This is a genomic window from Nostoc linckia z4 (genome assembly GCF_002608075.1).
Classification (GTDB): Bacteria; Cyanobacteriota; Cyanobacteriia; order Cyanobacteriales; family Nostocaceae; genus Nostoc; species Nostoc linckia.
Genome location: NZ_LAHA01000017.1, coordinates 1 through 57,671, shown reverse-complemented (window position 1 = coordinate 57,671; position 57,671 = coordinate 1). Strand labels below are relative to the sequence as shown.

The following is a 57,671-nucleotide window of genomic DNA, read 5'->3' as shown; positions in this document are numbered from 1 at the left end:
AAGCGCTCTCGCTGGCTCCTCACCCTAGACCAACTAGATAACTTTCTTTTGTATCTCGAACTATCCAAGCCTGACGAATACCCCATGCCCAATGCCCCACACCCAACACCTAAAGTCGAACGAAAACATGACACCAGAAGAAGAAATTAGAGCAGCAATTATCGTCACCCCAGAGATGATTGCATTTGTATCCGCCCAGATAAACTATGCAGCTGAACAGCTCGGCAAACAATCATCTAATTTTGTGGAATTTGTTCACTCAATAGACCCCAGGCTGAAAAGACACGAGGCAATGTTGCTGACCGCAGCCTTTTTAGAAAACTTGCCTGGGCTTTGCCAAGACAGCCCCGAAGTCATCAACTCTTTGAGGCATAATGCCGATTTTTTAATCAAAGGGCGGAATGAAAAAACTCAAAACTAAACTCATACTCATCCGCTTTTGGCTGTGGGCTGCAACGCATTCCCCACGCTTTAGTGAATTTGAAATATCGCTAGATCCAGCACCAATAACACTGAGTATTGTCCACTTAGTTGATGATAGTGATTTACTGACAATTCAACTTTCTCTGAATAAGCCAAAATTGTGGATTTACTATCCCTGGAGTGTGTTTGTGCAGTTCCTTAACAGCAAAAAAGATGCAGGTGAAATTATCGACCCTAGCATCTTTAATAACATTCCATTTTGAAAAAAAACAAAAACCCAAAATGCGTGGTAAATCTAGCATTTTGGGGATTCTAGCATCTTTTAATAGAGGTAAGCAATCATGTTAAGCTCATTTACCCCAGGAATCCCTGACAAAAATCAAATTGACAGACAATTATCTGCCCTTGGTTACAAGAAAGGTGACACCGTTTATTTACGAGCCTTTTTACCTGCAAACCATCCAAACAAGCAAAACGATAAAGGCAGAAAAGACTCCTTCAATAACTCAAGCGAACTAACAAAAACTGTCACAAAATGGCAACAGCAGGGTTTAGGAATATATCTGGTGATCAACGGCGGCGGTCATACAGATAGTGAAGTGACATCATGTCGCGCTATTTTCTACGAACATGACAATTTAGATAAAGAACTACAAATCAATTTGTGGCAATCTTTAAACTTACCAACGCCAACATTTCAAATAGACACAGGTGGTAAATCAATCCACAGTTATTGGGTGTTTGCACAACCGGTACAATCCGATAAATGGCGGATTTTACAAACTGATTTATTAGACTACGCTGATGCTGATAGAAGTCTAAAAAACCCCTCTAGAGTTATGAGACTCGCGGGATGCTTACATGCCAGCGGTCAACAATCAAAAATTATTTCTGATTCAGGTCAAACTTACACTTTTTCAGAATTGAGAAACGTTATCCCCAGAAAAATAGCAGCTACTACAACACCAGTACTACCGCTTTTATTAACCGACGACGTACCACTTTACCAGTGCCTAAGCAAAGATGACCGAATACTAATTGACTCAGGACAAGCACAGGGAGGGCGGAACAGTGCCGGGGCCAAACTCGCTCGCAACCTCATTGGCACAGCAGCCAGATTAACCCACCTTGGGCACAGATACAGCGGCGACGCACGCTTACTATTTGATGGCTATTGCTCAAACTGTTCTCCGCCAATAGATACCAGAGAAGCTGATTCAATTTGGAAATCTGCCCAAAAAGATAACCCCACAGCCACACTTTCAGATGACGCCCTAGAGAACTGTATTAAAGCATGGCAGCGACAACAGCACCCTGAAACTCACAACAGAGTATCCATCAAAGCATCTGAAAAATCATCCCAAAATCCACTAATCAGTACAGTTCAAGCATTAATTGATAAGGACTTACGAAAATTTGAATTAGAGGCATTGCTCCCAGAAGTAGCCGAACAAACCGGTCGAAACAGCAACGATATTCGCCGAGTTTACTTTGCACTGAAAAAAGAACACGAAAACACCGAAGAAAGGCAAGAAGCTTCTAAACAAATTCCGAAATTATTAGAAGCCCAGCAAGCAAGAATAGATCCGTTTTCTATCTTTTGGGGTGACGGTGGTAAATTCGCCCAAGTCTTAACAGACGTTGCCCTCTCAATGCCAACTAGCCCAGAAAATCTGATTACTACCTTGATTCCAGCCGTTGGTAGCCGGATGGGCACAGCAGCCCGAATCATCATCAACCCAGCTTCTAACTATACTCAACCTGCAATTTTTTGGTCGTGCGTTGTCGCCCCAACCGGTCGATTGAAAACTCCAGCCCAGGAAGTAATAATTTCCCCGTTAATGCAATTAGAAGCCGAGCAGTATCAATGGGCGGAGGCACTCAAAGAAGAGTATGAAAGCGACTTAAAAATTTATAAAAAAAATTCTAGTGACACTGAACCACCAATAAAACCACCGCCACGCAAGCGGTTCATCGTGGGCGGTGCGACAGCAGAAACCAGAATCAAGATACATACCGAAAATCCCAGAGGATTATTAAATTACCGTGACGAGTGGTCGTCATTCATCAATGGCCGCAACAAATATCGCAACGGTAAGGGAGACGACTTAGAACTAGACTTGAGCGAGTTTAACGGTGCAGGTATTTTCAAGGACACTACCAGCGACAACTTATTTATTGAGCGGAGTGCCATCAGCCGAACTGGGAACACACAGCCAGAAACCCTGCAAAAGTTCCTCGCCCAACAAGATTTTGAGGACTACACAGGAGAATTTGCCCGCTGGTTATTCTGCTTAGTTCCTGGGGATATTGCTTACATTGACTTATTCAAGGGTCATGACGATGCAGGAAGTCTTTTACAGGCAATGCTTACCAACTTGTACCTCCAAGTTGACAGGCTGCCGAAAAAAGACTATTTCCTCACCGATGATGCCAAAAGGATATTCCAGGAATACCACCGCCGACTGACTGATGCTGAGATCGAAGAAAATCACCCAGGACTGCGGGCCACTTACCCCAAATTAAAAAGTTACCTAGCTCGACTAGCTTTGTGGCTACACATTGTCAACGCTGCTTTGGCCCATTGCGAACCAGAGTCAATGATTAGCGTCCAAACCATGCACGTCGCCTGTCAGTTGACTTCTTTCTATCTGGCACAAGCCCAAATTTTGTACAAAGGCAGCAATCATCAAATCACAGGTAACCTGCTCAAGATTAAGGAGTATATCGAAAAACGAGATGGTGTCACAGCTAGAGAAATTAAAGCGGGTGTGTTCTCTTTGAGACAAACGCCTACATCTGAAGTGTTGAGTAGTTGTATGTGCTTAAAAGAACAAGGCTTAGTCTTTTTTGATGGCAAAAAATTCTATTCTTGTGCAAAAAACATCAACACTTTGTCTAAAAGCCTTGCTACACAAGCTGTTGAGGGTGTTGATCTCGGATCAACAAAGATCAACACTTTTGAAAAATTCCAAGTCCAAAACCTTGCTACACAAGCTGTTGAGGGTGTTGATCTAAGATCAACAGTTGATCAACACCGGATCAACACTTCATCAACAGTCCTAGAAAAAGATAAAACTGTTGATCTTGTTGATCAACAGTTGATCCAAGATCAACAAAAAGATCAACACCTTCAAACGCAATCAGGACAAGAGTTACAGGTTTTTACTGTTGATGAGGTGTTGATCTCGGATCAACACCCTCAACATCAGTCAGGGCAAGGCTTTCAGCATTCAAAATGTGATTTTGTTGATCAAATTCCTAAAATAGATATTTCTGAATGTCAAAATTCTGACATTGCCTTACGCAAGTCTGTTGAGGTCGTTGAAAACAGCGATCGCACTTTGGTGACGGTGGAAGGTAAATTGGGTAAAAGCACGGTGATTATCGCAGTAAAAAGACGCTTCAAAAGATACATAGAGGTTGTAGCTAATTACGTGTTTGCTGACGGCAGTACCGATTTGCAGCAATTCCACCCAGAGGATTTAGCAGAGGCGGAGGCGATCGCCAAACTGCAAATTCAAGCCTGGGAATCAGCCAAGCTGCCAAATGATTCGCCAACCAGCTATCGAGTCCGACAGCTCGGAGATGAAGGTTTTATTTGGGTTGAAGATTGCCAACTAGTGGAAATTCCCAAGCCACCGTTTATGAATTTCTACGTTTTCACTTCCCCCGCCGGAGACTCGCTAAGAGTTCGAGGGGCAGATGATTTTGAAATTATGCAGGTAAAAGGTAATGAAAGTAAGAGTTAAACAAGATTGCGGCAAAAGTTGTCCAGGTGACCACATTACTCGTTACTACAAGCGAGGGCAAGTTATCCGTATGGATTTTGAAGCCAGTCATTATCCTGGCAAGCCCTACACCAAAGGAACTCTCGGCTGGATGAGCGAGCGCGAAAAGCAAGGCACTGAAGATCCGGTGCATCAAAGATGGGCTTTTTGGAGCAACAGCGACATTGACTTTGCCCTCATCTTTGGGCCAGAAGATATTGACACGCTCTACCTGAGCGTCTCGGAACGCAACCAGCTTCCACCCGAAACCATCAACAGTGCAACTTTTGAGATAGTCGTCGAATGAGCAATAACCACGACAATCAACAAGAACCGGAAGTACGGATAGTGGGGCTATTTTGTCCCCACTGCGGTAGCGTCAATACCTGTTTTTATTGGGACGAACGCAATCAAACCTACTCATACAAATGCCGTAGCTGCGGGTATTTCTTTAGCCGTTCAAGTAGCGATGATGAATTCTTCTAAAAAAATGAATTCCGACAAGTGGATTAGCGTCGATAAACGCTCGAATAAACTAGTAATTCGCTTTTGGGTAAAAGGCAAGCAATTTTTTATTGCTACAGGCCTAGTTGACAATCCCAAAAATCGCTCTAGAGTGCAGATTAAGCGAGATTTGATAGCAGACGATATCGCCTTAGAAAGATTCGACCCAACACTTAAAAGCTATCAATTTGACCCGACTCGCAACAGTTTAATCAAAACCCCTAATTCCAGTTATGAGTTTGATTTGGCTGAACTTTGGCAACGGTTTACTGAATTTAAAAAGTCTTTACTGGAACCAACTACTATTCTCAGTAGCTACCGGGCTGTAGCGAGATACATTGCCAAGTTACCTACCAAATCGTTAGCCGATGCTCCCCAAATTAGAGATTGGCTATTGAAAAATAGTACCCACGGTATGACATGGGAAATGCTTTGGCGATTTAGTGAGTGCTGTAACTGGGCTATAGACTCAGGACTAATTACTCACAACCCCTTTGAAAAGCTCAAAATCAAAAAACCCAAAAAAACTTCTCTTGATGTTGACCACCGCGCCTACACTTTAGAGCAGCGCGACCAAATTATCACTGCTTTTGAAACCCACCGGGTACACGCTCATTATGCCGACTTGGTGAAATTTCTATTTTGGACTGGCATGAGATTGGGCGAGGCTTTTGCCCTGACCTGGGGAGATGTGCAAAATGATTGCACCAGGATTTCGATTAACAAGTCTTGTAACCTCTACAGAATCAAAAAAGGCACTAAAAACGGTAAGCGCCGGGTTTTCCCCACCGTTCCAGGATCTAAACTTCAGAAATTACTAATTTCCATGCGCCCCGCGCCTGGGGAGTACAACCCAAATGAGTTGGTTTTTCGCTCCAAAACAGGCTGCCCCATCAATACAGACATCGTGCAAAATTTTTGGAATGGGGTATCGGTGAAACCTGGCGATCGCAAATATTTTTATCCAGGGGTGGTGCGGGAATTAGAAGCATTAGGGAAACTCCCCTACCTCAAACCCTACGCCACCCGGCATACATTTGCCACCTGGGCCATTGCTTCAGGGGTAACACCAGACCGCGTGGCGTTGTGGATTGGGGATGAAGTTTCAACTGTGTTGCGGTGTTACTGTCACCCAAACGTAGTAGATTCAGAATGTCCTGATTTTTGATGCTACTTGATTACTGCTAGCCAATTGCAACTCGAAACGCTTGTTTTTCAAGGGTTTACCCTTTTTGCCAATATTTATAAGCTGCATAAGCCATAGTCACAACCCCGGTGAGAATCGCAGACTCATCAACTTCAAATTGGGGATGGTGTAGTGGGTGGTTAATAATTCTTTCTTTGTAGCCCACACCCAAACGAAACATTGAGCCAGGGGCGTGTTCTAAATACGTGGAAAAATCTTCAGCACCCAAGGATGGTTCGGGTAAGACTTGGACGCGATCGCTACTCCAAGCTTCTTCTGCCGCTGATTGTAACAATTGTGTCAAAGTATAATCATTTTGGACGCTGGGTATACCCTGACAATAATTAACTTGATAGCTTGCTCCATAAGCATGGCAGACGCTAGCTACAATATTTTCGATCCAATTTGGCAGATGGGCACGGGTTTCAGGATGAAGCGATCGCACCGTTCCCAATAACTGTACTTTATCAGCAATCACATTGGGCGCTCTACCGCCATTAATCTTACCAATGCTCAATACCACAGGACGCAAGGGATTTTGTGTGCGGCTAATGGCTTGTTGCAATGCACTAATTACTTGAGCTGCAACCCAAATGGCATCAATCGCTTCATGGGGACGCGCCCCATGTCCAGATTCACCAATAATCAAAATTTCTAAATCATCAGCCGCCGCAGTCAAGGCCCCATAACGTACTCCAATGGAACCTGCTGGTATAGAAGGAAAAACATGAACCCCTAATATAGCTGAGACATTTTCCATCGCCCCATCTTTCACCATCCAGCTTGCACCTTGGGCAATTTCCTCGGCTGGCTGGAATAAAAACCGCACTTTACCACCCAATTCTTCTGCTATTTGGGCAAGTATCATTGCCGTTCCTAATCCCACTGTGGTGTGGACATCGTGACCGCAAGCGTGCATCACACCAGCTGCGTAAGAGGCATATTCCAAATCAGTGGCTTCTTGAATTGGCAAAGCATCCATATCGGTACGAATTGCCAAAAAACCATCGCTTTGGTGACTATTTTGCACTTCGCCGATAACGCCTGTTTTACCGACCCCTTCTTGGACATGCAAACCACTGGAAGATAAAACACCAGCTACAAAGGCAGCTGTTTTGTATTCCTGACCGCTGAGTTCTGGGTGCGAGTGAATGTGGCGGCGAATTTCAATTAAGCGAGGTGCTAGTTTCGTTGCTAAGTCTTTAATACGAGTAAGCATCGATATCAATTTATCTACAGGCTTGCTTCCATGATAAAGAATTGTTAACAAACAGACCCGAAAATAAAAAACTCCACCCACAAGGGGATCGAGTTTTTAGACATGGGGAATGGGGCGTGGGAAGAGACAAGGGAGACAAGGGAGACAAGGACAACAGTCAACAGTCAACAATAGTTATGCTTTTTGACCGTTCTATCGCCAATCTTCCCAGTTTTGGTTAAAAATCGATGTATCGGGGAAGGCAGTAGGGTTACCATTTTTCTGTAATAAGCGTTTGAGTGCTTCCAGCTGTGGTTCTGGTTTGGGTAAGTCGTCCACTAGTTGGTAAGGGGCGATGGCATTTTTGATGGCAAAGCTAGCAACGGTTCCCGCAGCTGCGCCAGCCGACCATTCAAAGGAATGTACTCGATAAGCAGCAGCAGCAATGTGGCTAGTTCCAATACTTTTACCTCCTACGAGCAAATTGTCGATTTTCTGGGGAATCATTGCTCTCAGGGCGATTTGAAAGGGGTAAGCTTGACCAGCACCGCGTCTTTCACCTGCACGTTCTGTGTTACCAGGGGCTTCTGGGGGACTGTTGGTCATGCAAGGATGGAAATCTATGGCGTAGTGACCAATACCCACCGCGTCCGGGAAGATGGTAGAACGAGTCCGGCGCATGACTTTGTCCGGTGAAATTTCTCCCGCAATGACAGATGTTGCTTCTAATCCTGCAAGTGCAGCTGTTAATTGCCGATACATATCTGCTGGCAGGGTCTTGCGGTAATATTCATCATTGTAATTTCGCCGAGAAATATCAATTTCCCAAATAGCAAAACCTCCTGGTTGTCCCCAACTAGGGCGGCCAATGATGCGGCGTCCTTCTCGCATGTATGGATATTTCGATAAACCGTGTACTGTTCCCATTGGCGAATTTAACCCGGCCACAAAACGGTTATTAGTTCGCGGCTGCTTCACACCTTCCCCTAATTGTGAATCTGTAGTTCCAGCTACCAACCAATAATAATAAGAAAGGGCATTTTCTTCACCTCTGCGGAGGCTTTCTGTCCGCAGTCCTCCCATCCAACCACCAGGCTGCAACTGCCCAGTACCTTGTAACTGTTGGCGAGTATAAATTAAGTTATCCTTGGCTGTTCCGGGGCGATAGTCGTTACCCCAAGTCCAGTTTTGCATGGATATATCCCCTGGTGTTGCCGCATTAAAACTTACACCACCGAATTTTGTCGGTTGTCCTTTATTGGGACTCCAGATGCGACGGTAGGTGAAAACTAAGTCAAAATTAGCCAGTCGTGTTAACTCATAGCTAAAATATGGTGAATATTGTAAATAAAATGGCGGCATTGTTTGGGGTTGCGGTTCCTTAGTTGCCTCCATTGCAAAGGTGTAGGTAAAGCCTTGAGTGCAATAAGGATCGTTGGTGGTGCTGGAAGCAGAAGGTTCCAGGTAAGAACGGGCATCAATGCCTAAGCGATAGGGAACATCAGCAAGGGCGATAATTTCCCCAGTTTCGCTAGCGTCTATAACATACCACTTGGGAGCATCTCCCTTAGTTTGTTTGGGAATGAAGCGAAGAATAGTTTTGGTAAATCGAGAAGAGTTATCGTAGCGGTAGGCGTCTTCAATGACTTGAGATAAAGTAAAGGTATTAAGGGGTGGTGCGCCTTTGGGTGGTTGATGTTGGATAGCGATCGCACCATTAATTAATTTACCATCAGCATTAATTTCTAAATCCTTGATTACCGTGTTGGGAAACCATTGCAGCTTGCCTTTGCCCTGCTTTTCAGCATCTTTGAGCATCTGAACCAAAATGCTGTGGGCATCGCGGGGAAGAAAACAAGAGTCACTAACCCAGCAATCACCAGGATTGAGTTTACCGTATTTACGCTCAATGCGGTTTCGTAATTCCAGATAACCGCGAGAATAGAATTGCTTTGCCCGTTGAGTTGGGCGTTCATCTAATGCAGATGTTCCTTGGGCAGAAATTTGTCCCCCCAGCCAGTCGGTAATTTCAGTTAGACAAACTGTTCGTCCTGCGAGTAACCCCTCATAAGCCGTAGCAACACCAGATAGTCCGCCACCCACAACTAAAATATCGCAATTGACACTTTTATCTGGGCTTCTCGGTGGTGTTGCCTTTGCCCCATCTGGTGCAACCAAGCTAGATACTAAATTCAGACCGAACAGCAATGTCAACCCATAAGCTAGTTTGTGTTTACATTTCATCGTTAAGTAAATTCCTTCAAAATCCTCTGTCATCTTGTAGACGGTAGCATCCAAGAAATGTAGATCACAAGTCTATTTTGGGGCGTGGGGAGATGTAGCTTTAGCTTCTGTTTCAGAGACGCTACCGCGAACCCGCAGGGAGGGGGACAAGGTAGCACAGAAGTGGGGAAAAGGGTAAGGGGTAAGGGGTAAAGGGCAAATAAAAACCCTTTTCCCTTTAACCTTTTCCCTTTCCCCCCTATGAGCAAAAGTTACTTTTGCTCATAGGTCTTTTCTCCCTTGTTACCCCTTTCCCTCATCCCCACTATTTAAAAACTGGCCCCCGCACCCCACTGACACCAGATACTTTTCCCCCCTTGGTATTAGCTGCACAGCCTACGTAGTAACCACCAGCAAAATTTAAGCCAGTGTCAGTTCGCAAAAAGAAAGCACGATAAAGCACATCTAATTCTTGTTCTTTGATGATGCCGGAATCATCAATGAAGGGTAAGGTTACTTTTTGGTGTTCGACCAAACGCTGGACTACTGCTAGAGTTTGATTTGCACGCAGTTCGCGCACTAAATTAATCCATTTTTGCGCTCTTTGATAAGACCCAACAATCACACCTCTGGAGCCATAAGATTGGTCTGGTGTTAAAATTTTGATCACAGATTTTTGACGTTGGGGAATTTCTTCGAGCGTTTCAGATAACAATTTAATTTCTGGAATAATTGTTTGAGCAATTTCAAAATTCAATCCTGCCTGTTGCCAGATATTAGTCTGGCTAAAAATTGAAGCTAATCCTAACTTAGACATTAAGATATCGGGATGAGGTTCTATTTCTATTTGATTTTCTATCCAAGACTGCAAAAGCAATTGGAGATTAGCTTTTAGTGGTGAATCTGCTTCAGCTTCGATTTTCCAAGGGTCAAAGTAGCGGTGAAAATGCAGTTGATTTTGCTGTAAAAATTCTGGCTTTAGTTCGCCTAATAAATATACTTGTTCTGGTTTGCCAGACATTTCTTGTAGGAAAAATCGGGCATCGTAATAATCTAAATCTTTTTGAGTTAAGAGAACATGAATATTATCGCTAATGTGAGTACGATAGTGCTGGGCTAAGGTTAATTCACAACCCCATACTTTCTGAAAAAGTGTAATAATTCCCAAGCCACTGGGATTATGCTCGATTTCAAAAATTTGTGGTGTTCCTGCTACTGATGTAAAATCAACACGCATTAAACGTGGAATTTTACTAGCACCTACTTGGTTTAACTTTGTTTGAAGAGGTGTTTGATTAAAGGGCAACCATCTTTGTAGACCTAATTCCCAGGCTTTTGGTAATGTATCAATAAAATTTTGTAGAAAATTTATCAGGATGTCAATTTCACCATCAAGATACAAAGGTTTGATACCAATGTTGAAGGAACAGTTACAATCTTCTTTGTATTTTTCAATAGCTTGAAATTTTGCGATCGCTTCCCTCTCATCTGTCAACCCAGATGCTGTCTGCAATTCGCTCCAATCCCCAGCACTAATCGAAGTATATCCTTTATTGGCTGACATTTATACCTTGTTCTTAAGTATATGGTTAACCTGAGTGTAAATGGATTTCAGTATTTTTGTCTATCAATTCTCAAACCAGCTATTTTACGGTTGGATAACTCTATGATAGAAGCGATGGCTACGGTGGTGAAATATCACAAAAAATAACGAGGCTAATTGTGATGGCTGATTTGGTATCTGATTTTGTAACTGTGCTATCCCAGGCTGCGGCTGCGTATCGAGGAGAAAAAGCTACACGTCCTAGTGCTGAAATATTAGTTCAGGCGTTATTAGCAGCAGAAAAAACTGCCAAGCAACAACGCCTAAACTATGGGTTTGAGTCTCTTTTGGGAAAATGGCGACTTTGTTTTGCTACTGGTACAAAAAAAGTTCGGGAACGAGGAGGAATTGTATTAGGCAAGGGTTTATACGTGCCTAAATTTGTCACAATTTATATTTCCTTTAATGCAAATTTACAACAGAATTTAGATAAAGGTGAAATTGCTAATCAAGTTGAATTATTTCCTTTATTGTTAAAGCTGACTGGCCCAATACAATACCAGAATAAGAAAAATTTGTTGGCGTTTGATTTTCACAATATGCTTATCAGTTTATTTGGTGGTGTTGTGTACAACAACAAAATTCGCTCTGGGAAAGTCGAGTCAGAAGATTTTTATAGCCAGCCCATAGCTAAACTACCCTTCTTTGCTTTCTTTATTGTTACAGAAGATTTCATTGCAGCTCGTGGGCGTGGCGGAGGACTAGCACTTTGGATTCGAGAAAAATAGAAATCAGAATTCAGAATTCAGAATTCAGAAGTCAGGATTCAGAAGTCAGGATTCAGGATTGAGAATTCAGAAGTCAGAATTCAGAAGTCAGGATTCAGAATTCAGGATTGAGAATTTAAAAGGTTGGAATGGGGCTGATTTAAAATTTCTAAAAGCGATCGCTCTATAATTTCACTGACAAATTCATTGCCTTTAAAGTTAAGGTGAATGTGGTCGTGAAACAAAGTTTTTACTTCAGAATTGGAATTAAATATCGGTAAAAAATCGATATATTGAATTTGTTGGGTTTGAGCAAAATCGCTCAAGCGCTGACGTGCTTTGATTTCATAATCGCGAGAACCTGGTTCGCCAATTTCTCGTAACAAGGGAGTCATGACCAACAAAAATTCGCTATGATTTTGGCGACTTAATTCTTGAATTTTACCAATAGCGTCCAGATTAATCCCGACGCGATCGCCCGCTTCATTATGAATTGCTTTCATCTCTGGAATTGGCTTTTGCTTCGTGAGATAACGCTGCCAAACTTCTATCAATGCCAAGGATGGTTTTCTATCTGGATAGTTGCGATCGCGTCCCACTTGTAAAGAACTAGGAGCAGTAGCAAATAAATCATCAGTATTAATTAGTAATACTATTACCTGAGCATTAAAATTGCCAAATTTTTGTAAATAAGCTAATTCATTTCTCGGCCCCCAAGAATTAGCTGAAGCATTTAGCACTTCTACTTGCTGATAATTACTGTTAGTAGCTAATGCCAAGGAACGCATCATCAAGCTAGATATTGTATTATCTCGATCCGTCCACCAACCGCCGTTAGCAATGGAATCGCCTAAAAGTAGGACTCGCAGCGTCGAAGGTGCAGGTATCTTAGCAATGGCATCACCGCGCATAGAATATTGATTAATTTCAATGCGATTACCAAAACGACGGGTACGCTGATTAGGAGCCAATAGATAACCGATTTGCTCATCAGCAACATAAATCAGGGGATTACCAAACCCAAACAGCGATCGCAATCCGATCTCCAACACCACAACCACCACCAAAATTATAAACATTAATATTTTCAGCATTAATCATTAGTCCTTTGTTATTAGATATTGGGCATTGGGCATTGGGCATTGGGCATGGGGCATTGGGCATTGGGCATTGGGGATGGGAAGAGGACAAGGTAGACAAGGTAGCAATCTTTCTCTCCGAAGTTCTGATGGTCGGAAACCTCCGCTCAGACTTCTCTCCTTGTCTCCCTTGTCTCCCCCATCTCCCCATCTCCCTATCTCCCCATTTTGTATAAACTACACCCCTCCATCTCTAGAAGTAAGTAATTATGGCGATGGAAAAGTTGCAAAGTTTAAACAAAATAGTATTGGAAATTTAACGTTATCCGCCAATATAACGACTACAATCAAAACGGACAAATATTTCATGCCGTCACAGAGGAGGATTACAAAACTGTGTCCGACTTAAATCGAGGAATTATGAAGTTTGAGGGAGCAGATTCCCCAAAAGTAGTCACTATCTCTACCGTGCTGCTTCTAGGGTCGATCGCTGCTCTGATCGTTTGGGCGCTTCAAGCCGCCTATGCGATAAACTAAAATCATCATTAGGCTAAAAGAACACTTGGCAAAAACGACCTCCGTCTTAGCCAAGTGTTCTTAAGAAAAAATACAGAATTTAAAAATCAAAAAACTGGAAAAAATAACAATAGATAGTGGTTGACTGTTAACTGTGAACTATTAACGGTCAACGGTTAACAATATAATATTTCTGAACTGAAAGTCTCTCTTGGCTTGAAAAGTGAGCTTGTGTACTTGAGAAACTTTCAAATATCCTGTGCGTATACGAAGTCTAGTATAATTGGTCGATTCATTCATCAAATATTCTCTTGAGTTGTGAATTCTGGCTCCTGAATTGCTTTTGTTCAAAGTCCCTTGATAACCATCAAAATTTCATAAAAATTTTAGAGTTGAGATTTGAGATTTTAGATGGCAAATTTAATCTAAAATCCACAATCCAAAATGTTTGAACTTTGGGCTATCTTAGTTATCTTAATTGTCTGTCCCCTTTTGGGCGGATTGCCGCTGATTGAATGGATTACTTACACCCTCAAGCGTAAGCGTCTATCACAACTTGGTACAGGAAACATCAGTGTATCTGCGGCTTTTTATCATGGGGGTACACTCGTTGGGATTCTGGCAGTTTTGTCAGAAGCTTTTAAAGGCATTGCAGCAGTTTTACTGTGCCGCGCTTTTTTTCCAGAAGGCTCTTTCTGGGAAATAGTCGCCCTCATTGCTCTGGTAATCGGTAGATACTGGATAGGCAGAGGGGCAGGTACGACAAATGTTGTCTGGGGATTTGTCGTACACGACCCACTGGTGGCAATATTTGTCTTTTTCTTTGCGGGCATTAGCTTTTCTGTTATGCATTCCAGACATGTAGTGAAATTTGGGGTTTTGCTACTGTTTCCTTTGTTTGTGACGCTTTTGCACCTCAGCGATGTCCCCAAAATGCTTGCGGCTGTTGTTTTAGCTTGTCTAATGGCTTGGATTTATACAAAAATTCCTGATGATATGAATCTGCCTGCTGAAGAAGCACAGACAGAATCGCAAGCAATGTTGGAATTTTTACGCGGGGATCGAGCAATGGTTTCTTTAGATGAAGAGTTAGATGCTGCCATCGTCGGCGAAAAAGCTGCTACGTTATCTCAAATTAAGCGCTGGGGTTATTCAGTACCAAAGGGATGGGTACTTGCTCCCATTGATGAAGATCCAGAACTGTTGACAGAATTTCTCCAGCCATCAGAATTATCTCCTTTGGTGGTGCGTTCTTCTGCCATTGGCGAAGATTCAGAACTCGCTTCTGCGGCTGGGCAGTATAAAACAGTTTTAAATGTTACCAGTCCCCAGGAGTTACAGCAAGCGATCGCTGAAGTCAAAGCTTCCTACAATCATCCATCTGCTGTACAATATCGGCGCGATCGCGGTTTAAATGAAACAGCAATGGCGGTGCTGATTCAACAACAAGTCCAGAGTGTGTTTTCTGGCGTAGCTTTCAGCCGCGATCCCATTACCCAGCAAGGTGATGCCATTATTATTGAAGCCCTCCCAGGTAGCCCCACACAAGTGGTTTCCGGAAAAGTCACACCAGAACAATATCGGGCTTTTGTTTTTGAGAGTGAAAATTCTTCTTCGGTACAATTGGAAGGTGAAGGACGAGTTCCACAAGCATTAATCAAGCAAGTTGCATATTTAGCTTACCGATTAGAAAAACGTTACAACGGCACTCCTCAAGATATCGAATGGAGTTACGACGGTCAAACTCTTTGGGTATTGCAGTCTCGACCAATCACCACTTTGCTACCTATCTGGACACAAAAAATCGCCGCCGAAGTTATTCCGGGAGTCATTCACCCCTTAACATGGTCGATTAATCGTCCCTTAACTTGTGGAGTTTGGGGGGAACTTTTTACTTTAGTTTTGGGGGAACGTGCTTCAGGGTTAGATTTCACTGAAACTGCAACTCTGCATTATTCGAGAGCTTACTTTAATGCATCTCTCTTAGGAGATATTTTTATCCGCATGGGATTGCCGCCGGAAAGTCTGGAGTTTTTAACCAGGGGAGCAAAACTCAGTAAGCCTTCTTGGAAGTCCACTTGGGAGAATTTACCAGGACTAGGGAGGTTGCTCAAACAAGAGTTAAGTTTAGAAAAAGACTTCAAACAGGATTATTACAAACTGTTCATTCCTGGGTTGTCGCAGTTGGCGCAGGAAGATATCAATCAATTTGAAGCACCGCAGCTGTTGGTAAGAATTGACTTAATTTTAGAATTACTGCGGCGAGGGACGTACTACAGCATTTTAGCTCCCTTGAGTGCTGCCTTAAGACAGTCGATTTTTCGAGTGAAGGATAAGCAAATCGATCGCAGCGTCACCCCAGAGGTAGCAGCATTGCGATCGCTAACTGCCATCGCCGCAGATGCTAAGGAGATATTATCTACCTGCGAACCACAGCAGGTATTTGACGAGTTAAACCAAACCCCCAAAGGCAAAAAAATCCTCCAAGAATTTGACGAATTACTTCAGGACTATGGCTATTTAAGTGAAGTGGGAACTGATATTTCCGTTCCCACTTGGCGAGAGAATCCCCAACTGATCGAACAGATGTTTGTGCAGTTAATCCAAGGAAACGAACTACAAGCAGGCGGTAAAAATACGAACAATAACATCTTTTTCCGTACCCGCAAACGTGGATTTGTCCAGCGGCGTGTGGATATCAAAGGACGAGTCACCGAAGTTTATTCCAGGCTTTTGGCTGAATTGCGTTGGTCTTTCGTTGCTTTAGAAAAGATTTGGTTAAAGTCTGGTTTATTGAAGAAAACAGACGATATCTTTTTTCTAGACTTTGATGAAGTGCGGCGTTTAGTGGCGGGTGAAGATTCAGCCTTAGTTGAACACTTGGTTGAGTTAGTGGAATTTAGGCGATCGCAATTCGCCCAAGATAGCGAAATTACTCAAGTACCCTTTGTAGTCTACGGTAATACACCGCCTCATCCCTTAGCACCCTCCGCTCTTTACTCTGACCAAATTTTACAAGGCATTGGAGCTAGTCACGGGCAGGTCGAAGGCAGAGTAAAGGTGTTACGAAATTTACAAGAGGTTCCAGAAATCAATCGCGATACGATTTTAGTAGTACCTTACACAGATTCCGGCTGGGCACCCTTGTTATTAAGGGCTGGAGGATTAATTGCCGAAGCTGGCGGACGACTTTCTCATGGTGCGATCGTTGCACGTGAGTATGGCATTCCCGCAATCATGGATGTTCGCGGTGCTACATGGCTTTTGCAAGATGGTCAACGAGTACGAATTGATGGATCTAGAGGCATTGTGGAATTATCCAATGATTTAAGACCCGAATGATTAGCATAGTAGCCAAACAGGCAATAGGCAACTCCCTATTGCCTTCCCCGCCATATCTAACCAAAATTAGAATTGTGCCGTACCAGATTCATAAACTCCTGACGAGTCCGCTCATCCTCAGCAAAAACACCACGCATTGCACTAGTAACAGTCCAAGAACCAGGTTTTTGCACACCGCGCATTACCATACACATATGGGTTGCTTCTATCACCACTGCAACCCCTTGGGGTTTGAGTAATCCTTGCAATGCATCAGCAATTTGCGCTGTTAGACGTTCTTGCACTTGTAAACGTCGTGCATACATCTCGCAAATACGGGCAATCTTTGATAGACCTATAACTTTACCATTGGGAATGTAAGCAACATGGGCACGGCCAATAATCGGCAAGATATGATGTTCGCAGGAACTGAAAATATCGATGTCCCGAACTAAAACCATTTCATGAGCATCTTCTGTAAAAACTGCTCCATTTAGCAGTTCATCCAAAGACTCATGGTATCCTTTTGTCAGAAACTGCAAAGCTTTCATCAGTCTTTTTGGAGTATCTTTGAGTCCTTCGCGGTCTGGATCTTCTCCTAATCCAATCAACAAAGTACGTACAGCCTGCATCATTTCGGCTTCTGTCACAGTCTGCTGTTCTTCAACCACTAAAGATGACAGTCTCTGATCGGCAGAAGTTAGATCGGGACGAATCGATAAAATCATTTTGTAAGTTCTGTGGGAATGTTGAATAAATCGGCCTTTTGCCAGATGCGTGTTTCCATCGGCTCCTGACCCGTTAATAATTTTAACATAACGTTATATTTCTTAAAATATGCATTAATACTGTTTGGGTAAGAAAGTTTCTCAGTGGAAGCAAATGAAGGGCGAGTACGAGCAATACGGTTCGGATAAGCAGTATGAACTTCCGTTGTGGTCTGGGAAAAGCTTAAGGGCTGAGGGGTAAACGATGTGTTTGAAACCTTTCCCCTTCCCCTTTCCCCCTTCCCCTTTCCCCCTTCCCCTTTCCCCCTTCCCCCTTCCCCCTTTTTCTTTGAAAAAAGCAAATAATATTTTCACAAAATTGTCTAATGTGAGATATTTAGACGTAATTCTTATAGTTATGTTTAATTATGTTTTTATTTATAGGGTGAGGAGTTTTTAACATATAGCATTTTCAGAAAAAAGATTTTTCACAGTGGTCATAAAACTTAGATATAAAACAATACAGTTCAGTTAAGCCTTTCTTTCTTTCTTTCTTTCTTTCTTCTCTTTGCGTCCTTCTCTGACGAGACGCTGCGCGAATGCGTCCTTGGCGGTAGCCTGCGGCAAGCCGCTACGCGTCTACGTTAAAAAAATTGAATTTGACCAAGAGTTTTAGCCTTAACACCAAGCGTATTGAGATATAAAAATCCTAGTCCCACTTCATAGCATCATTTATTTGCAAACAATAAAATATATAGACTTAAAATATTGAAAATAAAAGACTAATCAATTTATTTTTCTGTATCATTCATCAAAAAAATTTAGTTAAATAACTCTTAAATACGCATTTATACAACCTGTAGGCACGAAAATGATTGAGATGAATCAGATATAAATACAAAAAAAAGTCCGCATTCACGGACTTTAGTAAGGGCTTCTGTCACTTTTTTCGGCTACAATCATGTATGAATCATGATATTTTTATTTTTAACGATCGTCTTCTAAAAATCAAGTGCCTCACTTGAAAATAATAGACATAATTACTTGAATTGTATCTTTGAGTTTAAAAATACCATGATTCGCTTTTGTAATGATATCAAAAGAAAAATTGTTAGTTTTTTAAAAATGGATAATAATAACATCAAATATCAATTTAAGTTTAATTTTATTTAGACAAAATACGGATAGATATGTCTTTTCAAACTTTTATAACCACAAGATTTTTACATTAAAAAGGTAAAGGTGGTCAGGTATAACTGCCCCAGGAATGAATTCCCAGTCCTGGGGCTTTACTAAATATTTCAACCTGATTAAACGTCAAATGTGATTACAAAGAAAACATAGTGGTGTACGACAGCTAGGGGGTAAATATATGCAGCTTTACAAAGAAACGGTATTAGAAATGATTTATCAAGTAAAGCTTAGGTTGTAGTGGACTCAATACGGTTCGGTTAAAGGGGAAAGGGGAAAGGGTAAAGGGGAAAGGGGAAAGGGGAAAGAGAAGGGTAAAGGGGAAAGGGTAAAGGGGAAAGGTTTCAAATACATTGTTTACCCCTCAGCCCTTAACTTTTTCCCAAACTACAAGGGAAGTTCATACTGCTTATCTGAACCGTATTGGTAGTGGACTAACACAGCTAATGCAGTAAATTAGCTGTGTCAGTCCAGTAGGGCGCGTTATGACAACGCTTAACGCACTGAGAGATAGTTGCCCTGGGGCTAATCCTGATTTTCTCAAACTCCCAAATCCGTTTTTATAACCCCTTTTTCTTCCCCCTAACCCCTAAATGGTAAGTTTTCAGCCAAATATAATATCATTCCATGTCTGCAATGACAAACAATCCTGTATCTGAATTGAGCAGCCAGAGTTTATTTGAATTTGTCTTTGCAACATCACAATTTTTGGTACATCAGCACCATGCTTGTGAATTTCGCAGCTTCTAACGGAGTAGAGCGTTAATTGAACTAATTCCTATGGTTTTGTTTCTTACCATCATTCAGATGGATTCCTATATCTATACCTTTCATATTGGAATTTATGTATGATAACAATGCATAGATAAAAATAATTACGCCCAGCATCTCTAGCACCTCTTCTACAGTAGTAATTGAGGAATAAAGCATACTGTTTGAGGTATAGTAATAATGATAGTATCCCCCTATCAATTCAGTACCAATTGCACCACTTACATAGACTGTCCCAGCAATTAAAAATAAGCGTCGTGTCTTTCTAGGAAGATGAATGATAAATCGCCCAAACACGAGCAAAAATACAAATACGAAGACAGCACCCCCAATCACCCAAGCGTAGTAAAGAAAACCACCAGTATTAAACATTTCTCCCAATGGTTTAGTGAGTCTTTCATGAAGACCGATTAATTCGTCTAAAGACAAACCAGCAAAAACTATTGATAACCCTCTCCACGCCCATGAATCTTTATTCTTAGCTGATTTCTGAGCTTGAAAGACGATTTCCGTCAGAATAGAACAAAAAAGTAAAGCCGTTCCAGAGTAAATTGTAGGAATATTATCCTCGCTGTTGAGGTCGAATAGAATTCTCAAAAGATCCCTTCCCAGAAAATCAGGTAGGTAATAGACATTATAATTAGCAATAAGACTGACAACAGCAAATAATAATACAACTACCAACAGAAATTTGAAGGTCTTATTAGCAGAAAGATATATTTGTAAGTGATGTGCTGATTGCCACCCTACCATCGCATTTTCTGGTTTTATAGAATTACCTGACTCAACTATAGATAGATGATCGCTCTTGCGATTGTTTGAGTAGGACTGATTTTTTAAGATTTTATTTCGTTCTGGCAATACAATGTTTGACATCAAGTATTCAATTGTTTGCTGCTTAACAAAACCATGCGTTGCCAGAATTTTTCCTAACTGCTCACCACTCAATTGTTGTGTTTTGAGTGCTGTGTTTAATTGTTCTGGAGTAATTAGTTCAGCTTCAATCAAGTACGTGCCTAGTCGCTTGCTCTGGAAACTTTGCGGCTCTATTTTTTTAACCAATAGAATCTCCTTATTTTCATGAGTGAGATGTAAGAAATTTTTGGCCTTGTTTATGAAATATGAATATTTTTGACAATAATATTAGTCCTTAATATTGAGATAATCTCAGGTTAACCATGTTTTGGATTAGTTGATTTTTTAATAAAAAACTATGATTTAATCATCAATAAAGTATAATTTTTTAATATATAAGCCACTTCTGCCGTTGACAGTTGACGGTTTACAGTCAACTGTCAACGAAATTAAGTTAGTCCTGAGAGTGTGAAAAAACTTGACAACTAAGTAATTTTATAGTACAAAAATACTATAAATGATTCTAGTGTTGTATAAAAATTTGACACTCGCGACTACGCCAACAGGAGAGCAAAATTAATGAGGCTATCTAAGGTAGATTTGAGTAGTTTAGTAGCGATCGCTCACTCTGACGGATATTTGCAGTTGTTACTCGATCGGGGTAACGAATTAGAATTTTTAGAAATTCAAGCACCGATACAAGCTTATGAAGGATTGCAAGAACTTAACGAAGTAATCGCTGAAAGTACAAAACTACCTTTTGTAGAAGAACCAATTGCCATGTTACCAGTTAGCTCATCAATGGCGGCGGCTGTAGGCTACGATCGCGACGAACAGATTTTACAAGTTGAGTTTCAAAATGGCGCTGTTTACCAGTATTTAGGGGTAGACGAAGATACTTGGGAAGACTTACATACCTCAGACTCAATTGGCAGCTTTTTCAATCAACAAATTAGAGGCAGATATGATTGCGATCGTGTAGATGGCACTGATTGTACTATTTATTAATGTGCATCATCTCAAAATCTCTAGAGACATTATTTTTATCACAATTAGACCATTTATAAAGTAAATCTTAAGTAGTAGCGTGGCAAGGCTAAAATAGTGCATTAGCTTGACTCTTGTGGGATGGGCGTCCTGCCCGCCCGGACGGGTGAGGATACCCATCCCACAATAAAATCTATTGCAACGTTTTAGCCCGGTCACGCCACTACATTAATTTTATTTTCACTTTATAAATAACCTCTAATTCAAAACCTTCCGTCTTTGCGCTTCTCCCTGTTTTTGCGTCAGTCTTAATTACAAGTATTCAACCTAACCCGATATAACGGGCAACTAAACATACACCAGTAGTGCTTTGTTCAGCGAGAATAGAAAAAGCCCACATAATATTGACGCAGTTATGACAACTACACTTACCTCTCGTGTTAAACCAAGAGCTGAAGATAGTTTTGCCATTAGCTTTGCACCATTGTCTCTTGAAGAGGTTTATACCAAATCTGACGATCCGGCTAACGGTGCCATAGTTGTGATGAGTGGAATGGTTCGGAATCAAACTGATGGTAAACCTGTAGTTGCCCTAGAGTATCAAGCTTATGAACCTATGGCATTGCAAGTATTTTATCAAATTGCTTGTGATATTCGTTTATCCACGTCCGATGTGAATAGAGTGGCAATTCATCATCGTATCGGACGTTTGCGAGTTGGAGAAATCAGCGTTTTAGTAGCAGTGGGTTGTCCTCATCGTAGTGAAGCCTTTGAGGCTTGCCGCTATGCTATTGATACCCTCAAACACAATGCACCTATATGGAAAAAAGAACACTGGCAAGATGGTTCTAGTCACTGGGTGAGTATTGCTGCTTGCGAACAGTTAGGACAAAATTGTTCTTAGATTGGGAATGGGGCATGGGGCATAGGGCATAGGGCATGAGGAGAGACAAGGAAGAGGGGGGAGACAAGGGGAAAAGATGACTACCTTGTCTCCCTTGTCTTTAATTTTTTCATTTAGCTGATACTAATTCGATGAGAGACAATCTTCCTGTTTTGCTTCAAAACAAGGTCGGGAAGATAGTTCTAGCAACTCGCTCAGTATTATTACTTCTAAAAATTAATATCATTAATAGTCATTTATCAATCAACCGTCAACGGTCAACAGTCAACACAAAAAATATCCTGTTTGAGACGCGCAACATTTTATTTATATTTTGTTGCATTTTTTTACATTAACTGCATTGTTTTATTGAGGTTTGTGAATATTTTGTATTTCTGTAAGGAATATTCCTTTAGACTGAATTTCAATATGAAAAAACTGGGGATAAATGCAAAATGCAGTCGTTAAATATATTCTGTCATGAATTTGTAGTTGCTGTTTCCTTTGTGGCTTGCATCCTGGGACTTGCATTACTGTGGGATGGTAAGCAGCACAAAAGTGATATTCAACAAACAGAGCAGATTTTGTTTAGAATGAGCTTTTCTTATTGGTTGGTTTATTGTATAGCTTTTGGCATAGAAAAAATAGTTTTACCCGAATGGGAATCACTGTTAATGACTTTAAGAATTACCACTGCTTTGTCATATTTCTTAACTTTTTCTTGCATCGTGAGTCTGCCGCTACACAAATTTGCAGTACACCGTGTTGAAGAATAAATATTAGGATATGGGGCATTGGGCATTGGGCATTGGGCATTGGGAGATGGGGAAGAAATGACAAAAAATGAGTAATGACTAATGACCAATGACCAAATTATCATTTCATGGCGATCGCTAATGCCGCTTCTAATTGTTCTTGGGTCAAAGTAGTTAAAATAAATACTTCTTGTACCGTTTTTCCCTGGCGTGCGATGACTTTGTAGCCTCCACGAATTGGCACTGAGACGCGAAGTTGCATTTTTGGGCAATGACCTTTTACCCGCCCAATGACTCCCGGTGTTACAGTTTGGATGCCATCCTGTTGGCACAGACGTTCTAAAATCGGAATCAAACCAGAAATGTGTGTGGAGTGATTCCAGACTAATCTGGCAGTTTTTTGGGAAGTTGTCCGGTCGGGGTCTGCGGTGGGTTTGCCCATAATGATTAAGCTGCTTCTAGGGGTGCCATTGTCAAACCTGCGCGGCGCAGCTGCTGGTGATAAAGTTCCGCAGGTTCTTGGGGGCCAACCCAGACGATCGCTTGACCTTCATAGTGTACCTGATTAGTTAGATCCCAGGCGCGATCGCTGCTCATTCCTGGAATATATTTCATCAAACATTCGGCTACATGTTGGAATGTATTAAAATCATCGTTTAATACAATCACTTTGTAATTCGGATAAGTCTTACGGACAACTTGATTCGACCGTTCAGGAGCTACAGTTGGTGCTGTGGCCATTCCGTAAACATCTGCTGAAAGTGTCGTAACCATAGAAGAGTTAAGGAACAGGATTTTACAAAACTACATTATAAATGATTAGTTTAGTGTATTGTTTGGGCATTGGGCATTGGGCATTGGGCATTGGGCATTGGGCATTGGGCATTGGGCATTGGGCATTGGGAGAGACAAGGTAAATAGAGATAGATTTAACCTTTCCCCTTTACCCCTTCCCCTTTACCCCTTCCCCTTTACCCCTTCCCCTTTACCCCTTCCCCCATGCCCTTTTACCGATACAACCAAACACGCAAGAGTGAAAGTAATTGTTCTGTATCTACGGGTTTTGTGATATAGTCTGATGCTCCTGCTTCGATGCACTTTTCACGATCGCCTTGCATGGCTTTGGCGGTGAGTGCAATAATCGGCAAGGATTGAAAGCGAGTGTTTTGACGAATTAGACGTGTGGTTTCGTAACCGTCCATTTCTGGCATCATTATGTCCATTAAAACCACATCAATATCTGGTGTACTTTCTAACAAGGTAATTCCTTCTCTACCGTTTTCGGCATATAGTACCTGGATTTGATAGCGCTCTAACATACTTGTTAAGGCGAAGATATTCCGCACATCGTCGTCTACAATGAGGGCTTTTTTGCCAGCGAGTAAGTGGTCTCTGGAATGGAGTTGTTCTAGGATTTGGCGTTTGGGTTCTGGTAAATTTGCTTGGACTCGATGTAAAAATAAAGCTGTTTCATCCAAAAGACGTTCGGGCGATCGCACATCTTTGATGATGATTGTCTCTGCAATGCGTCTAAGTTCGGTTTCTTGAGCTTTGCTAATTTCTCTACCTGTGTAAACAATAATTGGTAGAGATTTGCCGTTGGGTAAAAGTTTGATTTGCTCGATGAGTTCAAACCCGGTCATGTCTGGTAGCCCTAAATCGAGGACGAGACAATCAAAATGCTGGGTGCGGATGGCTTCGAGGGCTGCTGCGCCTGTGTCCACGGCGGTGGTTGCAACGTCGCTGTTGCCAATTAATTCGACGATGCTATGGCGTTGGGTGTCGTCGTCTTCCACTACTAAAAGATTTTTGACTTGGCGTTCGACGAAACCTTTAATTTTGGTCAACGCTTCCGATATTGTCTCACTGGTTAAGGGTTTTTGCAGATATGCAATGGCTCCTAGTTGCAAACCGCGCTGTCTGCCTTCCTCTACGGTCATGATGTGTACGGGAATGTGACGGGTATTTGGGTCGTGTTTGAGACGATCTAATACTGTCCATCCATCCATTTCTGGCAATCTGATGTCTAGTAAAACTGCTGAAGGAAGAAATTGCTGGGCTAGCATTAAGCCTGTGGTGCCAGTTTGGGCAGTGATTACCTTAAATCCGTGCTGTTGTGCCATATCTAGGAGGATACGGGCAAAGTTCAGGTCATCTTCGACGATTAATAATACGCGATCGCCGATGTTAATTGTGGTGCGATCGTCATTTATCAGTGGGGAGTGGAGAGGTGAAGAAGACGCGGGGAGGGGGAGACGCGGGGAGGGGGAGAAAGAAGAAGATGCAGAAAATCGCTCAAATATTCTCTCCGTGTCAGAGCGTCCCCGCATCTCCGTATCCCGCGTCAGAGCGTCAGAGCGTCCCCGCATCTCCGTGTCTCTGTATCCCGCGTCAGAGCGTCCCCGCGTCAGAGTGTCCCCATATCCCATTTCCCCGTGTCCTGCACCTTGTGGTAAATAGAATGTAAAGGTGCTACCTTGACCTGGTTGGCTGACTAATTTGATTTCGCCGCCAAATAAACGGGCGATTTCGCGGCTAATTGATAAGCCCAAGCCAGTACCGCCGTATTTGCGACTGGTGGAGCCATCGGCTTGCTGGAATGCCTCGAATATAACTTTTTGTTTTTCGGGAGCAATGCCAATACCCGTATCGCTAACTGAAAAGGCGATTACTATGTGGGCGCGATTTAAGATTTCATTGTCGGAACTCCATCCTTGCTGCACCACTGCAACCTGCAACCGTACTTCTCCTTGTTCTGTAAATTTAAAGGCGTTGGAAAGGAGATTTTTCAATACCTGTTGTAAGCGTTTGACATCTGTGTAAATGCTCAGGGGCAATTCAGGAATAAATTCAATGATGAAACTCAGTCCTTTGTTGTTGGCTAGTTGGCGGAAGGTGCGCTCAATTTGTTCGCCCAAATCTATTAAAGGCATTTGGGTCATTTCAATTGACATGGTTCCAGATTCAATTTTGGCGAGGTCGAGAATGTCATTAATCAATGACAGTAAATCTGTACCTGCTGAGTAAATTGTCTGGCTATATTCCACTTGTTTATTGCTGAGGTTCCCTTCGATGTTATCTGTTAATAGCTTGGCTAAAATTAACAAGCTATTCAAGGGTGTCCGCAATTCGTGGGACATGTTAGCCAAAAATTCTGATTTATATTTGGAAGAAAGGGCCAGTTGTTCGGCTTTTTCTTCTAAAGATTTTCTTGCTTCTTCGATTTCGCGATTTTTACGCTCGACTTCTTTCTTTTGCTGAGCCAGTAATTCGGCTTTTTCTTCTAATTCGGCGTTGGTTTGTTGCAGTTCCTCTTGCTGTCCTCTGAGTAAATCTTCCGAAGCTTTGAGTGATTGGGCTTGTTGTTCTAGGCGTTTGTTGGTTTCTCGCAGTTCGTTTTGCTGGGTTTGTAATTCTTCGGCCAATGATTGCGACTGCTTGAGTAATTCTTCAGTTCGCATGGAAGCGGCGATGGTGTTCAGGACGATCGCTATACTTTCTGTAAGTTGGTCGAAGAATGTCAAGTGGATTTCGCTAAAGCGGCGGAAGGATGCTAGTTCAATGACTGCTGTTACTTGTCCTTCAAACAGTACGGGTAAAACAACGGCATTCAAAGGCGTAGCTTCTCCTAAGCCAGAGCCAATTTTGATATAATCACTCGGCACTTCTGTGAGGAGAATTCGCTCTTTTTCTAAGGCGCATTGTCCCACCAAACCTTCACCCATGTAGAAGCGGTTAGCTAGATGTTTGCGTTCGCGATAGGCGTAGCTACTAATTAGTTTCAAATGAGCTGTGGTTTCCGGAGATTCCATGAGATAAAATACGCCGTGTTGCGCTCCCACTAACGGTGCGAGTTCTGAGAGAATTAATTTGGATACAGTTTCTAAGTCTCGCTGACCTTGGAGCATCCGGGTAAATTTCGCCAGGTTAGTTTTCAACCAATCTTGTTCGGTGTTTTTCTGGGTTGTTTCCCGCAAATTAGCAATCATCTGGTTGATGTTGTCTTTGAGGATGGCAACTTCTCCCAGTGCTTCCACGGCGATGGAACGAGTTAAATCACCTTTAGTTACAGCTGTAGCAACTTCCGCGATCGCTCGCAACTGGGTTGTCAGTGTAGCAGCCAGTTCGTTGACATTATCGGTCAAATCTTTCCAAGTTCCAGCCGCCCCAGGTACTCTGGCTTGTCCCCCTAATTTGCCTTCGATTCCCACTTCCCGCGCCACTGTGGTCACCTGATTGGCAAAGGTGGCTAGGGTGTCAATCATTTCGTTGATGGTTTCTGCCAAGGTTTCAATTTCGCCTTTAGCGTCTAGCATCAGTTTGCGTTTCAAGTCGCCGTTCGCCACTGCGGTGACAACCCTGGCAATACCCCGCACCTGTGCCGTTAAGTTCCCCGCCATCGAGTTTACGTTGTCGGTTAAATCTTTCCAAGTACCTGCAACGCCTTGCACTTGGGCTTGTCCGCCTAATTTGCCTTCGGTTCCCACTTCCCGCGCCACCCGCGTCACTTCCGATGCAAAGGAACTCAATTGATCCACCATTGTATTGGTGGTGTTCTTCAAGTCTAAAATTTCGCCTTTGGCATCCACGGTGATTTTCTTCGAGAGGTCGCCGTTAGCCACCGCTTTGGTAACTTCGGCGATGTTGCGGACTTGTCCGGTGAGGTTCCCCGCCATTGAATTGACGTTGTCCGTTAAATCTTTCCAAGTACCGGCAACTCCCCTGACGTAGGCTTGCACGCCGAGTTTGCCTTCGGTTCCCACCTCCCGCGCCACCCGCGTCACTTCGGATGCAAAGGAATTGAGTTGATCCACCATTGTATTGATGGTAATCTTCAATTCCAGAATTTCCCCTTTCACATCCACGGTGATTTTCTTAGAAAGGTCGCCGTTGGCTACCGCCGTTGTCACTTCGGCAATGTTCCGCACCTGCGCCGTCAAGCTTCCCGCCATGAAGTTGACGCTGTCGGTTAAATCTTTCCAAGTGCCGGCGACTCCTTTGACTTCGGCTTGTACGCCGAGTTTTCCTTCGGTTCCCACTTCCCTAGCAACTCTGGTTACCTCACTAGCAAAGGAATTAAGTTGATCCACCATTGTGTTAACAGTGTTTTTCAACTCCAAAATTTCACCTTTGACATCAACGGAAATTTTCTTCGAGAGGTCGCCATTTGCCACTGCGGTTGTTACTGCGGCGATGTTTCGCACCTGTGCCGTTAAGCTTCCCGCCATGAAGTTGACGCTGTCGGTTAAGTCTTTCCAAGTGCCAGCCACACCACGCACGTCTGCTTGCACGCCGAGTTTGCCTTCAGAACCTACTTCCCGTGCCACTCTGGTTACTTCACTGGCAAAGGAATTGAGTTGATCCACCATAATATTGATGGTGTTTTTCAACTCCAAAATTTCACCTTTGACAGCCACAGTAATTTTCTTGGATAAATCGCCGTTGGCGATGGCAGTGGCAACTTCCGCAATGTTCCGCACTTGGTCGGTTAAGTTCCCGGCCATTAAGTTGACGTTATCCGTTAAATCTTTCCAAGTGCCAGCAACACCCCGTACTTCAGCTTGCACGCCGAGTTTCCCTTCTGTTCCCACTTCCCTGGCAACCCTGGTTACCTCGCTAGCAAAGGAACTCAGTTGATCCACCATTGTATTGATGGTGTTTTTCAACTCCAAAATTTCGCCTTTAACATCCACGGTGATTTTCTTGGAAAGGTCGCCGTTAGCCACCGCCGTAGTGACATCGGCAATGTTCCGCACCTGTGCCGTTAAACTACCCGCCATGAAGTTAACGCTGTCCGTCAAGTCCTTCCAAGTGCCAGCCACACCCCGCACATCTGCTTGCACGCCGAGTTTGCCTTCACTACCCACCTCACGGGCTACCCGCGTCACTTCCGATGCAAAGGAACTCAGTTGATCCACCATAATATTGATTGTGTTCTTCAACTCCAGAATTTCACCTCTGACATCAACGGTGATTTTCTTCGAGAGGTCACCACTGGCGATCGCTGTGGCAACCTCGGCAATATTTCGCACCTGTCCAGTGAGGTTACCCGCCATTAAGTTGACGTTATCTGTTAAGTCTTTCCAAGTGCCAGCTACACCCCGCACTTCCGCTTGCACGCCGAGTTTGCCTTCGGTTCCCACTTCCCGCGCCACCCTGGTAACTTCCGAAGCAAAGGAATTGAGTTGATCCACCATTGTATTGATGGTGTTTTTCAACTCCAGAATTTCGCCTTTGACATCAACGGTGATTTTCTTAGAAAGGTCGCCATTAGCCACCGCCGTAGTTACGTCGGCAATGTTCCGCACCTGTGCCGTTAAACTACCCGCCATGAAGTTGACGCTGTCCGTCAAGTCCTTCCAAGTCCCCGCTACTCCCCGGACTTCTGCTTGACCGCCGAGTTTGCCTTCTGCGCCCACTTCCCGCGCCACCCTGGTAACTTCCGAAGCAAAGGAATTGAGTTGATCCACCATGATGTTAACGGTGTTTTTCAACTCCAAAATTTCGCCTTTGACGTTAACTGTAATTTTCTTAGACAAGTCGCCATTTGCCACTGCTGTGGTGACTTCGGCAATGTTGCGGACTTGGGCGGTTAAATTCCCCGCCATTAAATTCACGTTGTCGGTTAAGTCTTTCCAAGTGCCCGCCACTCCTTTGACTTCAGCCTGCACCCCCAATTTACCTTCGGTTCCCACTTCCCGCGCCACTCTGGTAACTTCTGATGCAAAGGAATTTAATTGATCCACCATTGTGTTAACGGTGTTTTTCAACTCCAGAATCTCGCCTTTAACATCCACGGTGATTTTTTTGGAGAGGTCACCGTTGGCAATGGCAGTGGCAACTTCCGCGATATTACGTACCTGTCCGGTGAGATTTCCTGCCATTAAGTTCACATTGTCAGTCAAATCCTTCCAAGTACCAGCCACACCCCGCACTTGGGCTTGGACGCCCAGTTTACCTTCAGTGCCCACCTCACGAGCAACTCTGGTGACCTCGCTAGCAAAGGAACCAAGACGGTTTACCATTGTGTTGACAATATTGGCAGTTTGGAGAAACTCCCCTTGTAAGGGTCTGCCATCAATTTCCGTAGCGATGGTTTGGGATAAGTCACCATTAGCCACAGCCCGAATCACACGGGTTGTTTCTGCCGTGGGTTGGACTAAATCTTTAATTAAAGTGTTGACAGAATTGACACAATCTGACCAAGAACCGCGAACATCTCCTAAAGAAGCGCGATCGCTAATTTTCCCTTCTTTGCCGACGACATTACCAATTCGCTGTAACTCCGTCGCCATCCGCTGATTTTGGTCGATTATATCATTGAGGGTATCAGCTATTTTCCCAGCTACACCAGTACGATCTATGGGCATCCGTGCCGAGAAGTCGCCGTGCTTGACAGCTGTCAGCGTTCTGAGTAGCTGATTTAAATCGAGATTATCGCTGTCTGTTGTCAACTGTTCGGTTGCCATAGCCTTATCCTTAAATGTGATTCTTGCAGAATTTGTTTACCTAGTAGTTCGCTTTCGTGACTTGGCTCTTGAAAGGCTAAAGGGAAAAGGTTTTAAATCCCTTACCCTTTACCCTTTTCCCATTCCCCAGCCCGAAAGAAGCGCATTTTTGGGTTGCCAGACCACTAGTGTGCCAAGTTCAAAATGGGCTGTGAGGATTGGGGAAAGCAAAAAGGTGAAAGAGAAAGCTATTAAAAATCTTTCCCCTTTTCCCCTGACCTTTTAGCCGACGAAGAAAACTGGATCTACCACTAGTGACAATGCTTTAAAGTAATGCTTATCAAAATAGACATTAGGGAATAAAAAGTGGATCTAACTAATTAATTTTTATCCATGCCAGTGTAAGCAGTTGATAAAGACCGTTAACTAAGATGCTAGGAAACTCCAAAAAATAAATTATTCCCGTTAAAGGTTGACTGTTAACTGTTAACTGTGAACCGTCAACACTGACCAACAGCAATCCAGTTTGATTCCGAGAACTACTTATAGAGACAAAGTTGGGGGAACAAGAAAGAGTTAAAAAAATAAAAGTGTACCCTAGCTTCACAAAAATCAAATACGAGTCCTATATTAACGTTTATGTATCTGCCATACCACTTAGCTCATCATAGCTATTGAATCTCTGTTATGTATAACTAGCAAAGATTTTTTGTTGGTGGATAGGTGAAGGTAATAAGCACTAAACAGCATAATTTTTCAAGATAATTTGGTATAAGTTAAAATTACTTAATAAATCTTTGTGATTTTTCAATGAGTATTTGAAATACTAGAACAGACTTGCAAATCAAAAATATTCTGTTGCTAATGTTAACTGTTGACAATTGATCGCAAATTGTCAACTACCTCAAGCAAAGTATTTAACTTTTGAAAAATTCCTTACATTTTGAAAAGGCTGATTCTCTGGCTGTACAGACGCGGTTAATTGCGTTTTGATCCTTTAATTTCCATGTACGCAAATAATAGCGATCGCCTATTTAGCAAAAATGTACTAAATTATCGGCTATCGATGTGTGGCAAAGATTGTGGGCACCAGTACGGTTTTAAAAGCTAAAGGGTATTACTAGAATTTGCACTCCAATCCTACTTAGGGAATAGTACATTTATAATACTATCGGTATAATATCAACCCTAATAACTTAAAAGTTACGTTAAACCAGTCAAAATAAGAATACATAATCCTTTTTAATTAAAAACGAAGTACCCCAAACTATTAAATTTAGTACATAATATGACATCCCGGCGGTCTTCTAAAAAATCTAAATCTGGTTCCACTACAGGAAAAAGTAGTAATACGCAAGAGCAACCAGATAATCAGCAAGAATTATTTCCAATTGTGGCAATGGGAGCTTCTGCGGGGGGATTAGAGGCATTTATACAATTGCTCAGTCATCTGCCAATCGATACAGGTATGGCATTTGTGCTGATTCAACACTTAAGCCCCCATCAAAAAAGCTTGTTGAGCGAAATTCTTTCCCGAAAAACTCAGATGCCTGTATATGAGGTGCAGGATGGTATGGTTGTGGAACCGAATAATGTGTACGTGATTCCACCCAATGCCAAGATGACAATTTCTGAGGGCGTCTTGAAACTGTCGCCACGGCAAAAGACCCGCGGTTATTTTATGGCAGTGGATGCTTTCTTTATCTCCTTGGCAGAGGATCGGGGAAGCAAAGCGATCGCAGTGGTACTCTCAGGAGGCGATGCAGATGGCGCAAGGGGATTGGAAGTTATCAAGGGAGCTGGCGGCATTACCTTTGCCCAGTGTGAAGATACAGCACAAGTCAGTAGTATGCCTAGCAGTGCCATTGCCTCTGGTTATGTAGACTTTATCTTAACTCCAGAAGCAATTGCTGAAGAACTAACGAAAATTAGTCGTCATCCCTATGTCGTTAATTCTATTCCTATAAAATCTAGTGAAGTGTTACCGACGGAAAATACAGATGCTTTGTCTATAATCTTTAGTCTGCTGCGAATTTCTACAGGAGTTGACTTTACTTACTACAAACAAACTACTTTAAAACGGCGGATCTTGCGGCGGATGGTTTTGCACAAGTTGGAAAACCTGGACGATTATGTCAAGTATCTCCAGGATCGTCCTCAAGAAGTGAATGCTTTGTATCAAGATGTGCTAATCACCGTCACCTACTTTTTCCGGGATACCGAAGCTTTTGAAGCTTTAAAAAACCAGATATTTCCGATTATTACCAAGGATCGAACGCCAGAGTCGCCTTTGCGAATCTGGGTAGCGGGATGTTCAACAGGTGAAGAAGCTTATTCCATCGCCATTTGCCTGCTAGAATATTTAACAACTCAAGCAATCAATCTGCCCGTTCAAATTTTCGCTACAGATGTTAATGAACTAGCCATAGACAAAGCACGTAACGGCGTTTACAAACTTAGCCAACTAGCAGATATCTCTCCGGAACGTCTACAGCGCTTCTTTGTCCCAGTAGAGAATGGTTACCAAATTAGTAAGGTAGTGCGCGAATTGTGCGTCTTCGCCAGACAAAACCTAATTGGCGATCCTCCTTTTTCACGGCTGGATTTGATTACTTGTCGAAATGTGTTGATCTATTTGGGAAGCTCAGCCCAAAAGAAACTCTTGCCAATCTTCCACTATGGCCTCAAGCCAAACGGCTATTTGATGTTAGGTACTTCAGAAACAGTTGGTGAGTTTACAGACTTGTTTGCTTTAGTAGACAGAAAGTACAAGATTTATTCACGGAAAATGGCATCTGCTCGGTTGAGTATCGATCTGATCTCCAACCCTTATCCCATAGAAATTGCCCACCCTCAACCCACACTCAATGAAGACGGATTGAACGATTTAGAAATCCAAAAAGAAGCCGATCGCATCGTATTGAATCGATACTCTCCAGTCGGTATAATTATCAACAGTGATTTAGAAATTCTCCAATTTAGAGGGCAGACTAGTTCCTATCTAGAACCTGCACCCGGAAGACCAAGCTTTAATTTGCTGAAGATGGCCAAAGCAGATTTGCGTTTAGAGTTACGCACTGCCATTCACCAGGCAAAAAAACAGCAACAGTCCATTACCAAGGAAGGTTTACAACTTAGAGAAGACGAACGAGTGAGGCAGATTAAGTTTGATGTAATTCCCTTTAAATCTCCCGTATCAACAGAAACTTACTTTTTAGTTTTGTTTGAAGACATATCCTCTTTACCGCCTGCTGCACCAGAAGTAACTGGTAATAATACACTCAAATCTAGGCGTTCAAAGGTTAACGAGCAAGAAACTAACCAACTCAAACAGGAGTTGGCCACAACTAGAGAGTATCTGCAATCAATTATTGAGGAGCAACAAGCCACTAATCAAGACCTCAGAGCTGCCAACGAAGAGATCCTCTCAAGTAACGAAGAGTTGCAAAGCACTAATGAGGAACTGGAAACTGCCAAAGAAGAAATTCAAGCAACAAATGAAGAACTGAACACCATTAACGACGAACTGCAACGGCGGAACATCGAATCAACTCAAGTGAGTAATGATTTACTAAATCTGCTTAGCAGTATTAATATACCGATCCTGATGTTAGGAGGTGATTTGCGGATTCGGCGTTTTACACCCTCAGCCCAGACAATTTTCAATCTCATTTCCACGGATATAGGGCGACCGCTGAGCGATATTAACCACAATCTCAATCTACCAAACTTAGAAGAACAAATCCTAGAGGTAATTAGTACCCTCAACTTGAAAGCTCAGGAAGTTCAAGACCAAGAAGGTCATTGGTATGACCTGCGAATCCGACCTTATCGGACAATCGATAATAAAATTGATGGCGCTGTAGTAGTATTGGTTGATATTGACGCCCTCAAACGCAGCGTGAATCAACTTAAAGCGTCTGGGGATTACGCCGAAGCAATTGTAGAAACAGTGCGAGAATCCTTAGTGGTGTTGAACGCAGAGTTAAGGGTGGTTAGTGCTAATTTGTCTTTTTACGAAACCTTCCAAGTTCTACCAGCCGAAACAGAAAATCGCTTCATCTTTGAAATTGGTAATGGGCACTGGAATATTCCCCAATTGCGATCGCTCTTACAAGAGATTCTCACAAACAATTACCAAATTCAAGGTTTTGAAGTAGAACATAATTTTGAACTCATCGGACAGAAAACTATGCGTCTTAATGGGCGAAAAATGCCTAAAATAGACGATGTACAGTTGATTCTCTTGGCTATTGAAGATATTACCCAGTTCAAAGAGTGGGAGGCAGAACGCACTCATTTATTGACCCAAGAACAGTTAGCCCGGACTGCTGCTGAAACAGCCAATCGCACCAAAGATGAGTTTTTATCCATGCTTTCCCACGAACTGCGAAATCCACTGAATGCCCTGTTGGGATGGGCACAACTGTTGCGGACACACAAACTAGATGAAGATACCACAAATCAGGCGTTTGAAGCCATCGAACACAGCGCCAAGGTTCAAGCCCAGCTAATTGAGGATCTTTTAGATATCTCACGCATCACTTCAGGTAGGTTATCACTGAACTTAGAACTCATTGAACTTGCTATTGTGGTTGAGTCAGCCTTAAATCTTGTACGTTTATCAGCAGAATCGAAAAATATTCAAATTCAATCTCGCCTCGAACCTTCCCCCAGAAGAATTTTAGGTGATGCCGTTCGCTTACAACAGGTGATTTGGAATTTACTTTCTAACGCTATTAAATTTACTCCGACTGGAGGCAGAATTGAGCTTGTAGTAGAGTATATTGACGAACAAGCTCTAATTCAGGTCAGCGATACAGGTAAGGGTATCAGCGCTGACTTTCTACCATTCGTTTTCGATCGCTTCCGCCAAGCAGATAGCAGCAAAACTCGTTCCAATTCAGGACTCGGATTAGGACTTTCCATTGTGCGTCATGTGGTAGAACTACACGGCGGTACCGTTGAAGCCCATAGCCCAGGTGAAGGACAAGGGACAACATTTATCGTCAAATTGCCACTGCAAAATAATCCCGAAGAAAGTTCGACATCGAATACTGGAGAACTAGTTACCTCAACACAACAGTTAGCAGCGTTAGATGATGAGATACCATCGCTCGACGGTTTGCGCGTACTTTTGGTGGATGACGAACTATATATACGCGAGTTATTTACAACACTGCTTGAGGTTTATGGAGTTGAAGTGACGGCGGTTACATCTGCAAGAGAAGCATTAACAAGGCTAATTGAAAACCCTGGTGGCTATGACCTACTTTTATCTGATATTAGTATGCCAGAGGAAGACGGTTATACACTGATTCGCCAAGTGAGGACATTGAGTGTTGAGTCCGGAGGACAAATTCCAGCCATAGCAATGACCGCCCACGCCAGAGATGACGAGCGTAGAGAGGCTCTGAGTGCTGGTTTCCAAGTACATCTGGCTAAACCTGTTGAGCCAACTCAATTATTACTTATAGTTGCTTCTTTGACTGGACGAATTAGAAAGAGTTAGAGAATAGGGAACTCCAAAAAATAAATTATTCTGCTTCAGGTTGTTGATTCTTGACTGTTGATTGTTGATTGTTGAGTGTTAACCAAATTCAATGGGTTTAAGTCCCCCGGTTCTATAACCGGTCAGTTTTGTGGCGGGGTCTAAATCCCCATTACAAAACTATACTTGCGACTTGCGACTTGCGACTTGCGACTTACGACTTGCGACTTACGACTTGCGACTTGCGACTTCTTTAACAACCCTAACACGTAATATTTCATAAATTATTTGGGATTGCTATTATTAATTGTGATGACTTCTTAACTGAATTAAATTACTAACTAAAATAACTAACTCCTTCAAGTCAATTGGCTTGTATATATAGCTGTGAAAACCTGCTAGCAATACATGGTCATAGTCTTTTTGAACGAATGCTGTGAGAGCGATCGCTAGAATTTCTGGTTGAGTTTGTTCTCTATTGAGTTTTCTAATTTTCTCCAACAGTGAGTAGCCGTCTTCACCTGGTAAACAGATATCACAAATCAAAATATCTGGTTGAAAATGTAACATTGCTTCCAAAGCCTCTGGGGCTGAAGCAGCTACAATAACTTCTGCTCCCTCTAATTTAAACAAGGTTGCGAGTATCTTTCTGGTATCGGCATCGTCATCGACAACGAGTAACCGCAGTTTCTTTAAAGATATCGATTTTTTCGGCATTATTCCAAATACTCAGTAAAACTGACACTTAGTATTAAAATGCACGTATTTGATAGTATGGTGTTGATAATGCGCCTAATAAATTAATATCAACTCATGAAAAGGCGATCGCTGTATCTATTTAAGGTAAAAACTTATTACATCTTAGGGATTAAGAAGTGCGTATAAACGCGATTAATAGCATCTGTTATCCGAGTGGGAAACAAAGCGGCAAGTAATAATTAATTTAGTCATCAGTTAACAGTCATCAGTCAGCAGTTAACAGCGATCGTACTTCATCAAAGACGACTTTCCTGCTTGTACTGGCGTAATTGCTCTACTATATATACTTGTAACTCTTGCCTTTCTCTGTTGCTGGCATTGCGTTGATAAGTTCTTCCTGTTTCTTGAATAAAACGGCGTTTCTCGCTTTGAGAAGATTTAAGTTTACCTTGCTGTAATTCTTCCCATGTCTTTTCGCCGACACTTTCTCCTAATTTTACCAATACCTTTGGTAGTAATATTTTTGCCTCTCTTTGAAAATCTTCTTCTGTGTCCAGGGCATTTAAATCTATATTGCTGAAGTCGATATTGATTTGAAACTTACTCATGGCTGATTGATTTTATTTATGATTATTAGCATAATTAGCTTTTGACTGAGTAACTGTTACTAATATTTTTCACAATTCCCAGAAAATTACTATAGTATGCTCGCTAGATTGATTTATCAAATATTACTCTGATTCTTTAACTATTCTGAATTCTGAGTTCTGAATTCTGAATTCTGACTAAAATGCTATCTTAAAGGCAAGGTCATTTGCTCAAGTTTTGAGGAAAACGCTATGACTACAACGCTCATAGAGTCTAATTCTATCGAGTCATTGCTAGGTAAAGAGGCAGAAGACCTGCTTACCTACAAAGCAAAGGTTTCTAAGGATTTATTACATTTGCCGGGGCCGGATTTTGTAGATCGAATTTGGATTAACAGCGATCGCAATCCTCAAGTATTGCGTAATCTTCAGCTACTCTATTCTACTGGTCGTTTAGCAAACACAGGCTATTTGTCTATTTTGCCAGTAGACCAAGGCATCGAACATTCCGCAGCTGCGTCTTTTGCACCGAATCCGATTTACTTCGATCCAGAAAATATTGTAAAGTTAGCGATCGCCGCAGAATGCAACGCTGTTGCCACCACTTTGGGAGTATTGGGCATCGTATCGCGAAAATATGCCCATAAAATTCCCTTTATTCTCAAAATCAATCACAACGAATTGCTGACCTTCCCTAATCAATTTGACCAGGTATTGTTTGCTGATGTCGAACAAGCTTGGAATTTAGGAGCAGCCGCCATTGGTGCAACAATTTACTTTGGTTCAGACCAGTCTACCAGGCAAATTCAAGAAATCAGCAAAGCTTTTAAACGCGCCCATGAATTAGGAATGGCGACTATTCTTTGGTGCTATTTGCGGAACAACGCTTTCAAACAAGATAAAGATTATCATCTTGCAGCCGACCTCACCGGACAAGCCAATCATTTGGGTGTAACCATTGAAGCCGACATTATCAAACAAAAGTTACCCGAATGCAACAACGGTTATGGAGCAGTTGCTAAAGCAACTGGTAAGAGTTACGGCAAAACTGACGAACGAGTTTACACAGAATTGACCACCGACCACCCAATTGATTTGACTCGTTACCAAGTACTCAATTGCTACTGTGGACGCGCAGGGTTGATTAACTCTGGTGGCGCAACAGGCAAAAATGACTTAGCCGAAGCAGTCCGCACCGCCATCATTAACAAACGCGCCGGTGGTTCGGGATTAATTTCTGGACGCAAAACATTCCAACGCCCCTTTGAAGAAGGCGTTAAACTATTTCACGCCATTCAAAATGTTTACTTATCACCAGATGTGACGATAGCCTAAAAACTAGGTTTTAGGAGTGCTGACTGTTGACTGTTAACTGTTGACAGAGAAATTATTATTCAACCCTGCCTATCTCTCCATCTCCCTATGCTCGCTCTCTGGGCGTCTAGCAGGGGAGTGGTTTGGGGCGGGGTTCTTTGATAACGAACTTGTACGGGCGAATGGTTATTCGCCCCAACACGTGCATTTGTATCATTGATACAGCGAAATGGTATGAGCAAAAGAAACCTCCACTCATACTTCTGGCTGCGTCCTGTGCGGTTGAATTTTCCCTTACCTGTGCATCACATCAGTCCTACCAATCTTTGCACCAGTGTTTTAAATCCCCACATAAATCACTAATTCAAAACTGAAAGACTTGACTAAATTCCCTAAAAATGCATTTTTGAGATGTATTTTTATTTATTAAAAGTATAAAAATAGCTCTTTAAAATCTAACTAAATTGATTTTCTGGAATTCTACTCTGTGCATTTGTAGGTTTGTACAGACAGCAAACACTACACTTCCAGAAATGCACATTACTCTTACAAATTATTTAAATATGCGTTTTTTTTCATGTAGCTCGTGCTTCGTGCAGCCTACAAATGAATCAACACATATTAGGAATCATTCAATGCTAATTGCAAATTTTTAAACTTTTGAAGGAGCCATAAACTATGAGTCAAGTATCTGTATTTTTATGCCATAAATCTAAAGATAAAAATTTTGTCAAAAAAACTTATAATAGACTGAACAAACGCTGGAATATTAGTTTTTTTAAAATTGTAGAAATCAAACCTTGGATAGACGAGAATAACTTTATTGCAGGAAATCCAGTCGATACAACAATTTCTCAACAAATTGCTGACTCAAAAATTGGTGTTATTTTTTTAAGTAAGCATGGAATAGGCGATTACCAAATATATGAGATTATGCAATTTAAAAAGAGAGTTGATGCAGAAGAAAAAAATAAAGTAGTTGCAAAAGATAAAGTTGTAATAATTCCAATTCTTTTACCTGGCATTCAAGATGTCAAAGATGTTAAATTTCCAGAAAATGAAGTAATTCAAAAAGCCTTAGCTAAAATACGTAAAGTTGAGGTTAATAATATTAATGAAACAGAAATACAACAAACAATTGAAGAAATTAAATTATTTTTAGGAGGATATCATTGGATAAAAATTGATTTAGCTACTAAAATATTTTGGAATGAGCCATTTTTCAAAACATTAGAAAAAGCTATTAAAGATCCCATAAAAGATAATATTCCTATAAAAGTACCTTATGCAGTATCTGGAGGAATTGCATTGACAGGCGTTGTTTTATTAGGAACTATAGCTTCAGCAATTGCCAATATAAATAGTGAACCTATAAATTCAACAAATGTCAATCCTACTCCTCAACCTAGAGTTTCAATAACTCCTCGTCCTGTGTCTCCTGAATTTAAATTTGAGTTAAATCGAACAATAGAGAGTGGTGGTAATTTTAATCATGGACTTGCAAAGGTGAGAATTAATGGTCAGTCAGGTTATATAAACAGACTAGGTAATATTCAAATTCCGGCAAATTTTGATAGAGTTTTAGACTTTTCTAAACCAGATAATTTAGCATTAGCATGGGAATATGGAAAAAATAGAGGCTATATTAATAATCAAGGCAAATACCAGATTGATGCTATATATGGTCGAAATATGGCTGGTCAATTTTCTGAAGGTAAAGCCCATACATGCCTTGTTTCTATATGTGGATATATAGATAGAAATGGCAAGGAAGTTATTAAACGAAAATATCCCGGTGCTGGTCGATTTTCGGAAGGACTTGCCCCTGTTAAAATTAATGGTAAGTGGGGTTACATAAATAAAGATGATGATTTTTTAATTCCTGAATCTTTCGATGAAGCTTATCAATTTAGAGAAAGTTTAGCACCAGTCAAACAAAATAATCAATGGATGTACATTGATAAAAATGCAAAACCTGTAATTCAAGAAAGATTTGATAAGATTAGTTACTTCTCAGAAGGTTTAGCGGCTGTCAAACAGGATAACAAATGGGGTTATATTAACCGTCAAGGTGATATGGTCATTCCACTACAATTTGATGAACCAAAAGATACCCCTAGAAGATTTGATTGTGACGCCACAGACATCACTAATAACAAAGCTGAGTGTAAAAATTTAGATAATCGACATGATTTTTCAGAAGGTTTAGCTGCTATATACATGAATGGTAAGTGGGGTTATATTGACCGTCAAGGTAATATTGTCATTGAGCCACAATTTTCTCAAGCTAATCATTTTTCTGAAAGATTGGCTTATGTATGTCAAGGTGAGGATAACGATAAAAAATGTGGCTATATTCGTCATCCATTCAACACTATAATTACCAAAACATTAGATGGATCTGTAAACTTGCGTCAAATTCCAAATATTAAAGGAAGCTTACTACAAAAGATACAAGACGGTAGTTCTATAACCATCCTGAATGAAACAATAAATTCTAATAAAGAAACTTGGTATCAAGTCAAAGTGAACAACCAGTTTGGCTGGATTCGTTCAGACTTACTCCAGTAATTGAACTCCTTCAAATTTACCATAGATAATTAAGTAATTGTCGTCTGTTGAGGTAAAAATCTCTGCGTACCTCTGCGCTTTACTCCGTGTCCCTCTGCGTTTCAAAATATTATCCATCCGTACCTTTCTTAAGGAATCGCTATAGTATAGCCTACTGTTTCTAAACTTGCGCCCAGAAAAAGCTAGTTGTGATGAAGTGAGGAGATTACAGAATGTCGAAAAATATTAATTATTTGCCATATTTCAGAATATACATTGTGTGGCATCAAAAGTTTTCTAATGGTGAGGAGCTTGCAAAATATCTTTTTAATAACATCTGTGGAAACCCAGAACATCCTTTCCTACAAGGACTAGGAATTCCAATTCACTTTCGTTCGCTACCATTTACAAAAGAAACGATTCTACCGAAGCCAATCGACATCAAACAATCTTTGAACTCTGCCATTTTTATATTTGTAGATAATAATATGGTAGTTTGTGACAAATGGCAAACATACATTGAAGAACTTTGCGATAACAAAGATTTAAAAAAACCACATCATCGGATTTATCCCGTAGCATTTACAGAACATTTCTATAAATTGAGCAAAAAACTGAGCAGAATTCAATTTATAGAAAAAATTGATGAAGAAAGCGACGTTGTTAAACAACAACAAAAATTATTGACCAACGTGCTACACATATGCGTTAGACAAATAAGACACATAAAACAAGTTGAAGAAAATAATTCTGTAGACAATGATGTACCACCACTGAAACTATTCCTGAGCTATACCAGACGTGATGGACGGGAAATTACAAATAAAGTTCACGAATTAATTGAAAAGGATAAAATCCTCAGTACATTTTTAGATACTAAAGATATTCCTCCGGGGCATAATTTTGTAGAACAAATTGACAAAGTTTTAAAAGATTGTGCTATGCTTATCTTTCAGACTGATACCTATGCTTCGCGTTATTGGTGTCATTGGGAAGTTTTGACAGCTAAAAAATATAAAATTCCTATTTTGGTAATTAATGCTATCAAAGCTGGAGAAGAACGCAGTTTTCCTTATTTAGGAAATGTTCCTACTATTATTTGGCAAGAATCTCAAATATCTTTAATTTTTATTCAAATATTACTTGAAGTATTGCGGCATCAATATTTTCCCAAATATGTAGAAAATCTACAAAAATTCCGCAGTATTCCAGAAGGAACATTAGTTTTACCTTTTGCTCCTGAGCTTTTGAATTTAGTACAACATTTCCAGGAAAATCAACCAAAAGATAATACACTCATAATATACCCCGACCCTCCTTTAGCAGATAATGAAATTAACTTACTCAACTCGCTAAATCCAAAAATCAAAGCTTTGACTCCTTCCTTTCCTGTAACTTCAATTGCTACAGATCATCCGAAAAAACCTCTTTCAGGCAAAGTTATTGGTATTTCTATTTCTAATAGTCCCGATTTAGAAAAGCTTGGTTTTAGCGATTATCATCTCAAACGTGCCTTACTCGAAATTAGTCGTCATTTACTTGCTCAAGGGGCAAGCATAGCATACGGTGGCGACCTCCGCCCAGATGGTTTTACGCAGAATTTGATTGAGATGGTCAAAGCCTATAATCATCAGGAAAATAATCAGCCTGAAAAGAAAATATTCAACTTTCTTGCTTGGCCAATACATTTACAAGCAGACGTTAATTGGCAGGCAGAATATAAGAATGAAGTTTCAATTGAAGCAATTCCTCTACCAGAAGATATTAAGCAAAAACCTTTTGAGATTGAGGATGAAACTTTCCTGAAACCAGAAGGCAAAGAAAATTGCTATGTTTGGATGCGTTGTCTTACAGCAATGCGAGAAAAAATGGCAAAAAAAATTGACGCCAGAATTATTCTTGGAGGTCAAGTTACTAATTATAAAGGAATATTTCCGGGTATTGCTGAAGAAGCAGCATTAACACTAATCAATGATAAACCTTTGTTTGTGTTAGGTGCGTTTGGTGGTTGTGCTAAGGCGGTGGGACAAGCTTTACTAGGAGATACTCCAATGGCATTGACATGGGAAGGGCAAGCTGCCCAAAGTCCGACTTATGCTGAGACGGTTGAATTTTATAACGAGCGTTCTTTTCTGCATTCTCCTCATTTATCTATTGATTATAATGCTTTAATTAAAATTTTTCATAAAACAGGTTTTCACGGTATAAACAAGTTAGAGGAATCAGAAAATAGAACTTTATTTGAAACAGAAGATTTAGATGAGATGATTTACTTAATTTCAAAGGGACTTCAAAGCTAAAAATTAGAATGTACACAGCGTAAGCCACATTGAAATTGCATATATGGAGAGACCTATAAGAAATGTACAATTTCAGATTATGCAAAATAGATGTGGTTTAAATTAACAAAATAAAATGGCTAAATAGATATATGAAATATTATCAAAATAATATAAAACTCTTACCTTATATTCATCAACCTAAATACGTTGTATTTACAGATTTTGATGAAACTTATCTGGCTCACCAAAACCAAGAGCGCCATCAAAAGGATCAAAAGGAACTAGAAGAGTATTTATTAAATTATACTTACGAAAAACAAATTATTTTGGGTTGGGTTACTGGCAGTAGTTTAACTTCAGTATTTTCAAAAATCAATAAATATAGTTTAAAAGTTTTACCTCATTTTATTGCCAGTAGTTTGGGTACTGAGCTAACTTACTTCAATGAAAAACAATATGGTAAAAAAGATAAACAATGGGAGAATAATCTCAAAGAAACTGGATTTTCAGAAAAATTAGTGAATAATTTAGTTAATATTTTATCATTAGATGATATTCAATTGATACCACAACCTCAAATCAAAGATTCTTGCTTCTTGAAAAACTACTATTACCATCAGCGAAACAAAGAACTTGATTTACAGGCTTTATTGCAAATCAAAAATATAGCTAACAAGGCTGGTATCGCAGTGAATACTAGCCAATGCAATCCCTTATGTGGAGACCCAGAAAATTGTTACGATGTGGATTTTACACCTGCGGGCACAGGGAAAAAAGATATAGTTAATTTTATTTTAAAACAGACAAATATTAACTATCAAAACTCTATAGCTTTTGGCGAAAGTGGTAATGATATTGAAATGTTGCAAGCAGTTGAACATGGTTATTTAGTAGGAAATGCCACAAACGAAGCTAAAAAATTACATTCTCGAATAGAAGAAAATGAGTATACTAAAGGGATATTATCTGTATTAAAAACACTTATCAAATAAGTCAATCTAGTAGTGTATTGCATTAATTTTGGAATTACCAAGAAATCAATTATGCAAGATTGTGGTGTGGACATCTTGTCCGCCCTTGGTAATACCGAAATTTTTGATACAATTCACTTTTGTTTCTTCCCGTGCTTCTTTTACCCACCATCTCTATCGCTTGCTTTTAAAGTGAAACGGTATTACGGGCGGGCGAAACGCCTACCCCACAAGGAAGTTTGAATGTTTTTTGTGGTTTGGAAATCTTTAATGCGATAGACCACTAGTCGTTTGCCAATCCAAAAATGCTGGGTGAGGGCTGAGGAAAGGGTAAGGGATTTAAAACCTTTCCCCTTTTCCCTTTCCCCTTTCCCCTTTAAAGAGCCAATTTCACTTATCAAACCCTAGAAATAATCTTTATCATCCGGGTGGCAATAAGTTTTCTGGGGCATAAACATCGCGGTAGAAAGTTAGTTGTTCGCTCTTGTAGTAGCAACCACCCCGATGTCCCCGGCGTATCCAGACAACTAATCCTTTGGAAGCAGTTTCATTTGTCGCATCGTCCACACACTTCCATTCAAAGTGAACAAACTCACGCCAAAAGAAAACAATTGGCCAGCACATTGTGACTCCAGGCTGTGAAAGCAATGCCCACCAATGTGTCTCTCGCTCTTTTTGATCTTCCGTACCAACAAAGGGGCCATCTTGGCATAAATAAACCAAGTTTTTATGGTATTCACCACTTAAGATATTGTTTCCTCTTTCTCCTCCTGTTCTTAAAGCTGCACAATGAGTTGGCCACCAATCTTTGTTTTCTTGTTCGATTTGCGCCCAGGTATAATTAGCATTTACTTCGGGAACTTCATCTTCTTTTAAACTAACGAAATATTCACCTTTTTGAAGTAATTCTTCCTGTTTTTGTGGAGAAACTAATCCAGGTTTTGAAAAATCTGCTTCTAAGCCCCAAAATGTGTAATAATTAACTGGTTTTTGCAGTCTTAATTGTCGTAATTGCTCAAATTCGTCAGGCATGTTCCTAATTCCTTTACACAAGAATGTTTGATACTTAAATTGCAAAACATGACTTTGATGAAAAAGCAGGATAGAGAAAGCTGGTAATATAAAATTTGCTATTCTCACATCCTGTACCAGCAACGAAAATAAAGGTTATGAAATCACCTCTATTGTTTGGCTTTTAAAACCTCATAGTATGTTTCAACAAAGGTGCTAACTGCAAAAGGATGTCTACCAGAAACCAGATTTCCATCAACATGGCTAGCAGCTAATTGTCTATTAACCGGGTCGTATGCTAGTGTCGCTCCAGCATTCAGAACATCATAAATAATGTTATGACCGCAGGTAACTTTCCGCCCCCTCAGTATGTCGGGGTCTGATGTAAATATCCACAAAGAATGACAAATAGTTCCAACAGTAATTTCAGGATCGTTAAATGCTTGGATTGCAAATTTACTTGATTCTGGTATTTCTTTTGGTCTACCGTCTGGGCCTTCTTCTACTATTGGTTCGTAGCGGGTCATATCCATCGCATATCCGCCAATGGCAACTAAACCAGTGTATTGAGTTAAATCAACATCGTGGATATCTTTGGTAACTGTAATTGTTTCGCTGGGGTTATTGTTGTTGAAAAAAACTGCTTTATCGCCACCCCTGAGATTGCCGACATATTCTACTTCAAAACCCCTAACAGGAAAAAAGTTATCTAAAGCAGCAGTTTCAGTTCCATCGTAATGGGAGTCAAGAAAGGCTAAAATTCTTGGTGGTCTGGCCATGATGATATCCTCATTGATAATAGTTAATAAATTCGATTTTGAGGAAAATTAACTTACTAGCCACCACTGGCTATACTGTCCGAATTTCATAGCAATTTGAAAAATAATTGCGACAGACGGATTCGCTAAAATTAGATTCAGAATGCTATACCAAATCCAAAATCGAATCAGTTATTCTGCCAACTAGTAAGTTAATTTTCACTCACCTTAGCCTCAAATTGGGTTGAGGTCTTACCGGATGTCGGTAAAGAATACTGTCTTTTTCCTGTAACCTGGAATTACTTCTTCTTCCAGAATTGTCGGATTGATGGGAACTACTTTGGCTGCATAAATGTAGGGACGGATTTTTGTGATTTCAGGCAAAGGAATTCCTTCTTTGAAAGCAAAATATAGTTTACTTGGCTCGTCGTGAATTTCTTGTCCAGTCAAATAACCTACAATTGCGTGTTCAAAGGTGTGGAAAGCATTTTTCCACGAGTGTTGTTTGGGAAATTGGATGTCTGGTTTGTTGTCAGCAGCATTTACCCAATGCCAAATTTCTTTGTGTTCGCGATCTACCATGTACTTAAACCAGTAGGCATAAGTTGTAGGTAGATATTCCGCGTAAGATGGATCTCTCAAGCTAAAAGTAGCAGCCACTTGATCTAATTCAGCTAGAATCCACCATTCTTTGTCTGGATCTATAGTACCGTCTGGATTTTCTCTACGTCCCCACGTACCATCATCTAGATAAGCTGTTTCTAAGATTTTGGGAGCGGCCTCTTGAGCAAATAAGACAAACTCGTAGTGACCGGTGAGTTTTCCGATGGAATAAATCAGCCACAAAGTTTTGATAGAGTGACCGAAATCAGTATGATCAGTTGCTAATCTCTTGCTCGCACTATCAGTGATAGCTCCCCAAAAGATGTTTTTGTCAGGAGTATAGAATTGTTCGCTCATGATTGTGGCAAGATGCACCAAATCATCTTCCCACTGTTTCTTAAGTTGTACCCCGTTAAATTCATCAGGCAAAATCGGTGCGATCAAGATCATATAGGCATAGACTTGATCCAATTGAGCTACTAATTCTCTTTGTTTGCTGCTAACTTTCTCGACAGTACCATCGGGATTTACATAATCTATATAATCTGTTTTGGCCCAAGAGATTAAATCCCATTCTTTGTCGTAGTAGTAGTCAAAAATGTAGTTTTTGACGTTTACTATATCCTTTAAGATTTCAGGATCTCTAGTCAGATAATAGAAAAATGTTAAACCAGAAAGAGCATATGTCATATCTTGACTAATGCGCTTTTCTTGTTCTGGTTTACCTGCAAAACTCTGATCGTTTGCAGCAAAGTAGGTGTATGCTCCACCGGTTCCATTACCAGCATCGGGATTAACGCCTGGTTTATCAACCAAAGCATACTTACGCAAGAAATCTACGCCATTTTTAGCCCATTGAAGATATTTTGCCTCTCCAGTCAGGTTATAAGCAACACCATAGGCAAATACTTGTCTGGACTTTGATCTGACATACTCTCTATCGAGTTTAACGATGCCTGGAACTGGGTTTACCAACTCTGGACAAGGTTTATTAGGGTCAAACAAAGAACCGTCATTACATCTATAGGTAGGAAAGTTCCCATTTTCGGGGCGGGCTGTTTCCAATTCCCAGAAAGGTAAAAGGTCTTCTTTGAGATGCTTTATCCACCTATCTCCATAGGGGATACCAGTTTCGATTACTAAGTCTGCATTATCAGCAGCGCTTTGTTTAGCAACAACTAGTGCTTGAGCTGTGGGAACTCCTAAAGATGTTAGGAAAAACACCAAGCTAAAGCCAAGACAAAGAACTTTCTGAAAGAAAGCTTTGCTAACTAGCTGTTTTTTATTCCAACTGAACATTTGAATTGTCATTGCAAATTGCTCATTTGTGTGTGTCGGTTTCTGCTTTCATGACAAACATTCAGATGTTCTGTAATTTTTTTGGACTACAAAAGCTCTAGTATCCCAGCTTTAGTAGGTGGTTAAAATCTCACAAAACAACTGATATGGCCTGACATACTTGCGTTATGTCAGGAGGGTGGACTGTTTATAACAATTCGGTGACATCATATCTGATGTTATAAACCACGCTAACACGATTTATTTTTCTTTTTTCAAAATCAATATTTTTTACTTAAGTACAATTATGTAGGAAGCTAATAACACAAAAAATACTGAAAGTCAAAGACACTTAAAATAAATAAGTGGACAGTTAAGACAGTTAAGACAGTTAAGACGGCTTTAGCAAGAAACACATGTTCTACAATCCTTATCAGGTATGGGATAGAAAAATTTCAGTGCAATTATTTTGCCTGCTATCTCAAATAGCTTAGTTGCTAATTAACTGATAGAAGCGATCGCTCACAACCCCTTATGGTATAAAATACGCTCAATGATTTAGGTTTAATTGAAAAATACTTATGTCTGCACTTACCTTTAAATACTTACAAATATAAAATTTAAGTTACATTTATTGATAGAATATCTACTTAATTAAAGCTTAACTTCAACGTTAATCTAGCTTCTAATAGCAGTAAAGTTAGCAAAATGATCAAGGTAGCTTTTCTTGACCGAGATGGGGTTATCAATATTGATTACGGTTATGTTGTTATGCGCGAGCAATTCGAGTTTATCGATGGCGTATTTACAGTGTGTCGTTTACTGCGTGATTTGAATTACGAGCTGATTGTAATTACCAATCAGTCTGGTATTGCTCGTGGTTATTATTCCGAACAAGATTTTTTAGATTTAACTGCATGGATGTGCGAGCAATTTCAAAGTCAAGGTGTTCCATTGCTTGATGTCTTTTATTGTCCGCATCATCCCGAAGCTACCATATCTAATTACCGTCAAAACTGCCGATGTCGTAAACCATCCCCAGGAATGATTGAGCAAGCTTGTGAAAAATATTCAATAGACCTGCAAAACTCAATCTTGATTGGCGATAAGATATCTGATATGCAAGCTGCTAAAGCTGTGGGAATAGGTAAATTTTATTTCCTTGGTAAAGAAGATATAGAAAAACAACTGGCAGTGTCAGCCCGCGTAGATAATTTACTTCAACTAAAGTATTTGATTACAAAATAATAGTTTGAGTGTAATAGTAAGTTGTTTTTTGAAATTGATAATTTGTACTCAGATTGTGTTTCGTCGCTGCCTAAATGCCCTATTTACTTAGGTCGTTTGGAAATGAATAACCGGAGTAATTAACTAAGCACTACTCCAGTTGTTTTGCAAAATTCAATTCTGTATATAAAATAACACTTTTCTATTTGAAACAACTAATCTTAAAAAAACTTCATCTAAAATCGTATTTAGATATACAAACGCACTATGTCTCTGAGTTTCAGGCTACTGTTAGCCATAGATATCACCCCTTGGGGTAAGGATTTTCTAGCCTTTTTAAAGCATTATTTTGATACCAGTATTTGGATAAAGCTGGTAGTCAAACTTACATAGATGTGCTTGAACAAATTACCCGCTATGCCAAAATTGAAGCTTTAGAACGTTCCATTGAGGCTCTCAAACTTGGTTTAAAAGATTTAATCGAAGAAACTCCAAACATCCCCACCAATAAAACTTAAACATTCATAAAATTTAGATGCATTCCTCTCAAAAAAGAGGAAGATTACTTTGTCGATAAATTTGACTAAGAAAGTTATAAACAGATGAAGAAATCTTGGCGCTATTTACAAGAGTTTTTGATATTTAAATTAATTTATCCTGTTTTATTAAAATATATTAATGAGCATCTCATCACACCAAATGACGAGATGGAGAAAAATAAAAAGGAGAATAACGTTCCCAATTTAGAACCTGAATATCAACAATTACCTATTCTTCGGTTAATTTATTCAATTTTATTTAATTATCTTCATGAAAATTTCATTTCTAGGGAAGATTTGCTAGAGCAATGTCAAGAGCAAAATAATCTTTATCAATTAAACTATGAAGAAGCTATTTATCTTGAACCAGCTATAAGCTATCAAGAAATCCCGACTGCATTTAGAGAAAAAGAAGGTAGATTTGAATTTACTAATCCTTTTGCTGCGGTTGTCAACAATGTAGAATTATTCGGAATTCATGGCATTGGATTTACCCAAGAGAAAAAAATTATTTTAGAAATTGTTTTAGACAGAGTAGATGTTTTAGAACATACTGCCATTTCCACATTAAGGCAAGGTTTTAATTTTCAATATCTTACACCAGTGAAAAATATAGAGCATATTGATTTAGCTTGTTCATTAGTAAATTATTGGAGTCCTTTATACGCTCATTGGATATATGAAGCTTTAACTCGATTAGAAGTCCTTGAATATTATTCTCAAAACACAGGTAAAAAACCAAAATTAATTATCGATAAAAACCCACCAATTTGGGAAACTCGCTCTCTAGAATTGATGGGTTATAGTCCAGAAGATTACATTGAATGGAATGGAACTAGAGCCAAAATTAACGAATTAGTTATTTGCTCTAAACGTCGGGAAGGGGGACGTATTTCTATCAAAGCTTGTCACTGGGTGAGAGAACGTATTTTGAGCAATGTTGATAGTTATGCAAATCCAAATTTACTTTTGAGTCCCAAGATTTTTATTTCCCGGAGAAAAGCAAATGCTCGGCGCATTTTGAACGAAGAACAAGTGATAGATACTTTAGCGAAAATGGATTTTGTTCCTTATGTGCTTGAAGATTTAGATTTTGCAGACCAAGTGAAGCTATTTGCTCAAGCTGAATTTATTATTGCTCCTCATGGTGGTGGAGTTACAAATATTATTTTTTCCCAAAATTTAACTTTAATTGAACTGTTTGGTCAAAAAATTAGCCATTTTTATTATACAGTCGCTCAAGGATTAAAATTTGATTATGCTTGTATGTTTTGTGAAGCCAAAAATGAAGATATTATTGTCAATTGCCAAGAATTAACTAAGATGGTTCACAAAATGACAAAAACTAAAATCGGATGATAGAAATTAGATAAGTCCAATTATATCGAGGAGCTAATAACTAGTGGTCTGCAAACCCAAAAATGCGCTTGTGAGGGCTGGGGAAAGGGAAAGGGGTAAAGGGTAAGGGATTTAAAACCTTTCCCCTTTAAAGAGCCAAGTCACGAAAGCGAACTACTACTGACTGAGTGAAAAGCCTTTGTCTTAAAAAGTAAATCTTAAGTAGGGTGTGTTGTCCCAAAGCGCAACGCACCTCAATTGCAATACTTGTCGGTTAAGGGGAAAAGGGAAAGAAAAAACCTTTACCCTTTACCCTTTAACCCCTTCGGGGTTCGCCAGTCGCTCATGGGGGAAACCCCCAAGACCGCGCTGGCTCACCTTTTCCCAAAACCAAATTCTCAATTGATATAGTCTATCAAGGTGCGTTAGCCTTCGGCATAACACACCCTACATTTGATTTACTATTACTGGATATTTAGCGATTATCTTTTTAAATTCCCACAATCATTTTTACTGTTACTGGTTCGTCAATTCCAGCAGATTGATTTTCATCTAAATGATATGTATCGGGATCTAAATAAGTCCCAAATAAGCGATCGAAAATAGTTGTACTATCCCCGAAGTTTCTACCTCTAGTATCGTAATGATGTAAGCTATGAAACCTGGGTGTAACATAAATCCACTCTAATATTCTCATCCAAGGCTGGGATTTGACATTGAGATGTATCCAATTATTTTGAAAAGCGCCATGTAGAGATACTATCGTCATTAGTTCTAGAGGAATTCCTAGCAATGGAAACCAAATAACGGAAAATGTATATAAAATTTCACTAGTCAAACTCGATCTTTGTGCTGCTAACCACCATAATGACTCACTTGAATGGTGCCACTTATGAGTTAACCACGTATACTTATTTGCATGTTGAATTCGATGGATGATGTAATAAAATAGCTCTTTTAGTATAAAAGCAGTAAAGAATCTCACCCATAAAGGCAAAGATAAAAATCCAGTTGATTCTACCATGACTATTGGAAAAATCAATATTTTTGTAAGTAGCATCCAAGTGACATAGTTATTGATTAACATATAACAAAATGCTAGTAATGCCGCTTTAAATTCTTTGAGAAATTGAAGTTTATATTTGATTAAGCGGAGAGGATCTTGTTTTTCCCAAAGCCAAAGTATGACGCCTGAGCTAAAAGTCATTAGCCAGTATAAAAGTATAGTTTTCATGAAAATTCAATGGACAAGATGTTGTTAGACTGCAAAATTAGCACCTCAAATTTTGTGCTTAATCATTTATTTTGTATAGCAAAAATCAGGAAGTAAAAGCTTACTATTCGTAGTATTTAAGCTTTTAAAATGTCCTAACTTATCTGATTACTGCTATATCCATAAACTCAGCACAAAAATCATCACTGTAATATTTCACAAGTTATTTGGAATTGCTATTTTTATTGACGATGCCTAACATCCATAATATTTTGATTCAATATTTGGAGTAGTTAATCTTGAATTTCAGAGTAGTACTTTATCACTAATCAAGGGATAATACAAGGACAGTTAAGGAAAAAATTAGGACAGTTAAGACAGTTAAGACAGTTAAGACAATTAAAAGCGAACACTTGAGTGTACTAGAAGGTGCGTTACTGAACTAACTCTAGAGATATATTTATTAAACATTTATAAAATTTTAGTTAGTTGATACTAAAAAAGAGGATGATGATTTTGTTATTGCAAATTCAACTCAGAAGTTTATGGGCAAATGAATAAAGCTTGGCGATATTGACAAGAATTAAAATAAATGCTTGAGTTATTTACAATTTAGGATTTTGATAATGTTAATATTTTTCTAAAAAAGATAATTAAAATTGATTACAAAACGTAATTATCGAAGGAAATAGTTTATAAAGAGGCAAAAGCTAGAATTTAATGACGTAAATTTATATGAACGCTAAATTAAATTCTTATAAAAATTGCTTAGTAACTGGTGCTGCTGGCTTTATTGGTTCTCACTTATGCGATCGCTTACTTCAATTAAGCCATAGTGTGGTTGGGTTGGACAATCTAATTACAGGCAGAAAGACCAATTTAAAAGTCGCTCAAACTTATCCTAGATTTACATTTATCGAACAAGATGTAGCCAGTATTTCTCCAGAAATATTAACAGATATTGATTGGGTATTTCATTTAGCGGGATTAGCGGATTTAGTTCCCTCAATCCAAAATCCAGGGCAATATTATTATTCAAATCTGCATAATACTTTTGTCTTATTAGAAGCTTGTCGCCATGCTGGAATTGAGAAATTTATTTATACAGCTTCCTCCACTTGCTATGGTATTCCTGACCAATATCCCACACCGGAAACCTATCCTTGTCATCCCAAACACCCCTACGGTTTGACAAAATATTTAGGAGAACAACTAGCGATGCACTGGGCGCAAGTTTATCAACTTCCAGCCCTTTCTTTACGACTGTTTAATGTATACGGGCCGCGATCGCGAACAACTGGGGCTTATGGTGCGGTATTTGGTGTATTTCTCGCTCAGAAACTAGCCAACAAACCCTTTACTGTGGTGGGAGATGGAACGCAAACAAGAGATTTTACCTTCGTCAGTGATGTAGTAGAAGCCTTTATCAAAGCAGCCGAATCGGATATTACAGGAGAAATAATTAACATTGGTTCGGGGAAATCGGAAAGCGTTTTGACACTCATAAAATTATTAGAAGGGCCAATTACTCATATCCCCAAACGTCCAGGCGAACCAGATTGTACTTGGGCAGATATTACCAAAGCCACAACTCTTTTAAAATGGCAACCCCAAGTTACCTTGAGTCAAGGAGTTAGTGAAATGTTAGCTAATATTGAACTTTGGCGAGATGCTCCAGTTTGGACAACAGAAACAATTGAGCAAGAGACAAAATTGTGGTTTGAGCATCTAGGAAAACAATAAAAATGACAAACTCATCCATCAGACTTTACCAACAAGCAATCAAAGTGCAAACCATCGGTAAATCTCTGTGTCAGATTACCCCACAAGTGCAAGCGATCGTTACAGAATCAGGAATTCAAGCAGGACTTTGTACGCTTTTTATTCGTCATACCTCAGCTAGTTTACTGATTCAAGAAAATGATGCCAAACCCGATGTAGAAGCCTTTTTTGCCAAATTAGTACCGGAAACAGGCCAATACATCCTACCAGGAGAGGGTTTAGACGATATGCCTGCACATATCCGAAGTGCCCTCACCCATACCTCCGAACAAATCCCCATTGCTCAAAGTCTTTTGCAACTCGGTCGTTTGCAAGACATCTATATTTGGGAACATCGACAGTCTGGTTATTCTCGTGAAGTCGTTATCAATATTCTGGGATATTAAAGTGCAACAGTTAACAATTAATCAAATTCCTTACATCAATCTCAAAAGTCAACACGCTGCTTTGAAGTCCGAATTGTTGTCAGCAGTTGGTGAAGTTCTTGACGATGGTAACTTTATTTTAGGCGAGCAAGTTGCAGAGTTTGAGCGTCAGTTTGCTCAAATGTGCGGCGTTCGTTATGCCATTGGCGTTAACTCTGGGACAGATGCGCTAATTTTTGCACTCAAAGTGTTGGGTATTGGTTCTGGCGATGAAGTCATCACCGCGCCGAATTCTTTTGTAGCTTCAGCTAGCTGTATTCGTGTGCTTGGGGCAAAACCTGTATTCGTCGATGTCGGCGATGATTACAACATTGATCCCAGTTTAATTGCAGCTGCTATTACTCCCAAAACCAAAGCAATTATCCCAGTGCATCTGACAGGCCGACCATGCAATATGGAACCAATTTTAACTCTGGCAAAAGAAAAAGGAATTGCCGTAGTTGAAGATGCAGCCCAAGCAGTACTCGCAGAATATCAAGGCCGACGAGTGGGTTCTTTTGGTAAAATCGGGTGTTTTAGCTTACATGCTCTCAAAAACTTAAATGCATGTGGAGATGGAGGAGTACTAGTTACAGACGATGGCGATTTGCACGACCAGCTAAAAATCATGCGGAATATTGGTTTGCGTACCCGCGATGACTGTGTTTTGTGGTCGCATAATTCCCGTTTGGATACCCTACAAGCAGCGATTCTTTTAGTCAAATTGCGCTACCTCCAGGAATGGACACAACAGCGTCGCCAAAATGCTCGCTATTACCAAACTCAACTCGCCGATATTCCTCAGATTCAAATACCACCAGAACGGGAATACGAAAAATGCGTATACCACACCTTTGTGATTCAAGCACAACGCCGTGATGAACTGCGCCAATTTTTAAGCGATCGCGGTATTGGTACTGCAATTCATTATCCAGTGCCAATTCACTTATCCACAATAGGTAAAGAATTAGGTTATCCCCAAGGGAGTTTTCCGGTTACAGAGATGCAAGCACAGCGAATCCTCAGTTTACCTGTTTATCAAGGATTAACCACTGAAGAACTCCATCAAGTCTGTGAAAACATTAAATTATTCTATCGATATTCCTAACACTTACACAGGCGTTGCAGAATCGATTAGAGAGTTCCAAAAAATTAATTACCACTACTTGTGGGGTGGACATTTTGTCCTTTTATGATTAGGGGCGGGCGAGACGCCCACTCCACAAGAAGTAGTTGATTATTTTTTTATTTGCAAGTCCCTTAATATTTCCTTGCTGTTAAAAAAATTAACTATCTCCTGTTTTTCTCTGTGTTTTTTGCGTCTAGAGCGGTTTGTAAAAAACTTATTATGATAAACGAACCGCCAAGGAATAAGAAATCAAAAAAATTGTTCCAGTGTCACGAAGAAATACAATTACTTTGCCAAAAACTAAGCCAAATACAAATTCACAATCCAAAATCTAAAATCTAAAATCCAAAACTCAAATATGTCAAATAACATTACCCTACCAAATATTGGTTGTGCAGCTTGGGGCTGGAGAGAAGTGGAAATACCAGAATATTTTCACACAATCAGCAACCAAGGTATTCGCTCAGTAGAAGTTAACGCTCACCCCCAAGCACCCAAACATCTTTTAAATGATGGTGACGATGAATCAGTTTCTAAAATAGCTACTTGGGCACAGGAAGCAGGAGTAGATATTATCTGTATAGCTGGACGAAATAATTTTACAATTCCAGAAGCAGCTGATTTAGAAAAAGAAATTCAAAGGATAGAACGTTTCGTTGATATAGCACAACAACTAGGAGCAAAATTCGTCAGATTATTGTCTGGGGATCACAGAAACGATCATATTCTTCCTGATGTTTTTCCTCGACTGCATTATGCCTTCAATCGTATCGGAGATTATGCCGAAAAGCGAGGAATTAAAATCACTATTGAAAATCACGGCGGCCCCACAGCAACAGGACAAAGAGTTGCCAGAATTATGGAAGGCATCAAAAGTCCGGCGGTTGGCGTCAACTACGACCCCGCGAATTTTTTGAATCAAGGAACCGACCCATTGATGGCATTACGTTACATCCTTCCTTGGGTAAACTATAGCCATTGGAAAGATGTTAAATGGACTAACGGTGGCCCTCAATTCTGTGCCTTTGGCAAAGGAGAAATTGTTTGGCAACCGATTATCCAAGAACTATTAAATGCAGGTTACCAAGGATATTGGGTAGTTGAATATGAAGAACCATCAGACGTTGAAGATGGAACCAAAGAAAGCATAAATAACTTGTGTAAAATGCTGGGAATGTAAGAAATCAGAATTCAGAATTCAGAATTCAGAATTCAGGAGCTAGAATCCAGAATTGAGGATTGAGAGTTGATAATTATAAATACTCCCAACTTCTAACTCCTAACTCCCAACTCCTAACTCCTAACTCCTAAATCTCAACTCCCAACTCCCAACTCCTAACTATTTTTCATTAAAGGTTAGCAATTAAATGTCATTTTCTCTAAATGGACATGTCGCTTTGGTTACAGGAAGTTCTGCTGGTTTGGGAAAAGCGATCGCCCTGAAATTGGGACAAGCCGGTGCTAAGGTAGCAATCAACTACAACAACAATGAATCGCGGGCGAAACAGACTTTGGCTGAATTAGAACAGCAAGGTTGTCAAGCAATTTTAGTGCGTGGGGATGTCACCGATGAAGCAGAGGTGACGGCTATTTATGAAGCGATCGCCACACAATTTGGTGCTGTAGATATTTTGGTATTGAATGCAACCGGAAACCAACCGCAAATTCCCTTTGAGGAATTCACTTGGCAAGATTTTCAAACAATGCTTGATTTTTTTGTCAAAAGTCCTTATTTACTGACTCGTATTTGTTTACCTGTAATGAAGGATAAAAAATGGGGACGAATTATTAATATCAGTAGTGACGTTTGTTTTCGCGGTGTAAATAACTCTAGTGCTTACGTCACTGCTAAAAGTGGACAACTGGGATTCACACGCAGCATGGCCACAGAACTCGCACCCTTTGGAATCACAGTTAACGCCGTTGCTCCAGGGTGGATTCCTGTAGAACGCCATGAAAATGTCCCCCAACAAAAAAAAGATGCTTACCAAGTGAGAATTCCTATGCAGCAATGGGGTACTCCAGAGGATGTTTGTCAAGCAGTGCTTTACTTTGCTAGTCAAGAATCCAAGTTTGTCACAGGACAATATTTATGTATTAATGGTGGCTTTACGCTTATGTAAATATATTGTTAACTGTTGACCGTTGACGATTGACAGTCAGCACTCAACGACCCCAACCGGAATAATTTATTTTTTGGAGTTCCCTTACACAAGTGTCACAAAAAATACAATTTTATTTTGACGACTAAAGTCCTCTCTTATCCACGAGACACTAGTGGTCTGCTAACCCAAAAATGCGCTTGTGAGGGTTCTTTAAAGGGTAAGGGATTTAAAACCTTTCCCCTTTCCCCCTTCCCCTTTCCCCT

At 40.4% G+C, this 57,671-nt stretch carries 41 protein-coding genes (1 of these 41 running past the window's edge); 25 read left to right on the top strand and 16 right to left on the bottom strand.

Annotation, left to right across the window (positions count from 1 at the left end):
- From VF06_RS15820 to VF06_RS15795, 7 genes are all read left to right on the top strand, one after another.
- On the top strand, window positions 1-150 hold the 3' portion of the coding sequence (locus VF06_RS15820) for a hypothetical protein (RefSeq protein WP_099070423.1). 111 nt of this gene lie to the left of the window's left edge; only the last 150 of its 261 coding nucleotides appear in the window; the start codon falls outside the window, past its left edge; it ends in the stop codon at window positions 148-150.
- Window positions 128-421 carry a hypothetical protein gene (locus tag VF06_RS15815; protein WP_099070424.1) on the top strand — a complete coding sequence of 98 codons (294 nt, stop codon included), beginning with the start codon at window positions 128-130 and terminating at the stop codon, window positions 419-421. Before VF06_RS15820 ends, VF06_RS15815 begins: the two co-directional genes overlap by 23 nt.
- Window positions 402-686: a hypothetical protein gene (locus tag VF06_RS15810; protein WP_099070425.1), complete on the top strand. Its 285-nt coding sequence runs from the start codon at window positions 402-404 to the stop codon at window positions 684-686. Before VF06_RS15815 ends, VF06_RS15810 begins: the two co-directional genes overlap by 20 nt.
- A 78-nt stretch (window positions 687-764) precedes the next feature.
- The gene (locus VF06_RS15805) at window positions 765-4,175 is read left to right on the top strand and encodes a DUF3987 domain-containing protein (protein ID WP_099070426.1); all 3,411 of its coding nucleotides are present in this window, start codon (window positions 765-767) and stop codon (window positions 4,173-4,175) included.
- Window positions 4,159-4,500 carry a hypothetical protein gene (locus VF06_RS15800; RefSeq protein WP_099070427.1) on the top strand — a complete coding sequence of 114 codons (342 nt, stop codon included), beginning with the start codon at window positions 4,159-4,161 and terminating at the stop codon, window positions 4,498-4,500. The genes VF06_RS15805 and VF06_RS15800 overlap by 17 nt, the downstream gene beginning before the upstream one ends.
- Entirely contained in the window at window positions 4,497-4,679 is a 183-nt protein-coding gene (locus tag VF06_RS39205) for a hypothetical protein (RefSeq protein ID WP_143861754.1), read from the top strand. Before VF06_RS15800 ends, VF06_RS39205 begins: the two co-directional genes overlap by 4 nt.
- A gap of 4 nt (window positions 4,680-4,683) precedes the next feature.
- Window positions 4,684-5,865 carry a tyrosine-type recombinase/integrase gene (locus VF06_RS15795; RefSeq protein ID WP_244918044.1) on the top strand — a complete coding sequence of 394 codons (1,182 nt, stop codon included), beginning with the start codon at window positions 4,684-4,686 and terminating at the stop codon, window positions 5,863-5,865.
- Window positions 5,866-5,920: 55 nt separating this feature from the next.
- Here VF06_RS15795 and VF06_RS15790 read toward each other — a convergent pair whose 3' ends face one another.
- From VF06_RS15790 to VF06_RS15780, 3 genes are all read right to left on the bottom strand, one after another.
- Window positions 5,921-7,102, bottom strand: a complete 1,182-nt coding sequence (locus VF06_RS15790; RefSeq protein ID WP_099070429.1) for a M20 family metallopeptidase — start codon at window positions 7,100-7,102, stop codon at window positions 5,921-5,923.
- Between the two features lie 192 nt (window positions 7,103-7,294).
- Entirely contained in the window at window positions 7,295-9,325 is a 2,031-nt protein-coding gene (locus VF06_RS15785; RefSeq protein ID WP_099070436.1) for an FAD-dependent oxidoreductase, read from the bottom strand.
- 304 nt (window positions 9,326-9,629) lie between these two features.
- Window positions 9,630-10,868, bottom strand: coding sequence for a hypothetical protein (locus tag VF06_RS15780; protein WP_099070430.1), 1,239 nt, complete (start codon window positions 10,866-10,868; stop codon window positions 9,630-9,632).
- 161 nt (window positions 10,869-11,029) lie between these two features.
- Here VF06_RS15780 and VF06_RS15775 point away from each other — a divergent pair, with 161 nt between their 5' ends.
- Complete coding sequence (locus VF06_RS15775; RefSeq protein ID WP_099070431.1) at window positions 11,030-11,635, top strand: hypothetical protein; 606 nt, start codon at window positions 11,030-11,032, stop codon at window positions 11,633-11,635.
- Between the two features lie 101 nt (window positions 11,636-11,736).
- On the opposite strand, the gene VF06_RS15770 is transcribed toward VF06_RS15775, so the two are convergent.
- Both VF06_RS15770 and VF06_RS39200 read right to left on the bottom strand, forming a co-directional pair.
- Complete coding sequence (locus VF06_RS15770; protein ID WP_099070432.1) at window positions 11,737-12,708, bottom strand: SGNH/GDSL hydrolase family protein; 972 nt, start codon at window positions 12,706-12,708, stop codon at window positions 11,737-11,739.
- Window positions 12,626-12,904 carry a hypothetical protein gene (locus VF06_RS39200; protein ID WP_143874520.1) on the bottom strand — a complete coding sequence of 93 codons (279 nt, stop codon included), beginning with the start codon at window positions 12,902-12,904 and terminating at the stop codon, window positions 12,626-12,628. The genes VF06_RS15770 and VF06_RS39200 overlap by 83 nt, the downstream gene beginning before the upstream one ends.
- A gap of 749 nt (window positions 12,905-13,653) precedes the next feature.
- Here VF06_RS39200 and VF06_RS15760 point away from each other — a divergent pair.
- Window positions 13,654-16,551, top strand: coding sequence for a glycerol-3-phosphate acyltransferase (locus VF06_RS15760; protein ID WP_099070434.1), 2,898 nt, complete (start codon window positions 13,654-13,656; stop codon window positions 16,549-16,551).
- Between the two features lie 56 nt (window positions 16,552-16,607).
- Here the strand turns inward: VF06_RS15760 and folE are convergent, their stop codons facing one another.
- On the bottom strand, window positions 16,608-17,258 hold the full coding sequence (gene folE, locus VF06_RS15755) for a GTP cyclohydrolase I FolE (RefSeq protein ID WP_099070435.1): 651 nt from the start codon (window positions 17,256-17,258) through the stop codon (window positions 16,608-16,610).
- Window positions 17,259-19,199: 1,941 nt separating this feature from the next.
- The gene (locus tag VF06_RS15745) at window positions 19,200-20,261 is read right to left on the bottom strand and encodes a DUF8692 domain-containing protein (RefSeq protein WP_099070557.1); all 1,062 of its coding nucleotides are present in this window, start codon (window positions 20,259-20,261) and stop codon (window positions 19,200-19,202) included.
- Between the two features lie 372 nt (window positions 20,262-20,633).
- Here VF06_RS15745 and VF06_RS15740 point away from each other — a divergent pair, with 372 nt between their 5' ends.
- The 3 genes from VF06_RS15740 (at window position 20,634) to VF06_RS42060 (ending at window position 22,700) form a co-directional block, all read left to right on the top strand.
- Window positions 20,634-21,062, top strand: a complete 429-nt coding sequence (locus tag VF06_RS15740) for a KTSC domain-containing protein (protein WP_099070556.1) — start codon at window positions 20,634-20,636, stop codon at window positions 21,060-21,062.
- A gap of 394 nt (window positions 21,063-21,456) precedes the next feature.
- Window positions 21,457-21,945: a molybdenum cofactor biosynthesis protein MoaE gene (locus VF06_RS15735; RefSeq protein ID WP_099070555.1), complete on the top strand. Its 489-nt coding sequence runs from the start codon at window positions 21,457-21,459 to the stop codon at window positions 21,943-21,945.
- A gap of 434 nt (window positions 21,946-22,379) precedes the next feature.
- Entirely contained in the window at window positions 22,380-22,700 is a 321-nt protein-coding gene (locus VF06_RS42060; RefSeq protein WP_099070554.1) for a hypothetical protein, read from the top strand.
- A 100-nt stretch (window positions 22,701-22,800) separates the two neighbouring features.
- Here VF06_RS42060 and VF06_RS15725 read toward each other — a convergent pair whose 3' ends face one another.
- The 3 genes from VF06_RS15725 to VF06_RS15710 all read right to left on the bottom strand — a co-directional run bounded on the left by VF06_RS15725 (window position 22,801) and on the right by VF06_RS15710 (window position 30,148).
- Window positions 22,801-23,121, bottom strand: coding sequence for a DUF2103 domain-containing protein (locus tag VF06_RS15725; protein ID WP_099070553.1), 321 nt, complete (start codon window positions 23,119-23,121; stop codon window positions 22,801-22,803).
- Between the two features lie 5 nt (window positions 23,122-23,126).
- Window positions 23,127-23,453, bottom strand: coding sequence for an ATP-dependent Clp protease adapter ClpS (gene clpS / locus VF06_RS15720; protein WP_099070552.1), 327 nt, complete (start codon window positions 23,451-23,453; stop codon window positions 23,127-23,129).
- A gap of 233 nt (window positions 23,454-23,686) precedes the next feature.
- Window positions 23,687-30,148, bottom strand: coding sequence for a HAMP domain-containing protein (locus VF06_RS15710; protein WP_099070550.1), 6,462 nt, complete (start codon window positions 30,146-30,148; stop codon window positions 23,687-23,689).
- 1,267 nt (window positions 30,149-31,415) lie between these two features.
- On the opposite strand from VF06_RS15710, the gene VF06_RS15700 reads away from it, so the two are divergent.
- Window positions 31,416-35,639, top strand: a complete 4,224-nt coding sequence (locus VF06_RS15700; RefSeq protein ID WP_099070548.1) for a chemotaxis protein CheB — start codon at window positions 31,416-31,418, stop codon at window positions 35,637-35,639.
- A gap of 282 nt (window positions 35,640-35,921) precedes the next feature.
- Here the strand turns inward: VF06_RS15700 and VF06_RS15695 are convergent, their stop codons facing one another.
- Together VF06_RS15695 and VF06_RS15690 are read right to left on the bottom strand one after the other, a co-directional pair.
- A complete protein-coding gene (locus VF06_RS15695; protein WP_099070547.1) occupies window positions 35,922-36,335 on the bottom strand; it encodes a response regulator in 414 nt (137 codons plus the stop codon).
- A gap of 278 nt (window positions 36,336-36,613) precedes the next feature.
- Window positions 36,614-36,925: a hypothetical protein gene (locus tag VF06_RS15690; protein WP_099070546.1), complete on the bottom strand. Its 312-nt coding sequence runs from the start codon at window positions 36,923-36,925 to the stop codon at window positions 36,614-36,616.
- A 231-nt stretch (window positions 36,926-37,156) separates the two neighbouring features.
- On the opposite strand from VF06_RS15690, the gene VF06_RS15685 reads away from it, so the two are divergent.
- The 4 genes from VF06_RS15685 (at window position 37,157) to VF06_RS15670 (ending at window position 44,042) form a co-directional block, all read left to right on the top strand.
- A complete protein-coding gene (locus tag VF06_RS15685) occupies window positions 37,157-38,239 on the top strand; it encodes a class I fructose-bisphosphate aldolase (RefSeq protein WP_099070545.1) in 1,083 nt (360 codons plus the stop codon).
- Window positions 38,240-38,896: 657 nt separating this feature from the next.
- Entirely contained in the window at window positions 38,897-40,789 is a 1,893-nt protein-coding gene (locus tag VF06_RS15680; RefSeq protein ID WP_099070544.1) for a WG repeat-containing protein, read from the top strand.
- A gap of 212 nt (window positions 40,790-41,001) precedes the next feature.
- A complete protein-coding gene (locus VF06_RS15675; protein ID WP_099070543.1) occupies window positions 41,002-43,068 on the top strand; it encodes a TIR domain-containing protein in 2,067 nt (688 codons plus the stop codon).
- Between the two features lie 131 nt (window positions 43,069-43,199).
- Window positions 43,200-44,042 carry an HAD-IIB family hydrolase gene (locus VF06_RS15670; RefSeq protein WP_099070542.1) on the top strand — a complete coding sequence of 281 codons (843 nt, stop codon included), beginning with the start codon at window positions 43,200-43,202 and terminating at the stop codon, window positions 44,040-44,042.
- A gap of 399 nt (window positions 44,043-44,441) precedes the next feature.
- Here the strand turns inward: VF06_RS15670 and VF06_RS15665 are convergent, their stop codons facing one another.
- From VF06_RS15665 to VF06_RS15655, 3 genes are all read right to left on the bottom strand, one after another.
- Window positions 44,442-45,053 carry a hypothetical protein gene (locus VF06_RS15665; protein ID WP_244918043.1) on the bottom strand — a complete coding sequence of 204 codons (612 nt, stop codon included), beginning with the start codon at window positions 45,051-45,053 and terminating at the stop codon, window positions 44,442-44,444.
- 149 nt (window positions 45,054-45,202) lie between these two features.
- Window positions 45,203-45,811 carry a DJ-1/PfpI family protein gene (locus VF06_RS15660; protein ID WP_099070541.1) on the bottom strand — a complete coding sequence of 203 codons (609 nt, stop codon included), beginning with the start codon at window positions 45,809-45,811 and terminating at the stop codon, window positions 45,203-45,205.
- Window positions 45,812-46,042: 231 nt separating this feature from the next.
- Window positions 46,043-47,704, bottom strand: a complete 1,662-nt coding sequence (locus tag VF06_RS15655; RefSeq protein WP_180267515.1) for an AGE family epimerase/isomerase — start codon at window positions 47,702-47,704, stop codon at window positions 46,043-46,045.
- Between the two features lie 675 nt (window positions 47,705-48,379).
- Here VF06_RS15655 and gmhB point away from each other — a divergent pair.
- From gmhB to VF06_RS15645, 3 genes are all read left to right on the top strand, one after another.
- A complete protein-coding gene (gene gmhB / locus VF06_RS15650; RefSeq protein ID WP_099070540.1) occupies window positions 48,380-48,919 on the top strand; it encodes a D-glycero-beta-D-manno-heptose 1,7-bisphosphate 7-phosphatase in 540 nt (179 codons plus the stop codon).
- 341 nt (window positions 48,920-49,260) lie between these two features.
- Window positions 49,261-49,416 (top strand): hypothetical protein, encoded by a 156-nt coding sequence (locus tag VF06_RS40825; RefSeq protein ID WP_180267516.1) that lies wholly within the window; start codon window positions 49,261-49,263, stop codon window positions 49,414-49,416.
- A 189-nt stretch (window positions 49,417-49,605) separates the two neighbouring features.
- Entirely contained in the window at window positions 49,606-50,796 is a 1,191-nt protein-coding gene (locus VF06_RS15645) for a glycosyltransferase family 61 protein (RefSeq protein WP_218964537.1), read from the top strand.
- A 469-nt stretch (window positions 50,797-51,265) separates the two neighbouring features.
- On the opposite strand, the gene VF06_RS15640 is transcribed toward VF06_RS15645, so the two are convergent.
- Complete coding sequence (locus tag VF06_RS15640) at window positions 51,266-52,009, bottom strand: sterol desaturase family protein (protein WP_099070538.1); 744 nt, start codon at window positions 52,007-52,009, stop codon at window positions 51,266-51,268.
- A 714-nt stretch (window positions 52,010-52,723) separates the two neighbouring features.
- Between VF06_RS15640 and VF06_RS15635 the strand changes: the two genes are divergently transcribed.
- From VF06_RS15635 to VF06_RS15615, 5 genes are all read left to right on the top strand, one after another.
- Entirely contained in the window at window positions 52,724-53,731 is a 1,008-nt protein-coding gene (locus tag VF06_RS15635; protein WP_099070537.1) for an SDR family oxidoreductase, read from the top strand.
- A 2-nt stretch (window positions 53,732-53,733) separates the two neighbouring features.
- The gene (locus VF06_RS15630; protein WP_180267517.1) at window positions 53,734-54,156 is read left to right on the top strand and encodes a secondary thiamine-phosphate synthase enzyme YjbQ; all 423 of its coding nucleotides are present in this window, start codon (window positions 53,734-53,736) and stop codon (window positions 54,154-54,156) included.
- 1 nt (window position 54,157) lies between these two features.
- A complete protein-coding gene (locus VF06_RS15625) occupies window positions 54,158-55,282 on the top strand; it encodes a DegT/DnrJ/EryC1/StrS family aminotransferase (RefSeq protein WP_218963838.1) in 1,125 nt (374 codons plus the stop codon).
- Window positions 55,283-55,661: 379 nt separating this feature from the next.
- The gene (locus VF06_RS15620; RefSeq protein WP_099070536.1) at window positions 55,662-56,483 is read left to right on the top strand and encodes a sugar phosphate isomerase/epimerase family protein; all 822 of its coding nucleotides are present in this window, start codon (window positions 55,662-55,664) and stop codon (window positions 56,481-56,483) included.
- A 187-nt stretch (window positions 56,484-56,670) separates the two neighbouring features.
- On the top strand, window positions 56,671-57,426 hold the full coding sequence (locus VF06_RS15615; RefSeq protein WP_099070535.1) for an SDR family NAD(P)-dependent oxidoreductase: 756 nt from the start codon (window positions 56,671-56,673) through the stop codon (window positions 57,424-57,426).
- Window positions 57,427-57,671 lie beyond the last annotated feature (245 nt).

Bases quoted from the DNA above. Each gene is read 5' to 3' on its own strand.
- VF06_RS15815 (WP_099070424.1), top strand. From the start codon at position 128: ATGACACCAGAAGAAGAAATTAGAGCAGCAATTATCGTCACCCCAGAG.
- VF06_RS15810 (WP_099070425.1), top strand. From the start codon at position 402: ATGAAAAAACTCAAAACTAAACTCATACTCATCCGCTTTTGGCTGTGG.
- VF06_RS15805 (WP_099070426.1), top strand. From the start codon at position 765: ATGTTAAGCTCATTTACCCCAGGAATCCCTGACAAAAATCAAATTGAC.
- VF06_RS15800 (WP_099070427.1), top strand. From the start codon at position 4,159: ATGAAAGTAAGAGTTAAACAAGATTGCGGCAAAAGTTGTCCAGGTGAC.
- VF06_RS39205 (WP_143861754.1), top strand. From the start codon at position 4,497: ATGAGCAATAACCACGACAATCAACAAGAACCGGAAGTACGGATAGTG.
- VF06_RS15795 (WP_244918044.1), top strand. From the start codon at position 4,684: ATGAATTCCGACAAGTGGATTAGCGTCGATAAACGCTCGAATAAACTA.
- VF06_RS15790 (WP_099070429.1), bottom strand. From the start codon at position 7,102: ATGCTTACTCGTATTAAAGACTTAGCAACGAAACTAGCACCTCGCTTA.
- VF06_RS15785 (WP_099070436.1), bottom strand. From the start codon at position 9,325: ATGAAATGTAAACACAAACTAGCTTATGGGTTGACATTGCTGTTCGGT.
- VF06_RS15780 (WP_099070430.1), bottom strand. From the start codon at position 10,868: ATGTCAGCCAATAAAGGATATACTTCGATTAGTGCTGGGGATTGGAGC.
- VF06_RS15775 (WP_099070431.1), top strand. From the start codon at position 11,030: ATGGCTGATTTGGTATCTGATTTTGTAACTGTGCTATCCCAGGCTGCG.
- VF06_RS15770 (WP_099070432.1), bottom strand. From the start codon at position 12,708: ATGCTGAAAATATTAATGTTTATAATTTTGGTGGTGGTTGTGGTGTTG.
- VF06_RS39200 (WP_143874520.1), bottom strand. From the start codon at position 12,904: ATGGGGAGATGGGGGAGACAAGGGAGACAAGGAGAGAAGTCTGAGCGG.
- VF06_RS15760 (WP_099070434.1), top strand. From the start codon at position 13,654: ATGTTTGAACTTTGGGCTATCTTAGTTATCTTAATTGTCTGTCCCCTT.
- folE (WP_099070435.1), bottom strand. From the start codon at position 17,258: ATGATTTTATCGATTCGTCCCGATCTAACTTCTGCCGATCAGAGACTG.
- VF06_RS15740 (WP_099070556.1), top strand. From the start codon at position 20,634: ATGAGGCTATCTAAGGTAGATTTGAGTAGTTTAGTAGCGATCGCTCAC.
- VF06_RS15735 (WP_099070555.1), top strand. From the start codon at position 21,457: ATGACAACTACACTTACCTCTCGTGTTAAACCAAGAGCTGAAGATAGT.
- VF06_RS42060 (WP_099070554.1), top strand. From the start codon at position 22,380: ATGCAGTCGTTAAATATATTCTGTCATGAATTTGTAGTTGCTGTTTCC.
- VF06_RS15725 (WP_099070553.1), bottom strand. From the start codon at position 23,121: ATGGGCAAACCCACCGCAGACCCCGACCGGACAACTTCCCAAAAAACT.
- clpS (WP_099070552.1), bottom strand. From the start codon at position 23,453: ATGGTTACGACACTTTCAGCAGATGTTTACGGAATGGCCACAGCACCA.
- VF06_RS15710 (WP_099070550.1), bottom strand. From the start codon at position 30,148: ATGGCAACCGAACAGTTGACAACAGACAGCGATAATCTCGATTTAAAT.
- VF06_RS15700 (WP_099070548.1), top strand. From the start codon at position 31,416: ATGACATCCCGGCGGTCTTCTAAAAAATCTAAATCTGGTTCCACTACA.
- VF06_RS15695 (WP_099070547.1), bottom strand. From the start codon at position 36,335: ATGCCGAAAAAATCGATATCTTTAAAGAAACTGCGGTTACTCGTTGTC.
- VF06_RS15690 (WP_099070546.1), bottom strand. From the start codon at position 36,925: ATGAGTAAGTTTCAAATCAATATCGACTTCAGCAATATAGATTTAAAT.
- VF06_RS15685 (WP_099070545.1), top strand. From the start codon at position 37,157: ATGACTACAACGCTCATAGAGTCTAATTCTATCGAGTCATTGCTAGGT.
- VF06_RS15680 (WP_099070544.1), top strand. From the start codon at position 38,897: ATGAGTCAAGTATCTGTATTTTTATGCCATAAATCTAAAGATAAAAAT.
- VF06_RS15675 (WP_099070543.1), top strand. From the start codon at position 41,002: ATGTCGAAAAATATTAATTATTTGCCATATTTCAGAATATACATTGTG.
- VF06_RS15670 (WP_099070542.1), top strand. From the start codon at position 43,200: ATGAAATATTATCAAAATAATATAAAACTCTTACCTTATATTCATCAA.
- VF06_RS15665 (WP_244918043.1), bottom strand. From the start codon at position 45,053: ATGCCTGACGAATTTGAGCAATTACGACAATTAAGACTGCAAAAACCA.
- VF06_RS15660 (WP_099070541.1), bottom strand. From the start codon at position 45,811: ATGGCCAGACCACCAAGAATTTTAGCCTTTCTTGACTCCCATTACGAT.
- VF06_RS15655 (WP_180267515.1), bottom strand. From the start codon at position 47,704: ATGACAATTCAAATGTTCAGTTGGAATAAAAAACAGCTAGTTAGCAAA.
- gmhB (WP_099070540.1), top strand. From the start codon at position 48,380: ATGATCAAGGTAGCTTTTCTTGACCGAGATGGGGTTATCAATATTGAT.
- VF06_RS15645 (WP_218964537.1), top strand. From the start codon at position 49,606: ATGGAGAAAAATAAAAAGGAGAATAACGTTCCCAATTTAGAACCTGAA.
- VF06_RS15640 (WP_099070538.1), bottom strand. From the start codon at position 52,009: ATGAAAACTATACTTTTATACTGGCTAATGACTTTTAGCTCAGGCGTC.
- VF06_RS15635 (WP_099070537.1), top strand. From the start codon at position 52,724: ATGAACGCTAAATTAAATTCTTATAAAAATTGCTTAGTAACTGGTGCT.
- VF06_RS15630 (WP_180267517.1), top strand. From the start codon at position 53,734: ATGACAAACTCATCCATCAGACTTTACCAACAAGCAATCAAAGTGCAA.
- VF06_RS15620 (WP_099070536.1), top strand. From the start codon at position 55,662: ATGTCAAATAACATTACCCTACCAAATATTGGTTGTGCAGCTTGGGGC.
- VF06_RS15615 (WP_099070535.1), top strand. From the start codon at position 56,671: ATGTCATTTTCTCTAAATGGACATGTCGCTTTGGTTACAGGAAGTTCT.